The organism is Ammoniphilus resinae, from assembly GCF_017873965.1.
Lineage (GTDB): Bacteria > Bacillota > Bacilli > Aneurinibacillales > RAOX-1 > Ammoniphilus_A > Ammoniphilus_A resinae.
On record NZ_JAGGKT010000015.1, the window covers coordinates 1 to 57,671 of the forward strand.

The window sequence follows — 57,671 nt, forward strand, 5'->3', positions numbered from 1 at the left end:
GTAAGAAATATGTAGTGTCAAAGCCGTGTGCGTAGGTCCGCATGCACGGTTTATTGAGAGGGGTGGGTCAGTAATGACCACCCCTACTCTCTTTTTGACGTGGGGTTGGCTTCAAAATTGGCCCCCCTCAAGTTTATTCCTTACAAAATCGGATGATAATGAAAAGAAAGGGTGGGATGTGGAAAGGAAGGTGTGCCATGTTGCCAAAATGGACGAAGGTTCAGAAGGCTCCGGATCAGGTTATTCTGTTGACGACATTTTTGCTGTTATCGATTGGAATTGTCATGGTTTATAGTTCGAGTGCGGTGATTGCCACAGGATTAGGTGATAGCTTTTATTTTACGAAAAGGCAGCTGTTGTTTGCTGGTGTTGGACTTTTTCTTATGTTTCTGACGATGAATATTCATTACTCCTTTTGGCAACGGTGGGCCTGGGTGGGGTTATGGTCCTGCAGCGGGTTGTTGCTCTTGGTGTTGCTGCTCGGAAAAGAGGTGAATGGGGCGAAAAGCTGGTTTGGATTTGCGGGATTTGGGATCCAGCCGGCGGAATTTGTGAAGATGGCGCTGATCTTGTTCCTCGCTAACTGGTTTGCCAAGCACCAACAAGAGGTGACGTCCTTTCGCAAAGGACTCTTGCCACCGCTATCGATTACATTTCTCATGCTAGGTTTTATTTTACTTCAGCCCGATCTGGGCACAGCCGCCATTGTGATGGGAACCGTGCTGCTGCTGCTGTTTGTTGCCGGCTGTCGGCTGATCCATGTCGGTGGGCTAATCGCTGGCTGCTTGCTTGGGGTGGTTGTTTTAACGGTGATTGCTCCCTATCGGGTGGCACGCATTACGTCTTTTCTTGATCCCTGGAAGGATCCATGGGGCAGCGGTTATCAACTCATTCAATCGCTGTATGCGATTGGACCAGGGAAATGGTTTGGGCTGGGGCTCGGGATGAGCAGGCAAAAATTTTATTATTTACCAGAACCGCATAATGATTTTATTTTCTCTATTTTATCCGAAGAATTGGGGTTTGTCGGTGCATCGATGGTGATCGTGCTGTTTTTTCTCTTATTGTGGAGAGGGATCCGGATTGCGATTCTCGCCCCAGATTCGTTTGCTAGCTTTCTTGCTGTCGGGATTATTGGGCTGATTGCCATTCAAGTGTGTATTAACGTCAGTGTGGTCACTGGGCTTTTCCCCGTCACAGGAATTACCTTGCCGTTCTTGAGTTACGGGGGTTCCTCCTTGGTGCTTTTGCTGGCCAGTATTGGGATTCTGCTAAATATTTCAAGATATGCGAAGGGATAGGTATAATCGGGTACCATGCGGGTAATAATGATTCTATCCCCCACTTTTTCATATATTTTCCCATTTAGGAGCAGCTGTTAGGCTCCTATTTTTTTTGGCCTTTCCTCGTAGTTTGGCCCCCCTTCGGCACCCCGGCGCTTGCCCGCACATATCTTAAAAGAACAACGAGAACAATGAGGTGAAAGTATGGAGGCAAAAATCGCCTATTTTTCTGCAGAGTTCGGTATCGATTCGTCTCTTCCCATTTATTCCGGGGGGCTCGGAGTGCTGGCAGGGGATCATATCAAAGCCGCTAATGATCTGAAGATCCCTCTGGTCGGTGTGGGGATTTTCTATCGGCGGGGTTATTTTGAACAGCGGATTCTATCGGATGGCACACAGCAGGCCCATTATCCGCTCCTTGATCCAGAGCAGCTGCCTTTGCAAAGGGCTCGCGATAATCAAGGCAAACGCCTGGAAGTTGTCGTGCCGATTGCTAATCGCCAGGTGTTCTTGCACGTTTGGGTGACACATGTGGGGATGATTCCGGTTTATTTATTGGATGCGGATCATGAACGGAACCGGGAGGCGGACCGCCGGTTAACCGATGCCTTGTACGGTGGCAATGAAGAAACCCGGATCAGCCAGGAGATCATCCTCGGAATCGGGGGCGTCCGTGCCTTGCGAAAAATAGGCTTTGCCCCAGACGTTTGGCATATGAACGAGGGACATTCGGCGTTTCTAAATCTGGAGCGGATCCGCGAGTATTCGGCAGCAGGGATTTCTTTTGAGACGGCATTGGAGGCGGTGAAAGCAAGCACCATTTTTACGACGCATACACCCGTTCCGGCCGGTCATGACCATTTTTCCTTCGAGGTGATGGACCGATTTTTCGGGGATTACTATTGGCAGTTAGGGACGAGTCGAGAAACCATTCTCTCCCTTGGCCGGATTGGAAATCGCTTTAATCTCACCCGTTTGGCTGTGCAAACGAGTTCAAAGGTAAATGGGGTAAGCAAGCTTCACGCGGAGGTTACCAAGCAATTATTTCATCACTGGACGCCGCACATTCCAGCCCAGCACATCCCTGTGGAGGCGATCACAAATGGTGTTCACACGATGACCTGGCTGGCCCCTGAGTTAAAAGCGTTATTTGACCGTTATCTCGATGTCAGGTGGTCAAAGCAGGTGGCGGATGTGCGAATCTGGCGAAAGGTACTTGCGATCCCCGATCAAGAGTTGTGGCAAGCACATCAAGCGGCTAAAAAACGAATGCTTGCTGCACTCGGATTGCCCGCGGAACTGCAGGATATGTTGGTGATTGGCTTTGCCCGCCGGTTTGCCACGTATAAAAGAGCTTTGCTAGTCTTTCGTGATCTGGAGCGGATCCGGAAGCTCGTGCAGCATACTGATCGTCCCGTTTGTTTTATCTTTGCAGGGAAAGCCCATCCTGCTGATCGGCCGGGTCAAGAGATTTTGCGCAAGATTGTGCAATGGAGTCAGTCCCCGGAGTTTGCCGGACGGATCTTCTTTGTAGAAAACTATCAGATGGAAATCGCCAAGCATTTGGTGCAGGGCGTTGATGTCTGGTTGAATACACCGATCAAACCTATGGAAGCTAGCGGTACGAGCGGGCAAAAATCCGGCATCAACGGTGTGCTTAACTGCAGTATTTTGGACGGTTGGTGGATTGAGGGATACAACGGAAGGAATGGCTGGGCGATTGAGGGTGAGGGACTTTATCAGGAGCAGGATTGCCAGGATGAAGCAGATAGCCGGTCCCTCTATCAAATGTTGGAGGAGCAAATCATCCCCTTGTTTTACGCGCGGGAAAAGGCGATCCCTGTACAGTGGGTATCGATGATGAAAGAATCTATTCGCTCACTTACCCCTGTTTTTAGCACCAGTTGCATGGTCTCGGAGTATTGGGCAAAGCTCTATATCCCGGCAGCCATCCGTGGTAGGCGTTTTGTGGAAAACGGGTTAGAGGTCGCAGCAAGGGTTGCCGTCTATAAGCAGTTTATCCGTGAAAATTGGAAGCATGTGAGGGTGGATGAGATCAACCTAAAGGGTGCTGGGCAAACAGGGGCACAGGTGCAGTTGAGTACCGCAGAGGCTGGATTGGGTTTGGCAGCGGAATCCATTGTCCAGGCGGTGGTCCGTTTGGGCCCGGTTTGGTGTCAGGATGTACGCGTGGAAGCGGTAGGCTCAGATGGACAGGGCGGCGTTTGGAAACAGGAGCTGCAGCATATTAAGGAAATGGAGTCGGGGCTCCATCTATTCGCTGGAACCTACCACGGGTCCCAGGAAAAGTGGATAGAGGATCATGCCAACATCCGTGTGATCCCTATCAGTCCGGATTTCAGCCATGACTTTGAAATGGAGCTTGCCATTTGGGGGCTAGCTATTGGGTGGCTCACAAGGAAGGTTAATGGATAGTCTATCCATATGGATGAAGCGAACTCATTTTAGACCGTTTATTTGGAATCCCCTATCTGAATTCATACAAGTACTCTAATCCCTGCTCTGAATGACCAAAAGGTAGCCGGTCTTGATTTGAATCTTGCCCTTCTCTCCGAGCAACACATTGCTAATCCCAAGCGAGTCGCCGATTTGCAGCGTGGCATCGGTTAGTGGGTATTGAAAGCCTTCCAGTGTAATCCCGGTCACACTCATGCTAAGGGGTAAAAGGGATACATGGGTATATCGGTCTTTCTGTACTTCGGTCATATGATCGATCAATGTTACTTCGTTATGTTTTCCGATAATCCGGCAGCGAACTTGTTTTTGCAGCCCTTTCAAGAGCAGATGTATATTTGCCAGGGAATGGTCAAAACGGGACCCGAGCACGCCGAAGAGGATGATTTCCTGGGGGTTTTGCTCCAATGCCCAATGAAAGGCCATCTCTGTATCTGTCAAATCTTTCATAACAGGATCACAAGCCCAGATTTTCCCGCTTTTCTGTTCAATGAACTGTCTTTGCTGTGCTGTTACGGAGTCAAAATCACCGATTGCGATCGTTGGGGTGACCTGGTTTTCAATCAGGAAAAACGCCCCGCGGTCCACACCTATTATGACATCATCAGGTGAAAGGTAATCCAAGGCCCATTCGCCTAACTCCCCACCAGAGAATATCATCATTCGCTGTCCGTTCATATTCGAAAGCCCCCACTTTTTAATCAGAATTGGGATTATTATAGCAATCCGTTCTAGCATTGTAAAATTTGTAAACTCATGTACCGGTTGTAATAAATTCACAGAAATTAGGGGAAAACAATAAAATAATCGTATAGATTCCACCAACAAAAATAAAACAGAAGTAGTGGTCCAATGAAATGAAAAAACGTTATGAGGTTATTCTTTGGAGTATTGCTCTACCGGGATTTGGCCAATTTTTAAATGGAAAGTATGTAAAAGGAATTGTTTTTATCCTGTTGGAATTTGTAATTAATGTGAAGGCAAATCTAAATACTGTCATTATTTTCTCCTTTCTGGGGCAGATCGACGAGGCAATCCAGCAAACCGACTACCAATGGTTAATGTTCTATCCTTGTCTTTACCTATTCGCCATTTGGGATGCCTATCGTGATGCCTACCGTGACACAGTGAAGGAGCCTGTGCCTCCTTTTATTTTCTTGCGTTTTGTGATGGCTGCTTTTTTAGGCACTGTTGGTGTTGTATATTCCTCTATTTTTACCCTTTTTGGGATGCGCTTCGGCCCGGTGTGGCTGCCCATCATTTGTCTCATTTTGGGTGTTTTCCTCGGCTATTTTATTGAAATCTGGATGGAGAGAAAACAAATAAAGCTGTCCTAAAAAACAGCTTTATTCTTGTCTTATTGTTGTTTATTAATCACCTTTTACAGGCAGGAATTTATACCTAGTGCGGTCTTGACGAGTAGGACGAAATAGGGATAAAATACATGTAAAGAATTAGCGAAATTACCTAAACATTCACTAAGAAATGTCGATATAATAGAATAATAGAAATAATATTGTATGAATTTGTCCATTATTGCCTGTACAACTGGAAAAATAGGAGGCTATCATGAATGAAGCATTGTTAAATCAGACGATTGAAGATCTAAGAGTGGAAATGGTCCGGTTAGCGAGTGAAAAGGGGAGTTTTTTGGATAAAAAAGTCCTTGCTCTTAGTCAACAGCTTGATCAATATTTGGTTAAACTCGAACGGATCAAGCTAAATCGCTATTCTGCTTCTTAAAACTGACCTACTTTTCCAGAACACATTTGAAGATCTATGATTTGCCGGGCGGGGTGGCCCGGCTGTTTTTATTTTTAATAACGATTGGTTTGTTTAACATGGAGACATGGAAAGGTCCACCAAAAATGATCACCTCAAAAAGCCCCCAAAAATCCTCAAAAATCAGGCTATCCCTTATCCTTTCGAAAATGAACACTGCTGCACTTTTTTCTTCTTGAGAAGGTACCAAGCGTATTGCACAGGGGCTCTTATACTTCGATCAATGGCTTCCTGGTTATCAATTTTGCGCCAAAGCGATCTGCCGGGTTTAATATTGACTTCGAGAATCCAGACCCGCCCATTACGGTCGACTGCGATGTCCAGGCCGAGTTCGACCAGGCGTCTATTTGTGACTTTTTCTAAATACTGTGGAATAAAGAGGGCAAGTTTTCTCATATAGTGGAGAATAAAGTCTGCTTTTTCTCTTCCAAACTGTTTTTTTAGGAAAGGAAAAGCGGGGTGTGCCGTGCCACCGTTTGTTAGGTTGGAGGTAATCTTGTAGCGACTGGGTCCACGCCGAACGCCGAGACCGGAAAGCTGCCATTTTCCTTCGCCATTTTTTTGTACAAGGGCCCGGATATCGTAGACAGATCCATGTTTGTCACGTATGTCGATCCACTTTTGGACAAGGTATTTCTGCTCTTTCATTCGTTCTTTGAGAAAATGGATGAGCTCTTCCTGGGTAAGGTGGAGGATCTGTTCATCTTGCTCAAGCATGTAGGCATTCTCCCCTTGGCTCAGCCGGAAGATGCCTTTTCCACCCTTTCCGTTTAGTGGTTTAATCATGACGGATGTGTGTTTTTGGAGCATGGACCAGACGGTATCCATGTGCTGCAGCATCTGAGTGGGGGGAAGAGAGGGCGCTAACACGGCAGAAGAGGTGAGCTGCTGCTGAATCGACCATTTATTTCCTAGCCCGTACCCAACAAAGGGGAGGGCAGGATGATATTTAACAGCCTTCATTTTTTGGAATAAACTTTTTTCCTCGTAGTAACCGAGGTCCAGGCTAATAGCGGGAAACGGGCTTACCACCTGCTGCCACATACCATCCATGAACATATAGCCGTTGATCTGTTTCTTTTGCAAATGGACATGGTGTGGGGTGAACACCAGAAGATCATCAAATCCTTCTTCTTTGATTACGGAAAGATAAGAGTTGAAGCGCGCGGGGTCTTTGATGTCGTGAATCATAATCCCAAACAGTATGGTCATAAAATCACCCGGCTTTTCGATTTTCTTATTAGTATATTCAAGTATGTGAGGAATGGACTTGGCGGGCGGGCCGTCGTTTTAAACAAAAAACGAATATTATGATATTATGATATAATGGAAAAATCAACCTGAAAAGGAGGGGAGAGGATTGACAACAAACGGGAACAAAATGTCCAAACGTGCAGATGAAACAGATCATACGTTAAGCCGTTTGGCATCGATTGGTCAAATCTCCGCGGGGATTGCCCATGAGGTAAAAAATCCGTTGACTTCCGTAAAAGGTTTTTTACAGCTTCTCCAGGAAGAAACGAAGCATTCCTATTTGGATTTAGCATCCTCTGAGTTGGATCGGGCGATTTCCATTTTACAGAATCTTTTGCAGGTTTCAAAACCCGATTTGGATGACGAATCATATAATTCTATTAATCTGTGTTTAGAATTGGAATCTATTATTTATTTATTTCAGGATCAATTATACAGGGTTCGCGTTGAAAAAAAGTTTGCCGATACGGATCTAGTTGTTTACGGAAAGAAAAATCAGTTGAAAAAGGCTTTTTTTAACCTACTGAAAAACGCCTTTGAGGCCATTCCGGGTGAGGGAACGATCTATATCGAACATAAACAGGTCGGAAATTCGATTCTCTTGACGATCCGCGATACAGGGGTAGGCATTCCTGAGGACAAGATCCCCATGCTAGGCACTCCTTTTTTCTCGACAAAGGATGAGGGTACGGGGATGGGCTTGACGCAAGTGTTTTCTACCATTTATCAGCATGGTGCAAAAATTGATGTAAAAAGCGTAGAAGGAGGAGGAACTACTTTTATGGTGGAATTCCCGATGATTACAAAGGATAATATCGAACTGCGGGATTTGCCGCTTCATTATGAAGAGGGGCAAACACTTAAGCAATTTATGGAAGCAAATGCTGAGACGTTTAGAGAAGTGATTTTGGCTGACGCAAGGCATATCTTCCAACAAATAGAGGGACACGAGACCATTAATCGGGATTACCTGTTGGGAACAGCCCGACGTTTAATTCACAGCTTTGTTGAAGGAATCCCACATGAAATGATCGTCCTAGCCAAGGACCACGGCAAAAACTGGGCAAAAAGCAATCTTCCGCTTATACTAAAAATGGAATGGATTCAAGCCTTCCATAAGGTCTACGCAGATTTTTTATATAATTATTATAAACATAACAATATGAGTTTTGACATGATCTTGAAGGTTGAACGCGAAACCACCTTTTTACTACATACGTTCACAAATCATTACATTTCCAGTTATACGGAATATAATAATGATCTTCTCCGTTCCCACCGGGAATTGATTGAAGAGCTCAGCGTTCCCGTGATTCTGTTAACGCCAACTTTGGGTGTTTTGCCGATGGTCGGTACGATTGATACATTCCGGGCAAAAAATATTCAGGAAAAGGTTCTTTCACAAATTGAAGCATTAAAGCTAAAGAAAATGATTGTCGATCTTTCCGGCGTTGCTTACATGGATACCTCGGTCGTTGCCCATTTGTTCCGTATCATCGAGGGACTGGCCCTGCTAGGGTGTAAGGCCATTGTGACTGGAATTCGCTCCGAAATTGCAAACACCATGATCGAGTTGGGGATTGTCCTAACAGATAAAATTGAGATCCAGGGCACCTTGCAGCAAGCACTGGAGCAGTTTGGACTGAAAGTTTCAGTTATCGCCGAATAGGCAAGAATAAACGTTGAAAAGATGGGATGTGAAGAAAAATGGCAAGCAATCTTGTGAGTGTAGAATGGCTGAAGGAACATCTAGAAGATCCTTCTGTAAAAGTCGTAGACTGCCGATTCATTCTTGGGAATCTGACTGCAGGTTATGAAAGCTATCTAAAGGATCATATTCAAGGGGCTGTTTATTTTGATCTGGAAAAGGACCTCTCCAGCCCTAAAGAAAAGCATGGAGGCAGACACCCTCTGCCAAATCCTTCTCTTTTGGTGGAGAAGCTTGGACAGGCTGGAATTAATCAATCCACAAAAGTCGTTGCCTACGACGATCAAGGCGGTGCCATGGCATCGCGTTTTTGGTGGTTGCTTCAGTACATGGGCCATGAGAACACCTTTGTATTGGATGGGGGATATTCCCTTTGGAAGGAAGAAGGCGGCCCCATAACGAATGAGATCCCATCACCAATAGCAACGGAGTTTGAACCAAACATTCAGCATGACATGGTCGTAACTATAGATGAGGTAAAGGCGAGGATGGGGCAAAAAGGAACCGTGTTAATCGACTCTCGGGAGGACAAGCGTTATCTTGGAATCGAGGAGAACGTTGATCCCGTAGCTGGACACATTCCTGGAGCGCTAAACTATTTCTGGAAGGGTATACTTGACGAGAACGGACGGTTAAAAGAGGCGAATGAGCTTAAAAACCATTTCCAAAATATAATCTCCCAGGAAGAAGTCATTGTCTATTGTGGTTCAGGCGTAACCGCTTGTCCCAATATCCTAGCCTTAAAAGAAGCAGGTTACCTTCGCCCGAAGCTCTATTCAGGCAGCTGGAGCGATTGGTGCTCTTATGCGGAAAACCCTGTTGCAACAGGAAAAGAGCAGTAAGTAAAAACACTGGTTCACGGTTCTTACTTCACCATATTTATTGTAAATGGCAGATGTGAGTGGGACAAAGTAAGAGTAGGAGACGGAATGTAGGAGAATAGCAAATGGACGATAATAAAATCATCATCGTAGAAGGTAAAACGGATAAAGAAAAGCTCCTGCAAATTTTGAACGAACCAGTCGAGATTATTTGTACTTTTGGAACGTTAAGTGAAGAAAAGATAGAGAATATGATTTGGCCGCTTCAAGATAAAGAAGATGTTTACGTTCTAGTTGACGCCGATCATGCTGGCAACAAGCTAAGACAACAGCTAAAGCGAGAATTACCGAACGCAAGACATCTTTACACTCGTAAAATTTATCGTGAAGTAGCAACAACCCCATTGGATCATCTGGCCAAAGTCATGGCTGATGCCCATTTTGAAATTCATGAACAATTTTTGTTACCCGAACAGTAAGTAGAGAGCCCTGGATTGGCAGATTGTTTACCATATAGTCGTTTGTGGAGGGAGAGGGCCGCTTGTGGTGGTTGGGTGGTGCAGTATGTATTTTCGTCACCTTTGACCACTATCCCTTTCTCTCAGACGACAAACCTTCGTTTTATCGTGATTCCATTTCTCTTTGTGAAATAGAAAAATAGTGTGTACAAGGGGGCGGGCATCTCCTTTGTTTTGTCTCCTTATGACCACTATCCCTTTTCTTCAGGGAGATGTTTTTTAGTTTTTCTTGTTGGAAAAAGTGGGGGTGGTGGATAAGTGATATATATATATTCTGTTGCCCTACGCGCACTATCCCTTTTTCTCAGGAGAGACTCGGGTGGGTGGGTTGCTCAATTTTATCGTAAATAGGGGAGTTGGTTTTGAACTCCTCTTTTTTTTGTTTTTTTGTGGATTTAGGGACCTTGGGGACCTAAATCGCCTGTAAGAGGTTTGAGTTCCTGTTTTTTCTCCTCCTTCTGGTCACCTGCCAGTAGTTCGCCTTCTTCGTTGAGGCACATAGTTGAATAAGCCCCTGGAAAAGGGGAGCTTGATCCAGTGCCTGATTGACCCGATAACAAAACTCGTCTAAATAAGCCTGCAAATGGCGAACGCCGATCCCGTGAAAGGTTTCGTTCAACCACTGAGAAGCCTTTTTGAAATAAGGATATCCTATCTTGAGTCTGCGGGGCTTGAGTCGTTGTGTCATATATTCCACTTCAGAATCCTCTGCCTCAATATACCTCTCCGCAAATGACTTTTTTTGTGGAGTCGAAATAAACTTCTCTCTCGGAGATTCCAAGAGAAGTTTCATTTTGATATAGGTGGGTTGTTTTTGCTCATTCAAGGATGTACCCACAAGGAGAAAATGCTCTTTGGGATGGGTCTGGTGGGTTATGTTGTAGGGGTGGCCGTAGCAGGCATCATGCACTTGGACCATGCCGGACAATAGATGGGTGGCATCGGACGTACTCATGGCCCGACGGATCTTCTGGAGGATTAACCAGGAGGTTTTGTAGGTGACTTGGATGATCTCTTTCAGTTGCACCGCATTGATCCCAGGAGAAGGGCGGGAGGCCAAAAAGATGGCAGTAAACCATTTTTGCAAGGGGGTCGGGCTCCCTTCCATAACGGTTCCAACGGTTAAAGACGTTTGATGGCTGCACTGGGCACACTCGTAGAGGGGAAGACGGCGGGTCGTGATCCGATAGAAATGCCGATGGCTGCATTTAGGGCAAACAAACCCATGAGGCCACTTCATTTGAAACAGATAGTCCGCACAGATGCCCTCGGAGTAAAAACGGTCCTTAAATTGATCGAGATTCATCGTATCCATGAATAACTCCTCCTTTAACGAACATATATTCTATTTGTAGATTAACAAACAGGTGTTCCTGTGTAAAGAGAAAGTATTCGACAAAAGGGTTTAAGCAATAGCCCCTCCTGAAAGAGAGGGATAGTGGCCAAAAAAAGCGTGAATAGGTATAGTCGACAGATTGGTGCCAAGAGCCAAGAGACACCAGAAAGTATCCCTGAAGGCAAGGGATAATGGTCAAAAGGAGCGGGAGAAGGAATGGTCGGAGGAGGGTGCCAACAACACATGGGGGAGCAACCCTGAAGCAAAGGGATAGTGGCCAAAGGGAAGCAGAAGATAGTATATAGCTATAACTGTCCACGGACTGTTTCATTGCCCTGAACTGCCAAACTGGGTGGTGGAAACTCTGAGAATAAGGGATAATAATCAATAAGGAGAATGGAAATAGATAGGCTTGTGTTATTTTTCGCTTAGAAAATGGAGGGTTTTGGGGAGCTGTTGGCGAAGCCTTTAGAATAGGAGTAAAATCAAGAAGGGGTCTTCTTTAATGGTCGTCTGATTTAAATGGAAATGGCATGATAATAAGGGCGGTTTGATAAATGAGTGATGAATTGCAAAGATTTAAGGCTGAATTTTTTAAGGCATTAGCCCATCCGCTAAGGATTAGAATTTTAGAGGAATTATCAGAGCATGAAGAACTAAGCGTGAATGAAATACAAACTAAGTTAAATAGTGAGGGGTCTGCGGTATCGCAGCAACTTTCTATTTTAAGAAATCGAAACATCGTTTCCGGACGGAAGGAAGGAACAAGTGTATATTATAGCTTAAAGGACCCAATGATCAAGGATTTGCTGCAGGTTGCAAAAGCTATTTTCAATAACCATTTAATCGATAGTATTTCCATGCTAAAGGCGATTCGTAAGGATTAAGAAGACCCACTTCTAATCCTAAGTTTAACTCCAAAAGCTTAGCACACATAAAATTTTGATAAAAAAAGCCGGCCAAAGGATGACCGGCTTTTCTGTATGGGCTAAGATACTTTTTCCGTGGTGTTAGGTTGTTCTTCTCCATTCTTAGCAGTACCAAAAGCTGTTTCCTTGCCCGGCAAAATGGCATGGAGAAGAATTCCCAGAAAAGTTGCCATTGCGATATTGTCAATCGTAAGATTGGCAACGATGTTTTCAATGTGGATATTATGGAATTCCAATTTAAATCCACCGATTCCTGTGACTAGAATAATCGCGGCGATAACCATGTTGCGCTTTTCCGCAAAATCAATTTTATTTTCCACATACATTCGTATCCCTTGCGCAGCAATAATTCCAAACAGGACGATCGATACACCGCCTAGAACAGGTTTTGGAATGGTCATCAGCAAGGCTCCAATTTTACCGACAAAAGCGAAGATGATGGCAAAAACAGCAGCTAGGGCAATAACATTCCGACTGTACACACGAGTGATGGCAAGGACGCCGATGTTTTCGCCGTACGTTGTATTCGGTGGACCACCAATGAAAGACGCAAGGGAAGTGGCCAAACCGTCACCAAGCAGCGAGCGGTGCAGACCGGGCTTTTCCATCAAATTACGTTCCATCACACTTCCTGTAACGAGGAGATGTCCAATATGTTCGGCCAATGTGACGAAGGCAACAGGAACAATGATAAGAGCAGCAATCCAAGCACTAGGTGAACCGAAAGCTTCAAAAAGTTGTGTCGTGAGCATATGCTTTGTAAACATTTCACTAGGTGTAACGATCCAAGGTGCGTCTACAATTGATTGAAAATCAATCCACTGTGGATAGCGGATAGCAGTGTAGACATAACCAGCAATCATTCCTGTAAGAATCGGGATCACCGAAAGGAACCCGCGAAAATAAATATTGGCAATTACGGTGACAAGCATCGCTACAAAGGCAATCTCAACGGCATGAAGTGAATATTGCGGACCGTCTGCCGTAGCTAGAGGATCGTTTAAGGCCCAGCCAACGGCAACCCCTGCGACACTTAGACCAATGACAATGATAATCGAGCCGATGACCATCGGTGGCAATAGACGATTGAGCCAACCTACACCGATTCTTGCCACAATGGAAGCAACAATCACGTAGACAATCCCCGCGAGCAAAGCTCCAAGCATGGCTGCTCCAGGGCCTTCACTTGCGGATACGGAGATGATAGGACCGATAAATGCAAAGGAAGAACCTAAATAATTGGGAATCATGCCTTTGGTCAAAACAAGAAAGAGTAAGGTTCCTAACCCGCTTGATAATAAAGCAGCCTGAACATCCAACCCGGTAATGATCGGAACCAGAACGGTCGCGCCAAACATCGCGAACAAGTGCTGCAAACTTAAGGCCACCCATCGGTGCAATGGGGGTGTTTCATTAATATCTACATAAATTCGTTTCATCTATAAACCCTCCTTTTAGCTAGATTTCTTCTTGTATCGTGACCCGTTCAGCCTGATCAAACTCCATCAACTCCACCAGAATAAGTTCGGATCGGGAAGTAGGGACATTTTTACCGACAAAATCGGGACGAATGGGAAGCTCGCGATGCCCGCGATCAACAAGGACAGCAAGCTGAATGATTTGCGGGCGGCCTTCATCCATCAAAGCATCAAGCGCGGCACGTACGGTACGCCCTGTGAACAGGACATCATCGACGAGAATGACCTTTTTCCCTGTGATCGAATCAGGAAGCACAGATTCTTTCACCTCTGGTTGCGCCTTTTTCTCCACCAAATCATCACGATAAAGCGTGATATCCAGCTCTCCAACAGGGATCGATTGTCCCTCAATCTCCTCGATTCTCTGAGCCAAACGCTGCGCGAGGTAGACTCCACGGGTACGGATCCCAACTAAAATACAATTTTCGACCCCTTTGTTTCGCTCGATAATTTCATGGGCAATCCGCGTCAAAGCCCTTCGCATAGCGGCTTCATCAAGCAGCACATTCTTTTCGTACAGATGTTGCGGGGCATTCATAAAAGCACCTCCATTTATTCCTTATAATTTATGATGTACTAGCACGAAGAAAGATATTTTCAACAAAAAAGGCTACCTGTCAGAAACTGACAAGTAGCCTAGTGGTAATCTTCGCAAATAAACAGAGTATCAGCAGGCCAAGTTTACACAGAGCTTACATAAACGAGGGACCTACCAACACGACATCCGGCACCTTATCAGCCTCACAGGACTGAATTTAAAGGTTCATATGCAATTGTACCTATTAAAGCACTTTGCATGGGAGATGTCAACATATATTTTTACTATCCTTTAGTTATTAATCTTCGTATTTCGCATCAACGTGTGGAACAAGTCCGGGATCTTCCTCTCTTGCTTTGGCGGCTCTTCAGGTGCCGGTTCCTTTGCTGCGGCCACATAGGCGGAGGCTGGGGAAGACGGTCTTCGTTCCAGCTGTGGCTGGGATCGAGGACGAACAGGTTCAGGTTGATAGGGAATTCTTTGTCCAATTTGATTGATCGGACCTGCGTAATGATTTTGGGAGACCTGATTCCCGTGAGCACCTGGAATAGCCTGAACACCTTGATGCCCTATAACACCATGGTCAACTGCGCCGGGTTGAGTGTCGTGAGTTGCTTGTATGCCGAGATCTCCATGATTGCCATGAACCCCATGGATCCCTTGATCCAGATCCCCGCCTTGGCTGACTGTGCCGTTGTGATCAGGATGCGTGTCTTGATTAATAGCGCCATCTTGATTAAGCGGCACGTCCTGGCCAGTCTGTGCGAGCGGATTGCTCGGTTGGATCAATGACCCCAATTGACTCAATTGACCGCTGATAATGGCGGACAGTAAATTGACAACCAACTGCTTCCCGGCAGGAGTGCGCAGGAGCTCTGCCTGCTCGGGAGGGAAGGTGTCCAAGTAGATGCGTAGGCTGTCTGTTTGATCTACTTGCTCGCCAAGATTTGACAACCCCTTTTCCACACACTCTAAAAAGAGCGAGTTGCGGGTGATCGAGCGGTCTTGTTTGGATCGTTTGGCTAACAGATGATTAAAGTCATCCACCCAATCGTCATCAGGGATCCAAAGAGAAAGGGTTTTCCCGCCCACGAGGTTTTTGGTTTTGCTGCTGCTCATAAAATCTTACCTTCCTTATTAGACAGCACTAATGGCTGAACCATAATAGGCAAAAAGGTAGGCGCGGGAGTTTAGGTACGGCAAATTTCGGATCTCTCCAGGAATCGAAAATTGATGGAGATTTTGGAAATAGTAATGGCCGAACAAAGCACCACCGCCTGCAAGGTAGAAGCGTTCAATTTCATCATTATTGTCCCAGATCATATTTAAATAGCCCTCAACCTGTGCCGTATATTCCTGCAAAATAGGAAGAATCAGCTTTGTGACATCTTCATTCTTGCGGGCTTGGTGGGAGGCATAAAAGATTAAAGCTTGTCCATCCAAATTGGCTTGGAAGGCAGGCATCAATACCTTTTGGATGAAACGCTCACGGCTGCCCATGTACACTAGGTTATGTGCCCCAAAGTAGCTGGTAACAGCTTGAATCATCTGGTCGATATAATGGTTTGTTCCATAATAGACTTCCTGGCCTCTAATATTAAGGGACTGTACACTGTGCGAAGGGCGGGGGATGACACGACCGCCGGCATCATACAAGGCAATATCCATCGTACCAGCACCTAAGTCAGCGATGGCAAAGTTCCCGTTTTGGATTTCTTCTGCGAGCGGAGTCGGCTGAAGAGATCCTTTTTCAAAATCGAGGGCAAGGGCTAACGGAATTTGCGCGGCCTCTGGATTTGGGAATGTATCTGTGACATGAATATAAACCACTTGGTCTTCAAATTGAGAATTCAAAAACGTTATCTCGTGATATCCCTTCATTTGGTTCATATCAAGGGAGGTGTAGCGATCTTTGGCATCATTTACAGGCATGCCGTAGGAATGAACATTGCGCACGACCGTTTGTCCGCAATTGCAGGCTGCAACCGCTTTGGCGACAAGAGAGACAATTAAGTGGGTCACACTTTCGGACTTCTTAATCGTGGTATCACCCTGTTTAATCTCATCGGCATGCGCAATTTGTGCGGTATCACCGACGTAATAGTGCTTCATGTTGTCGATGCCCCCGAGTAGGGGAGCGGTGGAACGAATGCGCACATGATAGAAGGGCTCTTGCGATGCCCCAGTCGTATTGGCGATTCGTTGCTTACGTGCTTCCGCTTCTACAACTTGAGTAGGAAGTGTCAGCGACCCAATTTCATTTTCCGGGGTTATGTAGCTCTGCTTTAAACTCATGTACCCATCGTCGTTTCCGGAAAACAATTCCCAAGCGTTTTCAAATTGAACGGAAAAGGGATTCTTCACAGGCAGTTGCTCCTCTCAAATTTAGATATCATAGAGATGATATTTTTTCCGCATAGGAAAGAATAAGCTTCTTGAATTAACATCCCTATCGGCATGAAAAGCTTCCTCTTAAGATGGATACATCTACTTCGAATGGGCTTCGATGGAAGCTTTTCTTAATATATATTATAGATTTATCCAATCAATAGGGCAATAGGTTCATGTTATGAAGGATCTGTCCTAACATCACACGATAGTCATAACATGTTATGTTAGGACATATGTAACATGTTATATTATGAAACTGCTGAACTTGTTGGTATGTATAGATCCGAATGATTTAGCCTATTATTTTATAATATATTATGCTTGGTATAACATGCAGATTAAATAAATTTTGTGATCATCCTATGTTATGATCTAACATGTTATGTGATGAGGTTGTGCGGAGGAAGCAGAAAGATGTTTTAAATCCTCGGATCAATGGTAAGATAAACGGGAGAAGTTTTGGAAAGAGAGCGGTGAAAATCATGAATGAAAAGCCTGTGATCAGGGGCAAATGGCTCGAATTAACCCTAAATGAGGTACATCAGGGGAAGACGGTAGAAGCCATTTTAAAAGAGGATCTGGCCTTATCAGGGCGGATGATTCAGCGGTTAACCCGACAAAAGGGATTGTTTTTAAATCGGAAGGCCCCTTTTTTGAAGAAAAAAGGGAAAAAAGGCGATGTCCTTCGCGTGCTGATTGGGGATCGTGAGGAAGGCGGGCTGACGCCGGAGAACATCCCGATTGACATCACGTATGAGGATCACGAGGTCCTTGTGATCAACAAACAGCCAGGGCTGATCGTCCATCCAATTAAACCGGACCAGCAAGGGACGCTGGCGAATGGCATTGCTTTTTATTTGGCGAGCAAAGGGACACCTGGCAAGGTAAGACCCGTGCATCGACTGGATAAAGACACTTCTGGACTAATCCTGATTGCCAAGAATAGCTACATACACCATTTGCTAGATAAACAGCTGCGGGAAAATGTGATCCACCGCGAATATCTTGTCTTAGTTAAAGGGAAATTAGCGGACCAACAGGGAACAATTCGGGAACCGATTGGACAAGACCCGGAAAATCCGGTCAAGCGGAAAGTCGTCTCCACAGGGGAAGAGGCAATCACCCATTTTCAGGTGGAAAAAGAATTTGCCGAATGCAGTCTGTTGCGCGTTCGACTGGAAACGGGCCGGACCCATCAGATCCGCGTCCATTTCAACCATATCGGCCACCCAGTACTAGGCGATACACTCTATGGAAATCCACATCCGCACATCCGTCGGCAAGCTTTGCACGCGTATCAGCTGCAATTCGTGCACCCGCTGCGCGAGGAGCTCATGAGCTTTACCGAGGAGCCGCTAGAGGATTTTCAAAAGCTAATGGAATTTGAGCAAAAGAAGGGTGCTGTGGCGAAGGAATAGGGGCATTTTTGTCGAAATCTATAAAAGGAAAAACACTCTTTGTGACGGAGGATGCCTTTTAAGATGACTCCTACGCTTTTGGAAGAAGAAAAGGTTTTTAAAGATCCTGTCCATCGCTATATCCACGTTCGCTACAAAACGATATGGGACCTGATTGATACACCTGAATTTCAGCGCCTGCGCCGGATTCGTCAACTGGGTACCACGATGTTTACTTTCCACGGGGCGGAACACAGCCGCTTTAACCATTCTTTGGGCGTCTATGAAATTATGCGGCGAATCGTCACCAAGCTGGAAGTGTTGACGGAGGAAGAGCGGTTGCTTTGCCTTTGCTCCGCACTGCTCCACGATGTCGGTCATGGCCCCTTTTCCCACACCTTTGAGAAAGTCTTCAAAACAGACCACGAGGAATGGACGAGACGGATCATCGAGGGAGAGACGGAAATTCGCCGTGTGTTGTCCGAGGTTTCTGCAGATTTTCCCAAGAAGGTTTCCGAAGTCATTGGCAAAACGTATCCCAATAAAATGATCGTCAGTTTGATTTCCAGTCAAATCGATGCCGATCGGATGGATTATTTGTTGCGTGATGCCTATTATACGGGGGTCAATTACGGAAACTTTGATATTGAACGGATCCTTCGTCTGATGCGCCCGGCGGAGGAGCAGATCGCGATCAAATACAGCGGGATGCATGCGGTCGAGGATTACATCGTTTCCCGTTATCAAATGTACTGGCAGGTTTATTTTCATCCCGTCACCCGCAGTGCCGAAGTGATCCTAAAAAAACTATTCCAGCGGGCCAAGCTGCTTTATGATTGCAATTATCATTTTCGAATTTTTCCCGAGCCCTTGGTTCCGTTTTTTAAGGATGGACCTGCGAAGCTGCGTCAATACTTGGATCTAGATGAAGCGACGGTGATTTACTACATACGGGAATGGAAAAGGGAAGAGGATACGATTCTCTCAGACCTTGCCGAGCGGTTTATGAACCGCAGGTTGTTTAAATATATCCAGTACCAGCCACTGGATTATTTGATGTGGACAGACTTGCAGGGTCTTTTTGAAGATGCAGGTTTGGATCCTGCCTATTACTTGGAGTTCGATTCTCCTTCGGATTTGCCCTACGATTTTTATCGCTCGGGAGAGGAAGAGGAGGAACGGCTGCCCATTTTATTATTGATGCCTGACGGATCGCTAGAGGAGCTATCGCGAAAATCAGACATAGTGCAATCGATCTCCGGGAAGCGGAGATTTGATCATAAATTGTATTTTCCTGAGGATCGGATCACCGACGAGATCAGGAAGCGTTTAGGGGTGAACTAGGTTGCTTACGGAACATGCAAAAGTGCTGTATCTTCTGGACACTTTGGGGGAAATTGTGGGACGCAAGAAGCTGCAGAAAATGGTTTATATTTCACAAAAACTCAAATTTGATTTTAATCAGCGGTTTCAATTTCATTTTTATGGGCCCTATTCGGAAGAACTGACAGTGATGACAGAGGAGCTCTGCGAGCTCGGATTTATTGAGGAAAACCAGCAGGACAAAGGGAACTACTCGGTTTATCAATATGCCATTACGGAAAAGGGACGGGATTTTCTCCACCATGTACATGTGAATTTGGGAAATATTCTGCCCATCGCGAGCAAATTAAATGATTCCAGTTCGCGGTTTCTTGAGCTGCTCTCCACGGTCTTTTATTTTGAACAGCTTAGCCGTGAGGAAGTCGAGGAAAAGATTTTTACGCTGAAAGCCAAATCGAATTATTCCCACGGGGAAATCAGCGAGGCTTACCGTTGGCTGCAAGAGCTTCGACAAAGCTGCTGAGCAGTGTCTGATTTCGTTGCACCTTGACTTCCAAATCCTGTAGAATAAGGGGAAGGAATAAAGGAGGTTAACACCGTGGATTTATTAAATAACAATAACAAGAAAAAAGGCTTGGATTTAAATATTGTAAGCAGCACGAACACACACGGCGGTTTTGGAGCGGGGATGATCAATTTAAGCAATGTTTCCTCGGTGATTATCGAAGAGGACGAGGCCTACATTGATTTAGGTGCGCTCCATGCAAAAAGCAAGGTGGAAAAGGGCATCAAGTTTCTCCCGAATAAAGAAGATGTGCCGAACGGCAAGACCTGCTGGATTATTTGGGTGGCTGCGGAACGCAAGGAAGATGGCGCCTATTATGCTGGGATGACCGCCTGTGAAATGTTGGTTGACCGCGAGGCGCGCAGGGGTTGGAAGATTCTTGCCGACCATGTGAACCGTATGGATTATGCCATGAAACGTCGCTATATGCTCGATGGGCTGAACGACACAGAAAAAGCGGCGTTGAAAAAATTATTAATTGAAAACAATCCGCAAATGTGGGAAAACTCTCCCGATGTGCTGAAGCAGGCTTTGAGCTAGTCGGGGGTCAGCTAAAAAGCAAGGTATAAAGCTCTTTGTAGTGTTAAAAAAGATTTTTTCCCTAGGGAATTGTATCGGATAGTAAAAAGAGGTAAACTAACTAGTGTTATCGCACACATAAACTAGGACCGGCAAAGGAGCTATGGGACGCCAACCATTGCTCCTTTCGTCGTTTTTCCCTCTTTTACCCAAAGCCCCGGAATCGCAATAATTTTGCCCCTGTGGAGCAAACTAAGCTTATTCCGTGGAAGGGGTGAAAGCATGAAAAAGCAACAAGACCATTTTGCTCGCCATGGAGGCGTTCATTTTACCAATAATGTATCCCCCGAAGAGATCAATGCCTTCGTTAGTTCGCTTCCGGAAGATCGGAAGGAAAGTATGTTTGAGGTGCTTGATGAGCTGCGCGATGAAGGGTTGATCGATATCGTCAACGATCATGTCTTTGCGGATGGGGAAGGGAAAATTGGCGGCAGCGATGACTGTTAAAAGCAACGACTGCAAAAAATGAACAAATAAAAAGTCCTGCTCATGTGGCTTTTGGTGCACACGGGTCAGGACTTTTTTTAGTTCAGTGTTGAGGTGAACGGTACTATTCTGGCCGCTTTGTGGCCACTATCCCATTCGGTCCGGATGTGCTGTGCTGTGATGTGTTAGGCAGGAATACAGCCAGTTCCGCATCACCACCACTGGAACATCCGTCGTAAGATCGATGGGTTTTTCTCAGGCTCTTGATCTGCCGCATCCTTTTTCTCAGGATCGATGGTTTCTCCTGCTGGCACATGCTCTTGGCAGTATTCAACAGGTTCGGTTCCGTCGGCAAAGTAGACCAGCTGCTGCACCGGGCAATACTCTGTAGCAAGTCTCATATTATCCGGGTTAATGTACACGCCGTGAACCCCATCCGGAATTGGGAACAGGGCAGGTGGTTGCCCGGCCAAAGCCGTTTCCATAAATTCTGCCCACAACGGGGCAGCAATACGGGCATCGTCGAACGAATCCATTTTCCGTCCTTCATCAAAGCCGGTCCATACGGCAACGCTCAACTGTGGGGTAAAGCCAACCAGCCAAGAATCGTAATCAGTTGTTCCCGTTTTGCCGGCGACAGGGCGGTGGAGGAAGGAGGATACGCGATGTGCTGTACCCACATTGTCCTCAAAAACACTTTGCAGCAAATGGGTGAGCAAAAAGGCTGGGGCCTTTTCCGCTACCTTCGTTCGAACGGGTTTTTCCTCCACTAACACATTTCCCTGTTGATCTTCAATCTTCAGGATCGCCAACGGCTCCACCCGCTCTCCCAGGTTTGCGATCGTGGAGAATCCCACGGCCATCTCCATGGGGGAAACAGGGATCGTTCCAAGGGCCAGAGAGGGCAGCGGCTTCAACGGGGTTTCGATGCCCAGGCGGCCTGCCGTTTCCACCAATTTCTCCGGACCTAGCAGCATATTGGTTTTCACGGCAAAGATGTTATCCGATTTCGCGATCGCTTCGCGCAAATTAATAAAATCATAAGGGTACTGATCGCCAAAGTTTTTTGGGATATATAGTTGCTCCTTATTTCGGCCATAGTTAAAGATGGTCGGTTCACTTTTGATTTCCGTTAAGGGAGTGTACCCGTTTTCCAAAGCTGCAAAATACAGAAAGGCCTTAAAGGATGAACCTGGCTGCCGTTTGGCAAATACCCGGTTGTATTGGCTTTCCTCGTAGTCGCGCCCGCCAACCATCGCTTTGATCGCACCGGTCGCGGGGTCGACAGCAACCAACGCCGCCTGTAAAGGACGATCCTTCGGCAAATATTTGGCCACCACTTCTTCCGCTTTTTTCTGCATCACAGGGTCCAGTGTGGTGTAGATTTTCAAACCACCGTTCACTAATTGTTCTTCCGGCAACTGATATTTTTCTTTTACCAAATAGGTGATATAGTCCCGGTAATAAGGCGCAATGACCTTCTCTTCGGAAGGAACAAGCCCAGCCAGTTTGATCTCTTCTTGCATAGCAAGATCCGCTTCTTCCCGGGAAATCATCTGCTGCTGGACCATTGCGTTCAACACGATTTTCTGGCGGTTTTTCGCGTTTTCCATGTTTAAGTAAGGAGAATAAAAGGCTGGACCTTTCGGAATCCCTGCAAGCATCGCTGATTCTGCCAAGGTGAGATCTGCTGCATGTTTTCCAAAGTAGGTTTTCGCCGCCGCCTCTGCTCCATACGCCGCATGACCGTAATAGATCTGGTTGAGATACATTTCGATAATCTTATCTTTGGAATAATTCAGCTCTAGTTGAATGGTAAGAATCGCTTCCTTGATTTTTCGCTCCCACGTTTTATCGAGGGTGAGATACAGGTTTCGCGCTAACTGCTGGGAGATCGTGCTAGCCCCTTGGACTTTTGCCATGTGCTGGATGTCAACGAGAATGGCCTTAGCCAGACGTTTAAAGTCAAATCCCATGTGATCATAGAATTTGCGGTCCTCGATCGCCACGGTGGCCTGCACGAGCCCGGGGGAGATCCGCTCCAATGGCACGATGGTCCGGTTTTCGCCGCTGAAAAGCGTATCTATCACGTCGCCATTTTCCGCATAGATCGTGCTCGTTTGCTCAATGATCGAAGGGGGCATGGGCTGTGAACGCAAATAAAGGATTCCGAAGGTGCTGGAAACGGCTAGGATAAAGGAAAATAAAAGACCAATTAAAAACAGCTTTCGCATCCATCGGAGAATGCGGATCAGTTGCACATTGCGTATGACTTCCATGGTTTGTCCCCCCTTTTTTTCTCAAGTTTGTCGTCGGCCAGATGGTGCCCCCACTTTGTTACTAGTGCTGATGAAGCCTCCACCATGCAGGGAAAAAATCCCGCAATTATTACCACTAGTATGGGGAATTCTAGTAAAACTTATACTTGCAATCTATTTGCCCTTTATAGATTGCTATCCCATCCTTTCAGGCTTGCTATTGCATCTGTTTCGGCTAGCTAATATAATGAATTTTGTTGTTTTTATAGATGGATAATTTTCACAGCCGTGACGTACAATACAGGATATCTTTGCAGATTGGCACTTTGGAAAGGGGAGTTTGACATGGGTGGTCAAGGTCTTTGGTTTACGGAGAACCAAACGGATAACTTCGGGATTACGATGAAAATCAAGAAAACCTTACATACAGAGCAAACGCCATTTCAAAAGCTAGAAATGGTGGAAACAGAAGAGTTCGGAAACATGCTTTTGTTGGATGGCATGGTGATGACCAGTAAAGTGGACGAATTTGTCTATCATGAGATGGTGGCGCATCCAATTCTCAATACCCATCCCAATCCCAAGCATGTCCTCGTTGTCGGTGGCGGTGATGGTGGTGTGATTCGGGAGATTCTCAAGCATAAAGAGGTAGAAAAGGCGGTTTTGGTCGAAATCGATGGCAAGGTGATCGAGTACTCCAAGAAGTTTTTACCGGAAATTGCGGGTGAACTCGAGAATCCGCGTGTGGAAGTCAAGGTTGATGATGGTTTCATGCATATTATCAAAAGTAAAAATCTCTACGACGTGATCATGGTCGATTCCACGGAACCGGTCGGTCCGGCGGCGCCGCTTTTTGAGCGCGGTTTTTATCAGGGGATTTTTGAGGCGTTAAAAGAGGATGGAATCTTCGTCGCGCAAACGGACAATCCCTGGTTCAAAGCGGATTTGATCCAGAAGGTCAGCCGTGATGTGAAGGAGATTTTCCCGATTACCCGCACTTATATTGCTAATATTCCTACGTACCCTTCGGGGATGTGGACGTTTACTTTGGGATCGAAAAAATACGATCCACTTGAAGTGAAGGAGTCTGAAATCGCCGATTTGCCGACGAAGTACTATTCTCCTGAGCTTCATCATGCTTGTTTTAAACTGCCAAAATTCGTAAAGGCGCTAGTAGAGGGGTAGGAGACGGTTCCATGAGATTTGACGAAGCATATTCAGGAAATATTTTTATCGGTGCACAGCAAGATTATGAAAAGGCCCAAGCGGTGCTATACGGAATGCCGATGGATTTTACCGTGAGTTTTCGACCGGGTTCTCGGTTTGGCCCGGGGCGGATTCGCGAAGTTTCGATTGGGCTCGAGGAATACAGTCCATATGTTGATCGCCACTTAGAGGAAATTAACTATTTTGACGCAGGGGATATCCCGCTTCCTTTCGGAAATCCAGGACGAAGCCTGGAGATGATCGCGGAATATGTTCGTGGATTGTTAAACGACGGAAAAATGCCTGTCGGTATGGGCGGAGAGCACTTGGTGAGCTGGCCGATTATCCAGGAAATGTACAAGAAGTACCCGGATCTTGTGCTTTTCCATTTTGATGCACATACCGATTTGCGTGATGAGTACGAAGGGGAGCCGCTTTCCCACTCGACTCCAATTAAAAAAGCCTGCGAGCTGATCGGCGGCAAAAATGTCTATTCTTTTGGCATTCGCTCAGGGATGAGGGAAGAGTTCTATTGGGCTAAGGAAAATATGAACTTGTTTAAGTTCGATGTCCTCGAGCCGTTGAAAAAGGTCCTGCCTTCAATCGGCAGTCGCCCGGTTTACCTGACGATTGATATTGATGTCCTTGATCCATCCGCAGCCCCTGGAACAGGTACTGCCGAAGCAGGCGGGATTACCTCCAAGGAGCTTTTGGCCTCGATCCATGCGATCGGCGAAGCCGGAATCAACATCGTAGGATGTGACCTTGTCGAAGTTGCTCCAGCCTACGACCCAACTGAGCAGACGCAAATCGTTGCTTCAAAGATTATTCGTGAGATGCTGTTGACGTTTGTGAAATAGGGTCTGGTCACTGGCGGGTTCTCCAGCTTGTTGGCGGAGACTTACTTGCGTAAGGGACAAGCACAGCAGGCCGGGACAATCCCCTTGGATCAGGTTCAAGTTCAAAAAGGTAGGAAGAATAAAGAGGTGGCAGATGCTCACCTCTTTTTTGCTGCCTATAGTCACTCTCCCCTTTGCTCAGCTCAGTTCCAACCTCCAGTTGATTACTGTCTTAATTTATGATCTGCTAATTTGGCTGGCTTGTTTCAGATTTTGATAAGAAACTTGTTTTTCCCTGGCAAAATGCCTAAAATATGTAGAATATAGAGCGTTCAGAAGTATAGGTGATCCGATGAGATGAAACACGTCCAATTACAGTTGCAAACCAAAATGGAAAACGTGGGGGAATCCCTTACACAGCAAGCAAAAGGAAAGTTGTACGCGAAAGGGTCCGGGTGGTACCTGACGTATCGGGAGACTCTCGACGAAGGGATGGAGGTTTCCACCACGTTGAAGGTCTTTGCAGAAGAAGGAAGAGCCCTTGTCATTCGCACCGGTTCGGTTCAGATGAGGCAAGAATACATCCTTGGGCAGTGGACTCAGGGGAAATATGTCAGCCCACATGGGGTGATGTGGATGGAAACAAAGGCAGAGCGGATCGGTTTTGATGCAGAAAATAGACGGTTGGAGCTAGATTATCTGCTGAAATTGAATGAAGAAGATTTGGGTCGCTATATATTGACGATAGATTGGCAAGAGTTGTAGATATGTTAGATGGTTGGAGGGTATTGGAAAATGAATATTGTGGAAAAGGTCAAAGAATCGATTATTGAAGGGATTAAACAGGCAGTAGTGAAAGCTGGCCTAGCAGAGGTGGAGCAAATCCCGGTTTTTGTCCTCGAAGTGCCAAAGGAAAAGTCCCATGGGGACTACGCAACAAATATTGCCATGCAGCTTGCTCGTGTCGCAAAAAAAGCGCCTCGTCAAATCGCAGAAGGAATTGTGGAAGCTTTTGATGCCAAAAAAGCGCATGTCGCAAAGATCGAAATCGCCGGACCCGGATTTATCAATTTATTTATGGATCAAGCTTATTTGACCGATGTCATTGCTGAAGTGTTGGCATCTGGTGAAAGTTATGGCCGGACGAACTTTGGAAATGGAACAAAAATCAATGTCGAATTTGTCAGTGCAAATCCAACCGGAAGCCTGCACTTGGGACATGCCCGCGGAGCTGCTGTTGGAGATGCGCTTTGCAATGTCCTTGACATGGCTGGCTTTGATGTGACTAGAGAATATTATATTAACGATGCCGGAAATCAAATTGCCAACCTTGCTAAATCAATCGAAGCGCGCTACATGCAGGCGTTAGGCAAGGACTTCCCTATGCCAGAAGATGGGTATCATGGACAGGATATTGTGGAGTTTGGCCAGGAGTTGGCGGCGGAATCAGGGGACAAGTATGTGTTGATGTCTGAGGAGGAACGATTCCAATTTTTCCGTGAGTACGGTCTGAAAAAAGAGCTAGCCAAATTGAAGCAGGATTTGCAGGATTTCGGTGTGGAATTTGATGTTTGGTTCAGTGAAACCTCGTTATATGAGGCGGGGGCTGTTCCGGAAATCGTTGAAAAGCTTCGTGAATGCGGTTATGTATACGAACAGGATGGCGCAACTTGGTTGCGGTCCACTGAATTTGGCGATGATAAGGATCGTGTGTTGATTAAAAACGATGGCAGTTATACTTACTTAACGCCAGATATTGCTTATCACGAAAATAAATTTTCACGCGGTTACGACCGTCTAATCAATATTTGGGGGGCCGACCACCACGGTTATATTCCACGGATGAAGGCTGCGATGCAGTCCTTGGGACATGACGCCGAACAGCTTCATGTGATTATTAACCAAATGGTTAGTTTGTTCCAGGGCGGAGAAAAAGTGAAAATGTCCAAACGGACAGGAAAAGCTGTAACGATCCGTGACCTCATGGAGGAAGTCGGTCTTGACGCAACCCGTTATTTCTTTACGATGCGCAGCTCCGATGCTCATCTCGACTTCGACATGGATTTAGCCGTGTCCCAATCCAATGAAAATCCAGTTTTCTATGTACAGTACGCCCACGCCCGGATGTGCAGCATCTTGCGCAAGGCGGAAGATGAAGGCATTTCTTTAAAGGATATTGTGGATGAACAAGTAGACTTAAGTCTATTAAGCTCTGAAAAAGAGCTTGACCTTCTCAAGAAGATCGGTCAATTTCCAGAGGAAATTTCTCTAGCAGCTGAACAATATGCGCCACACCGTATGGTTCGATACGTTCATGAACTTGCGTCATTGTTCCACAGCTTTTATAATGCAGCACATGTTATTACAGAGGACAAGGCTTTGACAGTAGCCCGCCTGCACCTTGTAAAAGCAGTGCAAATTACGTTGGGTAATGGATTACGTCTTATTGGAGTAAACGCACCGGAAAAAATGTAAAGATCTCGAGGGTCGAGAGGGTGAGGGTATTGTTATATATTCTTGCCTTCTCTATCCACTATCCCTTTCTCTCAGACGACAAAATTTCATGTTGAGACCCTGTTTCTCTTCGCGAAATAGAAAGAGAGAGCGTTCCTGGAGCGTCTACCTTGTTTTTGCTCCTTATGTTCACTATCCCTTTTTCTCAGATGACAAAACTTCGTGCTATCGTGATCCCATTCCTCTTCGTGAAATAAAAATAGTGTGTACAAGGGGCAGGCATCCTCTTTGTTTTGTCTTCTTATGACCCCTATCCCTTTTTCTCAGGATAGACTCGGGTGGGTGGGTTGCTCAATTTTATCGTAAATGGGGAGTTGGTTTTGAACTCCTCTTTTTTTGTTTTTTTGTGGGTTTAGGGGCCTACATCGCCTGTAAGAGGTTTGAGTTCCTATTTTTTCTCCTCCTTCTGGTCACCTGCCAGTAGTTCGCCTTCTTCGTTGAGGCACATAGTTGAATAAGCCCCTGGAAAAGGGGAGCTTGATCCAGTGCCTGATTGACCCGATAGCAAAACTCGTCCAAATAAGCCTGCAAATGGCGAACGCCGATTCCATGAAAGGTTTCGTTCAACCACTGAGAAGCCTTTTTGAAATAAGGATATCCTATCTTGAGTCTGCGGGGCTTGAGTCGTTGTGTCATATATTCCACTTCAGAATCCTCTGCCTCAATATACCTCTCTGCAAACGACTTTTTTTGTGGAGTTGAAATAAACTTCTCTCTCGGAGATTCTAAGAGAAGCTTCATTTTGATATAGGTAGGTTGTTTTTGTTCATTCAGGGATGTACCCACAAGGAGAAAATGCTCTTTGGGATGGGTCTGGTGGGTTATGTTGTAGGGGTGGCCGTAGCAGGCATCATGCACTTGGACCATGCCGGACAATAGATGGGTGGCATCAGACGTACTCATGGCCCGACGGATCTTCTGGAGGATTAACCAGGAGGTTTTGTAGGTGACTTGGATGATCTCTTTCAGTTGCACCGCATTGATCCCAGGAGAAGGGCGGGAGGCCAAAAAGATGGCAGTAAACCATTTTTGCAAGGGGGTCGGGCTCCCTTCCATAACGGTTCCAACGGTTAAAGACGTTTGATGGCTGCACTGGGCACACTCGTAGAGGGGAAGACGGCGGGTCGTGATCCGATAGAAATGCCGATGGCTGCATTTAGGGCAAACAAACCCATGAGGCCACTTCATTTGAAACAGATAGTCCGCACAGATGCCCTCGGAGTAAAAACGGTCCTTAAATTGATCGAGATTCATCGTATCCATGAATAACTCCTCCTTTAACGAACATATATTCTATTTGTAGATTAACAAACAGGTGTTCCTGTGTAAAGAGAAAGTATTCGACAAAGGTTTAAGAGACAGCCCCTGATAGAGTGGGATAGTGGCCAAAAGAAAGCGTGAATAGGTATAGTCGACATGGAGATGCCAAGAGCCAAGAGACACCTGAAAGCAACCCTGAAGGCAAGGGATAATGGTCAAAGGGAGCAGGAGAAGGGTGTTCAGTGGAGGGTGCCAACAACACATGGGGGAGCATGCCTGATCGAGAGGGATAGTGGTCAAAAGGAATTGGAAATAGGTATTGTCAACTGAAGGATGCCAACAGAATACTGGCAGTACCCCTGAAGCAGCGGGATAGTGTTCATAAAACTGCCAACAGTATCCTTCCAAAATCAATCGATCCCTCCGCAAACACGCACTATAGTGTAGAATACTAGTATAGAGATTGCCAGAAAATCGGCAGTCTATTCCTGGATGGAGGGGAGACTGAACAGAAATATGCACCAGATTCCGATTACTAATGAAACGTTGAAGGCGATTTTGAGTGCAATTGATGAAGGAATCCATGCGGTTGATGCCCGTGGGATGACTATTTATTATAACCATATTGCGGCACAGTTGGACGGGATGCAGGTGGAGGAAGTGCAGGGGAAGCATTTGCTGGAGGTTTTTCCTTCGCTGAATGTGGAAACAAGTACGCTGTTGAAGGTCATTGAAACTCGGGAGCCGATTTATCATCAGCACCAGAGCTACCGAAATGTAAAAGGAAAAAAGGTCGTCACAGTCAATACCACAGTGCCCATTTTGGTGAATGGGGAAGTGCTTGGGGCGGTTGAGGTGGCGAAGGATATCTCTAAGGTCAAGGAACTTTCGGAAAAACTAATTGATCTTCAGGCGCAAATGGTCACCAAGAAGCAGAAACCCCAAAAAACGACGAAAAACCAGGAAGAGACGGGAGCAAGATACCATTTTACGGATATCATCACGGAAAATCCACAAATGGAAAAGTTGATTCAATTAGGGAAAAAATCAGCGCAGACGAGCTCGCCCATTTTAATCATGGGTGAAACGGGGACGGGAAAAGAACTGCTTGTCCAATCGATTCATAATGCCTCCGCAAGACGAAATGCGCCGTTTATCGCACAGAACTGTGCAGCCTTGCCAGCTACCTTACTAGAAGGGATACTTTTCGGAACGGTCAAAGGAAGCTTCACGGGGGCAGAGGATCGGCCGGGATTATTTGAACTCGCGGATGGGGGAAGTTTGTTTTTAGATGAAATCAACAGCATGCCTATGGAGTTACAGGCCAAATTATTGCGAGTCATACAGGAAAATCGCGTTCGCCGTGTTGGAGGGACACAGGAGATTTCGGTGGATGTACGCTTAATGGCGGCTCTAAATGAAGATCCACAAGAAGCGATCAGGGAAAACCGTTTGCGGTCGGACCTCTATTATCGGTTGCATGTCGTTTCCTTTTTGCTGCCCCCTTTAAGGGAAAGAAAAGAGGATATTGAAAGATTGACACAGCATTTTGTGAAGAAATTCAATTATAAATTCAACAAACTAGTCATGGGAGTTAGCCCCAAAGTCTCCGAAGTGCTCAATCAGCATGATTGGCCAGGGAACATCCGTGAACTGGAGCATACGATTGAAGCAGCAATGAATATGGTAGAGGGAAACAATATCGAAATTGAAGATCTGTCACAGCACCTGAAGCCAAAACAAAATAAAGGGAAGTTGCAGCAAAATCATGATGAGCAGACACTCCCTTTTTCCGGACCACAGAAACAAGCTTTACAACTGGAAAACCTCACATTGCGTGAGGCTGTGAACAATCTAGAGGATTTTATGATCGAAAAAGCGATGGAAAAAACGTCAGGAAACATCCTTCAAGCAGCAAAAATCCTGGGGATTCCCCGGCAAACTTTACAATATAAACTAGCTAAGGGATCGCAAGAATAGCAATAAATAGTAATAGCCACTTTTTCCAGGTGAAAGAGTGGCTAATTTTATAGAAAAAACTTTTATCTGAACGATCATTCACTTTTGATATAGAATTTGCTATAGTAAAGATACTCAGAAAATTTGCATCAAAGGACGTAAGGAGGAGAGAGAGTGCTAGCTTTTATCAATTTCCTGGCCTTTTTATTGGTAACAGGGTATGCTGTCTACTTGATTTTGCACGTAGTCTACAGCCGGATTACCTTCATTAAGCTTGGAAAAAAATCTAATTTGAAAGAAGACACAAAACAGCGAATCCACGAGGTTTTAGTCAACGTATTTGGGCAGAAAAAACTGCTCAAGGATCCGAAAAGCGGATTGATGCACGTTGTGATGTTTTATGGCTTCATTATTCTCCAATTTGGAGCGATTGAACTTATTATTAAAGGATTTATTAAAGGGTTTGAATATCCAATCGGGGCAGCGCACCACTTTTTCAGCTTAACACAGGAAATCACCACCTTCCTCGTGTTTCTTGCAACCGCATACGCGTTTTATCGCCGTTATGTAGAGAAGCTTGGACGTCTCAAGCGAGGCTGGAAAGCAGGCCTTGTCATTATGTTTTTATCGACGTTGATGCTTTCCATTCTGTTGTCCTTAACGTTTGAGCACCTTTGGCTTGGCGAACCGGGCAATGCCGCTTATGCGCCGATTTCAACGCTTTTAGCAGGGCTTTTCAGTGGGATGAGCACAACAGCTGCAGGAGTCCTCTTCTATATTTTTTGGTGGATTCATCTGCTTACACTGCTTTCGTTTGCCGTTTACGTTCCACAATCGAAGCACGCCCACTTGCTTTTTGCCCCTGTAAACGTCTATTTACGGGACACAAAGCCAGTTGGAAAGCTGACCTCGATCGATTTTGAGGATGAAACACAGGAAACGTATGGTGCTGGAAAAATCGAAGATTTTCGCCAGAACCAACTGATCGACCTTTACGCCTGTGTGGAGTGCGGTCGCTGTACCAACATGTGTCCTGCATCCGGCACGGGGAAAACTCTATCTCCGATGGCTTTAATCGTGAAAATGAGGGATCACCTCACCGAAAAAGGGGCTTCCATTACTTCGCGGACACCGTGGATGCCGGGCTTTATCTTCCAGGATAACAAAGCGAACACACTGGCTGCCGCAGCTACTGGTTCAGAAGTCGCCGCCACTGCACAGTATGAGGTTAATCTAATCGGTGATGTCATTACGGAAGAAGAACTTTGGGCTTGTACCACTTGCCGCAATTGTGAAGACCAGTGCCCTGTAGCAAATGAGCACGTGGAAAAGATCATCGACATGCGTCGCTACCTTGTCCTGACCGAAGGAAATATGCCTTCCGAGGCAGCGCGTTATTTCCAAAACATTGAACGACAAAGCAATCCTTGGGGAATCAACCGCAAGGAGCGCATCAAATGGCGCGAAGAACGGGACGATATTGAGGTTCCGACCGTGAAGGAAGCCGATGAGTTCGAGTATTTATTATGGGTCGGATCGATGGGATCTTTCGATAAGCGAAGCCAAAAAATCGTCCAATCCTTTGCTAAAATCCTCAACGTAGCTGGTGTCAAGTTTGCCGTTCTCGGAAACGATGAGCGGAATTCTGGTGATACAGCGCGTCGTTTGGGGAATGAGTTTTTATTCCAGCAGCTTTGTCAGGAAAACATCGAAAACTTTCAAAAATACGAGGTAAAAAAGATCGTTACGATCGATCCTCATGCATATAATACGTTTAAACATGAGTATCCGGAATTTGGTTTGGAAGCCGAAGTTTATCATCATACGGAAATCATTTATCAATTGATCCAGGAAGGCCGGATCAAGCCAACCAAGGAAGTCGATGAAGCCATTGCTTATCACGATTCCTGCTACATTGGCCGTTACAACAACATTTACGATATTCCACGGCAAATTCTAAAGTCGATCCCAGGCGTGAACGTGCTGGAAATGGATCGCTCGAGGGAAGACGCGATGTGCTGTGGAGCCGGTGGCGGCATGATGTGGCTTGAAGAAACCCAGGGCAAACGCATTAACATCGAACGCACTGAACAGGCCTTGATGCTCAGCCCAACGACGATCGGCAGCAATTGCCCTTACTGCTTGACGATGATGAGCGATGGAACCAAGGCAAAAGAAGTGGAAGAGCAAGTGAAGACACTAGATATTGCAGAGATTGTAGAGAGGTCTCTGTAGGCTAGGGGGGAGGAGAGGATGAGTACCTTTTTTCAACCTCTGTGGTGACTATCCCATTGCGTCAGATGGAGGGTTAAGGTTGCCGATGTTTGGCAAGCAAAGGGTGAATATCTTTTCCTCAGGCCTTATGGTCACTATCCCTTTCAGTCAGACAGATGATTGAGTAAGGTTCCAGGTGAACCGAAGTAGGGTGGTTGCCTATTTCTCAATGCCTATGGTCATTATCCCATTCTGTCAGAAGGAAGCTCAGGGGGTGGTGGAAAGGTAGAGTTAGAGGTAGAGGTAGAGTGATCCCCGTATCCTCAGGGCCCTATGATCACTATCCCATCTGATTAGACGGGAGAGAAATCACAAAATACCATGTTGTCCCTTCCCTTCCTCCGGACTCCAGACAGAAGGGGATAGTGGCTACAGGTTAAGGAAAAGGGTGTACTCGTACTACAAGAGTCACTTCGATTACCCTTCGTGATTCCGGACGGAAGGGGATAGTGGACACAGGTTGAGGAAAAGGGTGTACTCGTACTACAAGGGTCACTTCGATTACCCTTCCTCAGGACTCCGGACGGAAGGGGATAGTGGGCACAGGTACCAGAAATGAACACATCCATCTATTCCACCGGAATATTGAGCAAACAGCCATCCCACCACAACCATTAATACCGTCCTCCCATCAAAAACACGGGAGGGCGTTTATTGCCATAATAATTGACTGAGCGGTCAGTCAGAAATTAGCAAAAAAAGGAGGAGAGAAACTATGGAAACGAATAAACCTTTGAAAAAATCAAAATCTAACGGATCCGTGAAAACCGTGATTGTCAGTGCAGCGAGAACACCCTTTGGGAAATTCGGAGGGGCTTTGAAAGATCTCACGGCTGTAGAACTTGGAGGCTCAGTGATTAAGGAATCGTTGAAACGAGCGGATATTTCGCCAGACCAAGTGGATGAAGTGATTATGGGCATGGTACTGCAGGCGGGGGCAGGGCAAATCCCCTCGCGTCAGGCGGCAAGATTAGCCGGGCTACCATGGGAGGTGCAGACCGAAACGATTAACAAAGTGTGCGCATCTGGATTAAGGGCAGTGACTCTAGCAGACCAGATTATTCGTGCAGGGGATGCTTCGATTATTGTAGCTGGGGGAATGGAAAGCATGAGCAATGCGCCGTATGCCCTCCCGAAAGCTCGCTTTGGGGCCAGGATGGGGAATGCGGAAATGAAGGATTTGATGGTTTCTGACGGACTGACTTGTGCTTTTGATCAGGTGCATATGGCGGTTCATGGAAGCAAAGTGGCTGCAGAATACGGGATTACCCGGGAAGCCCAGGATGCATGGGCACTTCGCAGCCATCAGCGGGCGATCGAGGCCATAGAAAGCGGGAAGTTCAGTGAAGAAATTGCCCCCGTGGAGGTTCCAACGAAAAAAGGCGCCCCGATCATCGTCATACAAGACGAGGGACCGCGCAAGGATACGAGCTTGGAACAGCTGCAGAAGCTGTCGCCGATTTTTGTTGCGGATGGGACGGTGACAGCGGGGAATGCGCCGGGTGTCAATGACGGAGCGGGAGCACTCGTGCTGATGTCCGAGGAAGCTGCGAAGGAACAACACAAGCAGCCTTTAGCTACGATTCTTGGCCATGCGGCAGTTGGGCAGCCTGCACCGTATATTGCTACAACGCCAGGACTCGCGATCCAAAAACTGCTCCAAAAAACCGGCTACAAGCTTTCCGATATCGATTTGTTTGAAGTGAACGAGGCGTTTGCGGCGGTAACTTTGACAAGTGAAAAAATCGTCGGCTGGGATCCGCAAAAGGTCAACGTCAACGGGGGAGCGATCGCCTTTGGCCATCCGATTGGGGCAAGCGGAGCGCGCATCCTGACGACTTTAATTTACGAGCTGCGTCGTCGTGGTGGGGGACTTGGGATAGCCGCAATTTGCAGCGGGGCAGCACAGGGCGATGCAATTCTAGTAGAGGTACATTAAATTAAATAGAATGAGAGAGGGGTCTAAGACAATGGGGATACAAACAATGATGGTAATCGGCGCGGGACAAATGGGAAGCGGGATCGCACAGGTGGCGGCGACTGCTGGTTTTCGCGTGATTTTGAACGATATACAAGACGAGTTCATCCAAAGGGGGTTAAAAGGAATCCAGAAAAACCTCACCCGTGATGTGGAAAAAGGGCGCAAAACCGAGCAGGAAAAAGCAGAGATTCTCGCCCGCATCGAGCCATCCACCGACCTTCAAGCAGCGGCGCAAACAGATTTTGTCATCGAGGCCATTATTGAAAACTTGGATAAGAAAGCAGAGATTTTCCGCCAACTAGATGCCATTTGTCCACCGCAAACCATTTTAGCTTCCAACACATCTTCTTTGCCCATCACGGAAATTGCCGCGGTGACAAATCGCCCGGAAAAAGTCATCGGGATGCATTTCATGAACCCAGTTCCGGTGATGAAGCTGATTGAGGTGATCCGCGGACTGGCGACATCGGATGAAACCTATCAAATCGTCGAAGATCTATCAAAAAAAATGCAGAAGATCCCTGTAGAGGTGAACGATTTCCCTGGTTTTATCTCCAACCGAGTGCTGATGCCGATGATTAACGAAGCGATTTATTGCGTCTATGAAGGCGTGGCGAAACCGGAGGCGATCGACCAAATCATGAAGTTGGGGATGAACCACCCGATGGGACCGCTGACCTTGGCGGATTTTATCGGGCTGGATACTTGCCTTTATATCATGGAAGTGCTGCACGAAGGGTTCGGCGATTCGAAGTACCGCCCTTGTCCACTGTTAAGAAAGTATGTAAAAGCTGGCTGGCTGGGGAAAAAATCAGGACGGGGATTTTTCCGTTACGAGTCATAGTTTCAACACGATGAAAAAGGGGTGTAACGGAAATGAACTTTCTCTTTAACGAAGAACAGGAAATGATGGGCAAGATGGTGCGCGACTTTGCAAAGAAGGAAATTGCCCCCTGCGTGGAGAAGATGGAAGAAACAGATGAATTCCCATTGGCGTTGATTCGTAAAATGGGAGAGCAAGGATTCATGGGCATTCCCATTTCGGAAAAGTGGGGCGGTGCAGGGGCAGACTTTGTTGCCTTCATTCAGGCAATTCATGAAATTTCCAAGGTGAGTGCAACCGTCGGGGCGATTTTGTCGGTGCATACCTCGTTGGGGATTAACCCGATTTTAACCTTTGGCTCAGAAGAACAAAAACAAAAGTACCTTCCTAAAATGACGGCGGGTGAGTATATCGGTGCTTTTGCCTTGACGGAAAGCGGTGCGGGCTCTGATGCGGCGAAAATCAAGACGACCGCGGTCAAAAAAGGGGAGTATTACGAACTGAACGGCTCGAAGATTTTCATCACCAACGGTGGGGCCGCACAAACGTATTTGACATTCGCTGTGTCAGACCCAACAAAGGGATCGAAAGGGATCTCCGCTTTTATCGTGGAAAAAGGAACACCCGGCTTTACCATCGGCAAAAAGGAAAAGAAGATGGGGCTGCATGGCTCCAGCACGGTGGAACTGATTTTTGACCAGGCAAAAGTGCCCGCAAGTCAGCTGCTAGGTGTGGAAGGGCAGGGATTCGAAATCGCCATGGCGAACCTCGACGTCGGCCGTATCGGGATCGGCGCACAGGCGCTAGGCATTGCCGAAGCAGCCCTGGAGCATTCCCTTGCCTATGCCAAGGAGCGTGAACAGTTCGGCCGGCCGATTTCCGCTTTCCAAGGGATCTCCTTTAAGCTCGCCGACATGGCGACACAGATCGAAGCCGCAAGGCTCATGGTCTACCGGGCAGCGACCCTGCGTGCACAGGGAATTAAATGTGGGCGTGAAGCCTCGATGGCCAAACGTCTGGCCAGTGATACCGCAATGCAGGTGACCACCGAGGCGATCCAAATTTTCGGCGGCTATGGCTATATCCGGGAGTATCCCGTGGAGAGATTGTTCCGTGATGCGAAAGTGACCCAAATCTATGAAGGCACCAACGAAATTCAGCGGGTCGTGATTTCTAGATATCTTTTAGAAGACTAGGGAGGAATAACCGTGAATTTTCAACTATCCGAAGAACATCAAATGATGCAGAAAATGGTTCGTGAATTTGCCTTGAAGGAATGTGGTCCAACAGCCGCCGAGAGGGATGAAGAAGAGCGCTGGGATATGGGAATCTGGCGAAAAATGGTCGATCTTGGCCTGAGCGGAATCCCTTGGCCGGAAAAATACGGCGGTGTCGGCGCAGATTATCTAAGCTACGTGATCGCTGTAGAAGAGCTGTCCCGCGTGGATTCTTCAGTCGGTGTTACATTATCGGCGCATACCTCGCTGGCGAGCTGGCCGATCTATAAATTTGGGACGGAAGAGCAGAAACAAACCTATTTGCGCGCCTTAGCCGAGGGGAGAAGCTTGGGAGCCTACTGCCTGACAGAACCAGGTTCTGGATCCGATGCCGCTGGGATGAAAACCACCGCCGTGCTAAAAGGGGATGAATGGATCCTGAACGGCTCAAAAATTTTCATCACCAACGGACTTGATGCCGATATCTTTGTCGTCTTTGCCCAGACCAACCCGGAATTAAAGCATAAAGGAATCGGAGCTTTTATTGTCGAGCGCAAGTTCCCTGGTTTTTCTGTCGGGAAGAAGGAAAAGAAAATGGGTATCCGTTCATCTTCCACCACCGAAGTGATTTTTGAGGACTGCCGCGTTCCCAAGGAAAATCTGTTGGGGCAAGTCGGCGAAGGCTTTAAAATCGCCATGATGACGCTCGATGGGGGCCGCTCAGGAATTGCTGCACAGGCCCTCGGAATCGCCCAAGGCGCTTTTGACCATGCACTTGCTTACGCGAAGCAAAGAAATCAGTTTGGCAAGCCGATTGCCAAACTGCAGGCGATTCAATTCAAGCTAGCCGACATGGCAACGAAAATCGAAGCCGCGCGTCTCTTGACGTACCAAGGGGCTTGGCGGGAGGATCAAGGCCTTCCTTATGGATTGCAATCCTCGATGTCAAAGCTCTATGCTGGCGATATCGCGATGGAAGTGACGACAGAGGCCGTGCAAGTTTTTGGCGGGTATGGCTACACGAGGGAATATCCAGTTGAACGATTCATGCGCGATGCAAAAATTACGCAAATCTACGAAGGAACGAACGAAATCCAGCGTGTTGTGATTGCTGGGCATATTTTAAAAGACTAGGTTAGGTGATACCATTGCAGGAGCTATCCAAGCGGATTTTGAACGGCGATCGGCGGGCCGCGGCCCGGGCCATTTCTTATATCGAGGATGACCACCCGTTGAAGCAGACGATTTTGCAGGAGCTGTTTCCTTCCACAGGGAAAGCTTTCGTGATGGGGATTACGGGTTCCCCTGGCGCCGGCAAAAGCTCCCTGGTCGACGTCCTCGTAGCCTACCTGCGGGGGCTCGGTTTGACCGTTGGGATCATTGCGGTGGATCCGACCAGCCCCTTCACCGGGGGGGCACTGTTAGGCGACCGGATCCGCATGCAGCGGCACGCGACAGACCCTGGGGTGTTCATCCGCAGTATGGGAACCCGCGGCAGCCTGGGCGGTCTAGCTCGGGCTAGCAAAGAGGCGATTCGCGTGCTGGATGCCTTTGGGCTGGACGTGATCATCGTCGAGACGGTTGGCGTGGGGCAGTCGGAGCTTGATATCATGCATATCGCGGACACGACGGCGGTCGTTTTAAATCCGGGCGGCGGCGACACGGTACAGGCTTTTAAAGCGGGGATTATGGAAATTGCAGACCTCTTTATTATTAACAAAGCGGATTTGTCGGGCACAAACAAGCTGATGAGAGAAGTTGAGCAAATGCTCGATCTGGCAAAGCACGACGCAGCTTGGCGACCAACCATTGTGCAAACGATTAGTCTGCAGGAAAAAGGGTTTGAGGAGCTTTGGGAAGCGTTTTTGAGACATCGAAAGTACCTGGAGGAAAGTGGGGAAGGCGAGCGCCGGCGTTCAAAACACCTTCGGGAGGAAGTGCTGGAGATCGTTGATTTCCGCATCCATCAGCAGATGATGAATAAAATAAAGCAAGGGGCCTTTGGGGACCTGCTCGAGCAGGTTGGACAGCGGGTGAAAGATCCTTACGAGGCAGCAGATGTGATTTTAAAAGATTATGCTTCAAGCAAATAAGTGGAAAAGGAGGGATAGCAGATGAGAGGAGCGGGGAAAAAATCAATTCCAACCCTCGTAAAAGACCCACAACTCATTGCCCGCAGGCGCGAACAGATCGTTCAGGCAGCTGTCGATTTGTTTATTTCTAAGGGCTTTCATAAGACGACAACCAGAGAAATTGCTCATTCCTCCGGCTTTTCGATTGGAACGCTTTATGAATATATCGAATCAAAAGAAGACGTGTTGTACCTGGTCTGTGACCATATCCACGGGGAATTAGAGAAACGGATGCAGGAAGCCTTGGTTGAATCCCAGACTGGAGCCGATACGCTGCGACAGGCGATTCGCGTTTTTGCGCATGTGATGGAGCAAATGGATGATCAGGTTTTGTTGATCTATCAAGAAATTAAGTCCCTTCCAAACGAGCCGATGAAATACGTGCTGCGGCGGGAGGAAGCGATTACGGAGATTTTTGAACGGATTCTGCAAAAGGGGATTGCTGATGGATCCTTGCAGGTCGATCCGAAAGATGTCAAGCTAATGGCCCAAAACATCATCATTCTCGGCGAGATGTGGGTGTTTCGCCGTTGGGCTTTGCGCAAACATTATACGTTGGAGGAATACATCGAAGCACAAACGAATCTTCTATTGCAAAGGCTGACACATCACCACTCGTAAATTTGCGTTGGAGGGAGAAGTGAAAGCATGGAAAAGGCAGTCTATCGCCTGCAGCACCACGTACGGTTTGTCACGGCCACGGCGCTTTTTGACGGACACGATGCGGCGATCAATATTATGCGGCGGATTTTGCAGGCTTCAGGTGTGGAAGTGATCCATCTTGGACACAATCGTTCCGTCGGTGAAATCGTTCGCGCTGCCATTCAAGAGGATGTCCAGGGGATTGCGGTTAGTTCCTATCAAGGCGGGCATGTCGAGTTTTTGAAATATATGTTTGATCGGTTGAAAGAAAAAGGGGCCGGACATATCAAAATTTTCGCCGGGGGCGGCGGGGTGATCATTCCTCGCGAGATTAAGGAACTCGAGAATTATGGGATTGCCAAAATCTTTTCCCCCGACGATGGGCGAGAGCTGGGCTTGCAGGGCATGATCAATCATATGATTCGGCTGACTGATTACCCGACTCCAAAAGATCTTGCCGCGGTTTTGGTTGGGCTACGGGATCGGAACGAAGCCGCCGTGGGGCGGATGATTACTTTTGCAGAAGAGGCGGCCACTCTCCCTTATAATCAGGCGGTGGCGAAGGCTCTGGAGAAACTCCGTGCTAACGCACCCTCTGTTCCTGTCATCGGCATCACGGGCACAGGCGGCGCAGGTAAAAGCTCGCTCACCGATGAGCTGATCCGCCGCTTTTTGGAGCAATTCCCGAATTGCACGGTAGCGGTCCTTTCAGTAGATCCTTCAAAAATGAAGTCCGGAGGCGCCCTGCTTGGTGACCGAATTCGCATGAATGCGATAGACCATCCCCGAGTGTACATGCGCAGTCTAGCGACCCGCCATGCACGCTCCGAGCTGAGTGAAGCGATCGAAGACGCGATCGCGATTGTCAAAAACGCCGGTTTTAATCTAGTGATCGTGGAAACGAGCGGGATTGGGCAGGGGAATTCGGGGATTGTTGATTTAGTAGATTTGTCGATATACGTGATGACGAGTGAGTTCGGGGCCGCATCACAGCTGGAGAAAATTGACATGATTGATTATGCCGATCTGATCGTGATTAATAAGTTTGAACGCCGTGGCTCGGAGGATGCGCTGCGCGATGTGCGCAAGCAATTTAAACGCAGCCGAGAGCTGTTTATGGCGGAGGATCAAGATCTGCCGGTGTTCGGGACGATCGCCAGCCAATTTTATGATCCAGGAACAAATGTGCTGTTTGCAAACCTAATGAAGTTGATTGAAGAGAAAACGGGCGGAAGCTGGCCAACCACTTACGATCACCAAATTGAGAAAGTAACGAAACGCAACCTCATTATCCCACCGGATCAGATGAATTATTTAGCGGAGGTTGTGCAAACGGTAAGACGATACAAAAGGTTCACCGAAGAACAAGTTGGCTATGCCCGCAAGCTTTATCAATTGTTGGGAACTCTTGAGTTAGTGAAAGATGAATCATTTTCCGGGAAATTAAGGGAAATGGTGGAAAGCTACGAATCTCGTTTGCACCCTGAGTGTAAGCAGTTTTTAACAGATTGGCCGAAAATCAAGGAAGCCTACTCCAAAGATCAACTCACCACCCAAGTCAGAAATCGCGAAATTTCTACAGACCTATACGTTGAAACCCTCTCAGGAAACAAAATCCGCAAAATAAGCTTGCCGAAATTTGAAGACTATGGCGAATTGCTCCGTTGGGCGATGCTCGAAAATCTCCCCGGATCCTATCCCTATACCGCAGGCGTTTTTCCTTTTAAACGAACGAATGAAGATCCCAAGCGGCAGTTTGCCGGAGAAGGGACGCCAGAACGAACAAACCGCCGCTTTCATTTTCTCTGCCAAAACGACCCAGCCAAGCGTCTTTCCACCGCCTTTGATAGTGTCACGCTGTATGGCCAAGATCCCGATCTCCGTCCCGATATCTATGGGAAAGTGGGGAACAGCGGCGTCAGTGTCTGTACCTTGGATGATATGAAAAAACTGTACGCTGGATTTGACCTCTGCGATCCATCGACAAGTGTCTCGATGACGATTAACGGGCCTGCGCCAATTATTTTGGCGTTTTATATGAATGCGGCGATTGATCAGCAGGTCGATAGGTTTGTTGCAGAACACGGCCGGCAACCTGATCAGAAGGAATACGAGGAAATCAAGGCGATGACGCTTAGCACCGTTCGAGGAACGGTCCAGGCGGACATTCTAAAAGAGGACCAGGGGCAGAACACCTGCATCTTTTCTACCGAATTTGCGCTCAAAATGATGGGGGATATCCAGCAGTATTTTATCCATCACAAGGTTCGGAACTATTATTCGGTCAGCATCAGCGGCTACCATATCGCCGAGGCCGGGGCCAACCCGATCACGCAGCTTGCCTTAACCCTTGCCAATGGGTTTACCTATGTGGAATATTACCTGAGCCGGGGGATGCACATCGATGATTTTGCGCCGAACTTGAGCTTCTTTTTCAGCAATGGACTCGAACCGGAGTACACGGTGATGGGGCGTGTCGCCCGCCGTATTTGGGCGATTGTGATGAAGCTGAAATATGGTGGGAACGAACGCAGCCAAAAGCTCAAATACCACATCCAAACCTCCGGCCGCTCCCTGCACGCACAGGAAATGGACTTTAACGATATTCGCACCACCTTGCAAGCCTTGCTCGCCCTTCACGATAATTGCAATTCCCTACACACCAATGCTTACGATGAAGCGATCACCACACCTACAGAAAACTCCGTGCGCAGGGCGATGGCGATTCAGTTAATTATTAATAAGGAGTTTGGTTTGGCGAAAAACGAAAATCCGTGGCAAGGCTCTTTTATTATCGAAGAGTTGACAGATTTGGTAGAAGAGGCGGTTTTGGAGGAATTCCTTCGCTTGGATCGTCGTGGGGGTGTACTTGGCGCCATGGAGACGGGGTATCAGCGAGGAAAAATCCAAGACGAATCGCTTTACTATGAGCATAAAAAACACACCGGCGAATTGCCAATTATCGGGGTCAACACCTTTATCAACCCCAACGCAAGTGAAGCTGACTATGAAATCGAGTTGGCCCGCTCCACCGAAGAAGAGAAACAAACCCAGATCCGCAACCTTCAGGAGTTTTTGTCGCGGAACAAGTCTGATGCTCCGGTGGCCCTCGAGCGCTTGAAGCAAACCGCGCGGGACGGCGGAAATATTTTTGCTGAGCTTATGGAAACCGTCCGCCACGCTTCGCTCGGGCAAATCACCCAGGCTTTGTACGAAGTTGGCGGGCAATATCGGAGGAATATGTGATAACTTTGTGGTCTGCCTAAGAAACTGTAAAAGGGTTGCAAACTAGATTTAGCCATTTGCAACCCTTTTTATGGTGTTTTTTGAAGTTGTTTCAGGGAATTTCTCAACTGCTCATTTTCCTGCATTAACCGGTCGATTTCTTTTTGCAGCTTTACCTTTTCTTGCGTCCAGTCACTTGGGGAAGTGGACTTCGGTTGGTATGGCAAAAGTGGGCTGCCAGGATTACCGGGTTGTGTAGGTTGTTTTGCGGATTGGGCAGGAACCGTGGGCTGAGCCCCTTGTCGAGAACCTTGTTGGGTGTTTGTTGGAGCTGCCTTTGGGTATTCTCCCTTCTGGTCAGGAGAACCAAGCTGCACTTTGCTTACCCCAGTCTGTCCCTTCTGATCAGAAGGGAGAGTGCCTACAGTGGATGGAGGAGTCATCGACCCTGCTTTTCCTCCCTGCTTGGAAGGGATAGTGGACACATCGGCGTGGTCTGCATTCATCCCGGAAACTTCGCCCTGATCAGAAGGGATAGTGCCTACAGGGTGTTGTCCAACATCCATCCCCGCGTCTTCTCCCTGATCAGAAGGGAGAGTACCCACACCGTTTTGACCCATATTCCCCTCAGCCTTCTCACCCTGACCCGAAGGTATAGTGCCCACAGCATTCTGGCCTATATCCCCATCGTCTGACCCGCGACCGCCACCGTATGCCTCAAAAACAGTAGGATTGCTAGAATGCCCACCGCCCCCATCGCGACCATTACTTTCCCTGTTAGAAGGGGATAGTGCTCCCCCGAACTCAAAATAATAGCCAACAGCCGAGATCAGCAGCAACAGCGCAAACAAAACTACACGTTTACTGCTCCAAAATGTAGGCTGCCCAACGCCTTTTTCAGCCGCCAGGATCACCCAGCCTTCTTTCTGGTCTCGGATCCGCAGCCAATAACTCACTCCCTGATAGGTTAAGGATACGACGTACAAGGTTTCAGCCCAATCACCAGCGGGCCTTCCGGCAATCACTTCAGACGTCTCGCCGCCACTCCCTGCGATGATTTCTTCGACCACACCGGTCGCAATGATCTTTTTCACCAGGTCATCGACTGCACGTGCATTGCTGCCACGACCGAGCCCGTCACGCCCACCGCCACCACCGCTAACCCGTACCCCCTTTAGGAAAGGACAAGCCTTCCACAAGGAATCGTCGGCCAAGAGAATGGGCTTTTTTTGATAGGTGGGGAGTTTTCCGAATGAGGTTCCGATCCGTTCGTATAAATCTGCGGGCATGGGCTTAGCCCCCTTACGAAATAATTTATCCCTATTCTAACACATTATATTTTGTCGAAAATGGGTCTATACTGTACAAGTGTGAAAACATTCGAGGAAATGTTTGACACTAGTACTATTTTATATAAAAATAGGAATACTAGATGAATAGAATTCTTCAAGAAGGGAAGTGCCGGGGTTTGAGTAAGGTTGATCATGAGAAATGGCAGGAAGTGGCCCTTGTTGATATATCATATGAAGTTCTGGATCAGGCCAACAAGACCATGAATTACCAGGATATTTTTAAAGAAGCGGCAAGGTGGAAAGGTTTGACGGATGAGGAATTGCTTGAACTTCTTCCACAGGTATTTACCGAGATGAACTTGGATGGCCGTTTTCTATGTATGAGCCCTAGTGAGTGGGGACTGAAGAAATGGTATACAACAGAGCAGGTTGAAGAATCCATTGAAGCCTTGGCAAGGAGTAAGGGCATCGATGATAGTGATGATGACTATGGCTTCGATGACGAAGAAGTGGATGATGATTTCACCGAGGAAGACGAAGACTTTGATGGTGATATCGATGAAGAAGATCTCGAAGTCGATGAAGATGAAGAAGAAGAGGTCGATCTGGACGAAGAAACAGACGAAGACTTGGATGAGGAATTCGAAGAAGAAGAGGATTCTGAGTTCGATGGCGACGCGGGGGATGAAGAGGAAGAGTACCTCGAAGAAGATGATTTGGATGATGATTCCGAAAAGGACGATTAGGCTTGACAAAGCTTTCCTGCTCTTGTAACATTTTCGTTGGGCTATTTTTGGAAAGAAAATAAAGGCAAATTCCGTTGAAGTGTCAACGCTGACACGGATGCGTGCAAATCTGTTAAACAAACAGAAGTGCCCCCTACCAATCGGAATGGGAGTGCTTCTGTTTTTTTTTTGTTTAAAAGGCAAAAGATAAAAAGTAAAGAGAAGGTCATAGGAAAAGAGGGGTAATTTATGGCGAAGTATATTTTTGTTACCGGAGGAGTGGTATCCTCTCTTGGAAAAGGGATCACAGCGGCATCCCTGGGACGCTTGCTGAAGAATCGCGGGTTAAAGGTAACCATCCAAAAGCTTGATCCATATATTAACGTCGACCCAGGGACGATGAGCCCGTATCAGCACGGGGAAGTATTCGTAACGGACGATGGCGCGGAAACCGATTTGGACCTTGGACATTATGAGCGCTTTATTGATATTAATTTAAATGCCAACAGCAATGTGACAACAGGAAAAATCTATTCTACGGTCATCAACAAGGAACGCCGCGGCGATTACCTAGGAGCGACCGTGCAAGTCATCCCCCACATTACCAACGAAATTAAGGAAAGAGTTTTCCGCGCCGGGCGGTCTGGGGAAGTGGATGTCGTAATCACCGAGATTGGCGGAACCGTAGGGGATATCGAGAGTCTTCCGTTTTTGGAGGCGATTCGGCAAATCAAGAGTGACATCGGCCGGGAACATGTGATGTACATTCACGTCAGCTTGATTCCATACCTCGCCGCAGCAGGGGAGCTAAAAACCAAGCCAACCCAACACAGCGTAAAAGAGCTTCGCAGCATCGGAATCCAGCCAAATGTGGTGGTCTGTCGGACAGAGCGTGAATTATCTACGGAAATGAAAGAAAAGCTTGCTTTGTTCTGTGATATCGATCCAAAAGCTGTGATCGAAATGCGTGATGTGGAAACACTATATGAAGTTCCACTTGTTTTGAAAGATCAAGGATTGGATGATTACGTGCTGAACCATCTAGGTTTGAAAGCCAATGAATCCGATATGACAGAATGGCGTCAGCTTGTTCATCGCGTGCAAAACCTCTCCAAGACGACAAAGATCGCGCTTGTAGGAAAATACGTTTCCTTGCACGATGCCTATTTGAGCGTGGCCGAAGCGCTTTACCATGCAGGGTATGATAATGACTCTGACGTCGAAATTAAATGGGTGGACGCAGAAGATGTGACCCCGGAAAATGTTCGTGAACTTCTCGGCGATGTCGATGGGATCCTTGTTCCTGGGGGATTTGGCGATCGCGGAATTGAAGGGAAAATTACCGCAACCCGGTACGCACGGGAAAACAAGATTCCTTTCCTAGGGATCTGTCTGGGCATGCAAATTGCCGTTATCGAGTATGCACGCCATGTATTAAACCTAGAAAGAGCTAACAGCTCTGAAATTGACCCATCGACTCCGCATCCAGTGATCGATCTATTGCCTGAACAGAAGGAAATTGAAAACTTGGGTGGAACGATGCGCCTAGGATTGTCCCCATGCAAGTTGCAGGAAGGAACCAAGGTGCTGGAAGCTTATGAGAGCCCGTTGATTTACGAACGCCATCGCCATCGTTATGAGTTTAACAACCAATACCGCGAAGCGATGAAAAAAGCTGGCTTTACATTTTCCGGAACTTCTCCGGATGAGCGCTTGGTCGAGTGTATTGAGGTGGAGGGACATCCTTGGTTTGTTGCGGTGCAGTTCCATCCGGAATTCACCTCCCGTCCGAACCGTCCACAACCGCTGTTCCGTCAATTTGTGAAGGCTTCATTGGAATTGAAAAAAGAATCTATATCGGCTGGATCCAAGCAATAAAATAAGGTCCAACATCCCTGGAAAATGAAGAAACTTGTCGGTTTTTGACGTCTTAAAAAATTGTGAATTGGCAGGAATAATTCTCCGCTTTATAGAATGTATGTAACTGTTATGCGAAATGGGCAGGTAACCTTAAATTTACATATTAGTTCTAGAGGAGGATTTTCATGTCACAAAGCAATAAAGTGTTAATTGTCGATGATCAGTACGGGATTCGGGTGCTGCTTTATGAAGTATTTGGAAAAGAAGGATATGAGACGTTCCAGGCAGCAAACGGCAAGCAGGCACTTGAAATCGTGAAAAATGAATCCCCTGATCTAGTCATTTTGGATATGAAAATTCCGGGAATGGATGGACTCGAAATCCTAAAGGAAATTAAAAAGATCAACACCGATATCAAGGTGATCATGATGACGGCATATGGTGAATTGGATATGATCAAGGAAGCGACGGAGCTCGGTGCCATTACCCATTTTACCAAGCCCTTTGATATCGATGAATTACGATTGGCTGTGAGAAGTCAGCTTGTCGGGTAATTTTTGTGTGAGAAAGAAAGGGGTTCAAGAACGATGCCTTTAGTATCCATGACTGAAATGTTAAATAAGGCGGTAGAGGGGAAATACGCCGTTGGGCAATTCAATATCAACAATTTGGAGTTTACCCAAGCCATTTTGCAAGCAGCCCAAGAAGAAAGTTCCCCGGTTATTCTGGGAGTGAGCGAAGGCGCTGGACGTTACATGGGAGGCTTTAAGCTAGTTGTCGAGATGGTCAAGGCGTTGATGGACGAATACAAAGTGACCGTTCCCGTCGCGATCCATTTAGACCATGGATCCTCTTTTGAAAAATGTGTGCAAGCGATGTTTGCTGGCTTTACTTCGGTGATGATCGACGGTTCCCACCATCCATTGGATGAAAACATTGCCATTACCAAGAAAGTTGTGGATGTGGCACATGTGTTGGGGATTTCCGTGGAAGCAGAATTGGGAAGAATCGGCGGTCAAGAAGATGATTTATCCGTGGATGAGGCCGATGCGATGTATGCCATCCCATCTGAATGTGACAGACTTGTAAGGGAAACCGGTGTAGACTGCTTTGCTCCTGCCCTTGGTTCTGTTCATGGACCCTACAAAGGAGAGCCAAGGCTCGGCTTTGACCGCATGGAAGAAGTGCAGAAGCTGACAGGCGTTCCCTTGGTTCTGCATGGAGGAACAGGGATTCCAACAAAGGATATCCAACGGGCGATTTCCCTGGGTACGGCGAAAATCAATGTAAATACGGAAAATCAGATCACCTCCGCAGCAACCGTGCGCAAGGTGCTTGGCGAAAAGCCAGAACTATATGATCCAAGAAAATACCTTGGACCTGCCCGCGATACCATTAAGGAAACAGTCAAGGCGAAGATGCGCGAGTTTGGAAGCAGCAATAAAGCATAACAAACATAGCCCTAAAGGACAACTAGATGGTTTGTGAAAGAAAGCAAATCGACGTAGCTCACAAACCAATATATGAAGGAGGCCTAATCGTGAAATTTTTCATTGATACAGCGAATGTGGATGAAATTCGGGAGATCAACTCCTGGGGAGTTCTTGCTGGTGTAACAACCAACCCGTCTCTTGTAGCCAAAGAAGGTCGCGATTTTATCGAAACCCTGAAGGAAATCATCGATATTGTCGATGGACCGATCAGTGCGGAAGTCATCAGCACCGAATCAGCCGGAATGATCGAAGAAGGGGAAAGGCTCGCTTCCCTTTCCAAAAACATTGTGATCAAGGTTCCTATGACATCTGAGGGATTGAAGGCTGTCAAGCATTTCACCAAGAAGAAAATCAAAACGAATGTGACCCTTGTTTTCAGTGCTTCACAAGCTTTGCTTGCTGCACGTGCGGGTGCCACTTATGTGTCCCCATTCTTAGGGCGTCTAGACGATATCGGTTTTGATGGACTGACTTTGATTTCTGATATTGTGGATATTTTCAACGCCCATGGTATCGACACGGAGATTATCTCTGCAAGTATCCGTCACCCGATCCATGTCATTGAAGCAGCGAAGATGGGAGCGCATATCGGAACGATCCCATTCAAAGTATTTGATCAGCTAATCAAGCATCCGTTGACTGATTCAGGCATTGAGAGATTCCTTTCTGACTGGGAAAAGACAAAGAAATAAAACCATTAACGAAACATATATAGAAAAAGAAAAAGACTTCTAACTTCTAGTATGGGAGAGACAGATGGATATATTGTGTGTCAAGGGCGGAAGGCCCTTGGAGGGGAGTATTACGATTAGCGGCGCGAAAAACAGCGCGGTTGCGCTAATCCCTGCGGCGATCCTGGCCGATACGGCCTGTGTGATTGAGAATCTGCCGGAAATCAACGATGTTCATGTCTATGTCGATATTTTGCGGGAATTAGGAGCACACGTGGAGCTGCAGCAGCAGACCCTTTATATAGATCCAACTGGGATCGTGCCACATCCCCTGCCCTCTGGAAAGGTGAAAAAGCTGAGAGCCTCCTATTATTTAATGGGGGCCCTGCTCGGGCGGTTTGGGGAAGCGGTGATCGGCCTGCCGGGCGGCTGTGATCTTGGTCCGCGCCCGATTGACCAGCATATCAAGGGATTTGAAGCATTAGGGGCGAGTGTCCAGACCAAGGATGGCGCTTTGTATTTACAAGCTCCCAAGCTAAAAGGCAGTAAAATCTACTTTGACGTTGTTTCCGTAGGGGCAACGATCAATACGATGCTGGCCGCCGCACGGGCGGAAGGGACCACGATCATCGAAAATGCGGCAAAAGAACCAGAAATCATTGATGTCGCTACCTTTTTAACCTCCATGGGGGCTGTGATCAAAGGGGCCGGAACCGATCTAATCCGGATTCGCGGGACCTCTCGTTTACAAGGCTGCCGTCATTCGATCATCCCAGACCGAATCGAAGCGGGAACGTTCATGATTGCCGCCGCGGCAACGCGTGGCAATGTCATTTTAGACAACGTGATTCCCCGTCACCTGGAGGGGATCTCCGCGAAGCTAAGAGAAATGGGTGTCGAAGTGGTCGAAGCTGACGATGCCATTCAAGTCATCGGCAAACCCCGTTATCGCGCGATTGATTTACGCACCGCACCCTATCCCGGATTTGCCACCGATTTGCAGCAGCCCATGACCGCGCTTTTGGTACACGCCGAGGGAACCAGTATGGTGACCGACAATATTTATACTTCGCGTTTTCGCCATGTCGATGAGTTGGTCCGTTTAGGTGCCCAAATTCGCGTGGAAGGAAGAACGGCCATTATCGGCGAGGTCCATCGCTTGGAGGGTTCAAGTGTGAGGGCATCTGATTTGCGAGCTGGGGCTGCCTTGGTGATCGCTGCTTTGACAGCGGAAGGGGTAACGGAAATTAGCGGTGTGGAGTATATTGATCGCGGCTATGCTAAACTAGAAGAGAAGTTGCGTTCGCTCGGCGCCGAAATTTGGAGAGAAAAAAAGAGCAAATTTGAATAGGAGTGTTCAATCATGGAGAGAAGCTTGACACTAGAAATCGTGAGAGTAACTGAAGCCGCAGCCCTTGCATCAGCACGTTGGATGGGTTTTGGCAAGAAGAACGAAGCAGACGGTGCTGCGACATCGGCAATGCGTGCGGAATTCAACAAGGTTCCGATGGAAGGTGTTGTGGTGATTGGTGAAGGTGAGATGGATGAAGCTCCCATGCTGTACATCGGGGAAAAGCTCGGATTAGGCGGAAGTGGATCGCCTGCAGTGGACGTGGCTGTGGATCCTTTGGAAGGGACCAATATTTTGGCCAAAGGTTCATGGAACGCGCTTAGTGTGATTGCCATTGCGGACCGCGGAAATCTTTTACATGCCCCTGATATGTACATGGAAAAGATTGCAGTAGGCCCAGAATGTGTTGGAGCCATTGATATCAACCGCTCGGTGAGAGAAAACCTGGAGGCCGTGGCAAAACGGAAAGGTAAGGATTTATGCGATTTAACCGCAACCGTTCTAGACCGCGACCGTCACAGCAAGATCATCGAGGAAATCAGAGATGCAGGCTGCCGTATTAAGCTAATCAATGATGGGGATGTCGCTGCTGCAATTAATACCGCTTTTGAGCATACCGGAGTGGACATTTTGTTTGGTTCAGGGGGCGCACCAGAGGGTGTTATTTCCGCTGTAGCTTTAAAATGTCTTGGTGGAGAAATCCAAGGTCGTCTACTTCCACAAAGCGAGGAGGAATTTGAGCGCTGCTTAAAGATGGGCTTGAAAGATCCAAATCAAGTGTTGCTCATGGAAGACCTGGTCAAAGGTGACGATGCGATTTTTGCGGCAACAGGTGTAACAGATGGTGAATTATTAAAAGGCGTTCGGTTCGGCGGGAAGCGGGCTACCACTCATTCGTTGGTTATGCGGGCGAAGACAGGAACGATCCGTTTCATCGAAGGACAACACCGCCTGGAAAAGTTAGGTTTAACCAGTAAGTAATTTAAATTTCGTGAAAGTGTGGTGCTTGGACATCGGTATGGACATGCAATTAGCCCAGCTGGAGGAAAAGAAGTTAACGGAACTTTATAAGTTAGCAAAGGAGTATCAAATCCCTTATTATGGGACATTAAAGAAGAAGGAACTTATTTTTTCCATTCTTCGAGCCCAAGCGGAGAAAAGCGGCTTCATGTTTATGGAAGGCGTGTTGGAGATCCTTTCTGACGGATATGGCTTTTTACGGCCGATCAACTATTTGCCGAGCGCAGAAGATATTTATATTTCTGCATCCCAAATTCGACGTTTTGATCTGCGGACAGGCGATAAGGTTTCGGGGAAGGTGCGCCCGCCCAAGGAGAACGAACGATATTTTGGCTTGCTTCATGTTGATGCGGTGAATGGGGAAGATCCGGAGATAGCCGCAGAACGTCTACATTTCCCTGCCCTGACGCCTCTATATCCTCAAAGAAAGCTCGTCTTGGAAACCTCACCTGACCGTTTATCTTCAAGGGTTATTGATCTTCTGGCGCCTGTTGGTTTGGGTCAACGCGGATTAATCGTTGCCCCGCCAAAAGCAGGAAAAACCGTTTTGCTCAAAGAAATTGCCAATAGTATTGCGGACAACCATCCGGAAATTGAGCTATTCGTCCTATTGATTGACGAACGTCCAGAGGAAGTAACGGACATGCAACGCTCAGTCAAAGCGGAAGTGGTCGCTTCCACTTTTGATGAACTGCCGGAAAACCATATTAAAGTCGCTGAGCTCGTGCTGGAAAGAGCGCAGAGACTTGTCGAACATCGTAAAGATGTGGTGATATTGTTAGATAGTATTACACGTTTGGCACGCGCCTATAACTTGGTAATTCCTCCTAGTGGCCGTACGCTTTCGGGGGGGATCGATCCTGCTGCTTTTCACCGTCCTAAGCGCTTCTTCGGTTCCGCGCGGAATATCGAAGAAGGAGGTAGCTTGACCATTTTGGCAACCGCCCTCATCGACACCGGATCCCGTATGGATGACGTGATTTATGAGGAATTTAAAGGTACGGGCAATATGGAGCTTCACCTCGACCGTCGACTGGCCGAAAGACGGATCTACCCAGCGATCGATATCCGCCGTTCTGGTACCCGCCGCGAAGAGTTGTTGCTGACCAAAGAAGAGCTGGATAAGATCTGGACGATGAGAAAGACGATGACCGAAAATCCAGAGTACACCGAGCTGTTCCTAAGAAAAATTGGCGAAACGAAAACCAATGCGGAGTACCTGGAGCAAATTGAAAAGGTCAAGCCTCGAGTTGCATCTAAGCCTGCTGCTGGGGCAAGCGTCTAAAGGTAATCAGCTAAGAATGTTAGCGCCTGAGAATGTAACAGAAGAAGGAGTCTTGCAAAGATGAATCTTGTATATGCGGATGAAAACGGAAAAGTGTTTGATCATCCGGACTATTTAGCTGTCGCCCGCAGTGGAGACCAGTTCCTGGAGATTTTGGAAGAGGAATTGATTCCCCTGCCGGATGGGGCTACGCTTGTCAGCCTTCCCCATTCCAAACCCATTGCGATCGATCCGAATACCGGAGAGATGGTGAGATTTGGTGATGGAAGCCCTGTCGGTGCTTTGCTGCCGCAAGGCTTTACCCGGTTGTTGTTGCCCGCCTATGTAAAAACAGATAAGGAATACAAATTTCCTCTGTTTGGCTACACAGCTGTGGTATGGAAGGATGACCAGTTTTTTATTGCTGCACGGCAAAGCGATGCCCACGACAAATGGAACCCGGCCAATTGTTCTTACGACGAAGTGAAGGACCGAGTTGCGGAGTTGAGTGCGGAATATCCCGAAAATCGTGTCATCGCGCATATTTCCAATTGTGCGTTGGAATACGAATGCTTGACGGCTTCGAATACCTTTTTGAACCGTTGGGAAGGGGCCTTGCCTGTCTCTTATTCCTGCAATGCCGGATGTTTTGGCTGTATTTCCGAACAGCCAGATGACAGTGGAGTCGTCGCTCCCCAGACCCGGATGAATTTTAAGCCGAAGGTCGAGGAATTGGTGGAAGTAATGCTTCACCATTTGCAGACACCGGAAAGCATCATTAGTTTCGGCCAAGGGTGTGAGGGTGAACCGTCGACACAGGTTCAGTTGATTACCGAGTCCATTCGCCAAGTTCGTGCGAAAACGGATATGGGTTATATTAACATGAACACCAATGCTGGGCTGACCGACCATATTCGGGCGATTGTCGATGCTGGTCTTGATTTGATTCGCGTAAGCACCATTAGTGCGATCGATGAGCATTATAATGTGTACTATAAACCTCGCGGCTACAATTTGAAAAATGTAGAAAAATCACTCCGCTACTGTGCGGACCACGGTGTCTATTCGTCGATTAATTACCTTTGTTTCCCTGGCGTATTCGACCGGGAAGAGGAAATGGAAGCGATGATTGACTTTATCCGCCGGACAGGCGTCCGCCTGATTCAATTGCGCAACCTGAATATTGATCCTGACAGCTATTTGACCATGATCCCCAAGCCTCAGGGCGAGGTGTTCGGGATGAAGCAGGCCATCGAGATCTACCAACAGGAACTTCCGGATGTCGTGATTGGATCCTATACCCACATTCCACCGAAGGAATTTGTTCAAGGTAGGAGATAATGCCAGTTGAAAATGGGCCGAGTCCCGTGTTATAATCGCTATTGTGTTATTATAACTCTAGTCTATAGACGGATTAGGGCGGAAAGAGGTGACAAGAATGAAACAAGCTATCCATCCAAATTTCAAATTGACCAAGGTTACTTGTGTTTGTGGAAATGAATTCGAAACCGGATCTGTAAGAGAGAACATCCGCGTAGAAATTTGCTCCGAATGCCATCCTTTCTACACAGGTAAACAAAAATTTGTTGACGCTGGCGGACGAGTTGACCGCTTTAAAAAGAAATACGGCATTTAATAAGAACGGGCAGGGGGAAACCTCGGCCCGTTTTGTCTTTGGTTTGGGGGCCCATGCCGAGCGGCTCCTGAGTCTATGAGAATGCTGAGGTGAGACTGAGGGGGGGAGGCGGACCCAGGAGACGCTATTTGCGGAAAAAGGCCGATTTCTTGGTTCTGCCGGACCGAGTAGCCACTATTTGGGGATTTTGGGGACTAGATGGGCCGATTTTTGGAAAATAAGGTCTCTGGAGTCCGCGAACCTTCGAAAAATGGGGAGTTGTGGAGAAATAGCGGCTACTGAGTCCACGAGAAAGACGAGAGGGACCGAGGGGTGGTGAGGCGGACCCAGGAGACGCTATTTGTGGAAAAAAGGCTGATTTCCTGGTTGTGCCGGACCGAGGAGCCTCTATTTTGGGATTTTGGGAACTAGATGGGTCGATTTTTAGCAAATAAGGTCTCTGGAGTCCGCGAACCATAGGAAAATGGGGAGTTGTGGAGAAATAGCGTCTCCTGAGTCCACGAGAAAGCCGAGGCGGACTGAGGCGGACCGAGGAGCCTCTATTTTGGGATTTTGGGAACTAGATGGGCTGGTTTTTAGCAAATAAGGTCTCTGGAGTCCGCGAACCTTCGAAAAATGGGGAGTTGGGGAGAAATAGCGGCTACTGAGTCCACGAGGAATCCGAGGCGGACTGGCGGACCGAGGAGACGCTATTTGCGGAAAAAAGGCCAATTTCCTGATCCTGCCGGACCGAGTAGCCGCTATTTGGGGATTTTGGGGACTAGATGGGTCGATTTTTGGTAAATAAGGTCTCTGGAGTCCGCGAACCATTGGAAAATGGGGAGTTGGTGAGAAATAGCGTCTCCTGAGTCCGCCAAATTCCCGTCCCCCTGCCACCTTTGCCACCCCGAACTCGGCAATCCGCACCACGACAAAACGCCACCCCCATCCACCCGCACCCCCGACCAAACGCCACGGCCTCCACACTCCCACCAACTGCCACATCCCCCAACAATATAGCAGAGGAATAAGGCACCTCCTCGGGCAAGCTATATCCGAGGAGGTGGCACCCTTGAAGAAAACTTTATCCTATTCGCTTATGCTTTGCCTGGTGTGTTTGGTAGCTTCTGCTTGTTCCCCTGCCTCTAGTCCGGATCGTGGTATGAATACAACAAATGCGACTGAGAAGAACGGTCAGATCATTAACTATCGTTATAATAACCCTTCAGGTCCGTACGACGATGATCTGGGGTACAAAAGTGATTTTCAGCCCTCCGACTTGAATCCAAATATGGTAACTGGACAGAATGATTTATATAACATACATCGCGATGTCAAAACGTTGGCCCAAATGGCCAGACATGTCAGAGGGGTTGACAACGCGCGCGCTACCATTAATGGCGGGAGAGCCACGGTCCGCATCACTGTCAATGGGACAGAGCGAGACGTGGAGAAGGTTAGAGCATTAGTGTATCAAAAACTAAAACAGAAAATGCCGAGATATAATATTAATGTCGTGAGTGAATAACCGGGTGCCTTCCCGGTTATTTTTTCGGGGTCCACCCCAAACCGGAATTTTTCGAAACCGAAACTCGAAAAAGATATTATACGTTTTTTATCCTTGATCAAACAAATTTTCGGTAGCAGGTAATCAGACCCTGTTTCAGATCATTGGACCCCGCTCTGCTCGCCCACCCTCACCCGCCCTTTACATTACGCATAAAAATATCTATAATTATAATGTTATACTCTAAAAAAAGAGGTGAACACTTGTGTTTGATCGTTTAGGAGCAGTAGAAGAACGATATGAAAAGCTAACGGAGTTGCTTTGCGATCCGGATGTAATGAGTGATCCAAACAAGCTCCGCGAATATTCCAAAGAACAATCTGATATCGAAGAAACCGTTCAGGCGTACCGTGAATATAAATTGGTGACAGAACAGCTAAAAGATGCCAAAGGCATGCTCGAGGAAAAGCTCGACGATGAAATGAAAGAAATGGTCAAGATGGAAATCGACGAGTTATCCACAAGAAAGCAGGAAATCGAAGATCGCCTGCATGTGCTTTTACTTCCAAAAGACCCGAACGATGACAAAAACGTGATCGTGGAAATCCGCGGGGCTGCTGGTGGGGATGAAGCCGCTTTGTTTGCTGGCGACCTTTACCGGATGTATTCCCGTTTTGCGGAGAAATTGGGCTACAAAGTAGAAATCATGGAAGCCAACTACAATGACCTTGGCGGTTTCAAGGAAGTGATCTTTGCCGTAAAAGGGAAAGGTGCCTACAGCAAGTTGAAGTATGAAAGTGGCGCACACCGCGTGCAGCGGATCCCGACAACGGAATCTGGTGGACGGATTCATACATCTACAGCAACCGTGGCTGTTTTGCCAGAAGCTGAAGATGTGGAAATTGAAATCCACGACAAAGACATTCGCGTCGATACATTCTGCTCCAGTGGAGCCGGTGGACAAAGTGTTAACACAACCAAATCCGCCGTTCGCGTGACCCATGTTCCAACAGGAATTGTGGCTAGCTGTCAGGATGAAAAATCACAGAACTCCAACAAGGAAAAAGCGCTTCGTGTGTTAAGAGCCCGTTTGTATGATTTAGAGCAGCAAAAAGCGGCTGCGGAATACGGTGAAATGCGTAAAAGTAAAGTAGGTACTGGGGACCGCAGTGAGCGGATCCGGACATACAACTTCCCGCAAAGCCGTGTAACAGACCACCGCATTGGCCTAACCCTGCATAAACTCGACTTTATCCTCCATGGCGAATTGGACGAAATCATTAACGCCTTGGTTGTTCAGGAACAAGCCGAGCAAATGCAGCACGCGGAAGGGCTGTAAGATGAATAAGCTGACGATTAGAGAAGCCCTCCAAAGGGCTTCTTCGTTTATGGAGCCCCTCGAAGACACCAGATTTCTTGCGGAATTGTTTCTAAGACATGTCCTCGGCCTAACCCGTACAGAGCTTTTTACCCGAATTCACGATGAAGTGACACCAACCCAATGGGAAAAAATCGAAGAGTTGCTGAGCCAGCGAAAAAAGGGGATTCCCGCACAGTACCTCCTAGGGGAGCAGGAATTTTACGGGCTGCCTTTTCGTGTCAATCCATCGGTATTGATCCCCCGGCCGGAGACGGAAATTCTGGTCGAGGAGGTGCTTAAGCGCCTAAACACCGAAGCTCCGCTCAAAGGGGCCGACATTGGCACGGGTAGCGGCGCAATCGCCGTCACACTAGCAGCCC

General features: G+C 47.3%; 50 protein-coding genes (1 of these 50 running past the window's edge). 40 read left to right on the forward strand and 10 right to left on the reverse strand.

Features of this window, described 5'->3' with window-relative positions; all coding sequences use genetic code 11:
• Positions 1 to 197: 197 nt before the first annotated feature.
• Positions 198 to 1,301 carry a stage V sporulation protein E gene (gene spoVE, locus J2Z37_RS19415; RefSeq protein ID WP_209812047.1) on the forward strand — a complete coding sequence of 368 codons (1,104 nt, stop codon included), beginning with the start codon at positions 198 to 200 and terminating at the stop codon, positions 1,299 to 1,301.
• A gap of 186 nt (positions 1,302 to 1,487) precedes the next feature.
• Positions 1,488 to 3,719, forward strand: coding sequence for an alpha-glucan family phosphorylase (gene glgP, locus J2Z37_RS19420; RefSeq protein ID WP_209811973.1), 2,232 nt, complete (start codon positions 1,488 to 1,490; stop codon positions 3,717 to 3,719).
• A 75-nt stretch (positions 3,720 to 3,794) separates the two neighbouring features.
• Here the strand turns inward: glgP and J2Z37_RS19425 are convergent, their stop codons facing one another.
• Positions 3,795 to 4,436, reverse strand: coding sequence for a thiamine diphosphokinase (locus J2Z37_RS19425; RefSeq protein ID WP_209812048.1), 642 nt, complete (start codon positions 4,434 to 4,436; stop codon positions 3,795 to 3,797).
• Positions 4,437 to 4,615: 179 nt separating this feature from the next.
• Here J2Z37_RS19425 and J2Z37_RS19430 point away from each other — a divergent pair, with 179 nt between their 5' ends.
• Both J2Z37_RS19430 and J2Z37_RS19435 read left to right on the forward strand, forming a co-directional pair.
• On the forward strand, positions 4,616 to 5,095 hold the full coding sequence (locus tag J2Z37_RS19430; protein ID WP_209811974.1) for a hypothetical protein: 480 nt from the start codon (positions 4,616 to 4,618) through the stop codon (positions 5,093 to 5,095).
• 232 nt (positions 5,096 to 5,327) lie between these two features.
• On the forward strand, positions 5,328 to 5,501 hold the full coding sequence (locus J2Z37_RS19435; protein ID WP_209811975.1) for an aspartyl-phosphate phosphatase Spo0E family protein: 174 nt from the start codon (positions 5,328 to 5,330) through the stop codon (positions 5,499 to 5,501).
• 174 nt (positions 5,502 to 5,675) lie between these two features.
• Here the strand turns inward: J2Z37_RS19435 and J2Z37_RS19440 are convergent, their stop codons facing one another.
• Positions 5,676 to 6,752 (reverse strand): YheC/YheD family endospore coat-associated protein, encoded by a 1,077-nt coding sequence (locus J2Z37_RS19440; RefSeq protein WP_209811976.1) that lies wholly within the window; start codon positions 6,750 to 6,752, stop codon positions 5,676 to 5,678.
• Positions 6,753 to 6,900: 148 nt separating this feature from the next.
• Here J2Z37_RS19440 and J2Z37_RS19445 point away from each other — a divergent pair, with 148 nt between their 5' ends.
• From J2Z37_RS19445 to J2Z37_RS19455, 3 genes are all read left to right on the forward strand, one after another.
• Entirely contained in the window at positions 6,901 to 8,463 is a 1,563-nt protein-coding gene (locus tag J2Z37_RS19445; protein WP_209811977.1) for an ATP-binding protein, read from the forward strand.
• 38 nt (positions 8,464 to 8,501) lie between these two features.
• Entirely contained in the window at positions 8,502 to 9,344 is an 843-nt protein-coding gene (locus J2Z37_RS19450) for a sulfurtransferase (RefSeq protein ID WP_209811978.1), read from the forward strand.
• Positions 9,345 to 9,448: 104 nt separating this feature from the next.
• The gene (locus tag J2Z37_RS19455) at positions 9,449 to 9,802 is read left to right on the forward strand and encodes a toprim domain-containing protein (protein ID WP_209811979.1); all 354 of its coding nucleotides are present in this window, start codon (positions 9,449 to 9,451) and stop codon (positions 9,800 to 9,802) included.
• Positions 9,803 to 10,253: 451 nt separating this feature from the next.
• Here the strand turns inward: J2Z37_RS19455 and J2Z37_RS19460 are convergent, their stop codons facing one another.
• A complete protein-coding gene (locus tag J2Z37_RS19460) occupies positions 10,254 to 11,156 on the reverse strand; it encodes a transposase (protein WP_209811980.1) in 903 nt (300 codons plus the stop codon).
• A 578-nt stretch (positions 11,157 to 11,734) separates the two neighbouring features.
• Here J2Z37_RS19460 and J2Z37_RS19465 point away from each other — a divergent pair.
• Positions 11,735 to 12,064, forward strand: coding sequence for an ArsR/SmtB family transcription factor (locus tag J2Z37_RS19465; protein WP_209811981.1), 330 nt, complete (start codon positions 11,735 to 11,737; stop codon positions 12,062 to 12,064).
• A gap of 101 nt (positions 12,065 to 12,165) precedes the next feature.
• Here J2Z37_RS19465 and J2Z37_RS19470 read toward each other — a convergent pair whose 3' ends face one another.
• The 4 genes from J2Z37_RS19470 to J2Z37_RS19485 form a co-directional block, all read right to left on the reverse strand.
• Positions 12,166 to 13,545, reverse strand: a complete 1,380-nt coding sequence (locus J2Z37_RS19470) for a uracil-xanthine permease family protein (protein ID WP_209811982.1) — start codon at positions 13,543 to 13,545, stop codon at positions 12,166 to 12,168.
• Between the two features lie 19 nt (positions 13,546 to 13,564).
• Complete coding sequence (pyrR, locus tag J2Z37_RS19475; RefSeq protein WP_209811983.1) at positions 13,565 to 14,122, reverse strand: bifunctional pyr operon transcriptional regulator/uracil phosphoribosyltransferase PyrR; 558 nt, start codon at positions 14,120 to 14,122, stop codon at positions 13,565 to 13,567.
• A 291-nt stretch (positions 14,123 to 14,413) separates the two neighbouring features.
• Positions 14,414 to 15,241 (reverse strand): hypothetical protein, encoded by an 828-nt coding sequence (locus J2Z37_RS19480; RefSeq protein WP_209811984.1) that lies wholly within the window; start codon positions 15,239 to 15,241, stop codon positions 14,414 to 14,416.
• A gap of 18 nt (positions 15,242 to 15,259) precedes the next feature.
• On the reverse strand, positions 15,260 to 16,486 hold the full coding sequence (locus J2Z37_RS19485) for an acetate and sugar kinases/Hsc70/actin family protein (protein WP_209811985.1): 1,227 nt from the start codon (positions 16,484 to 16,486) through the stop codon (positions 15,260 to 15,262).
• A gap of 404 nt (positions 16,487 to 16,890) precedes the next feature.
• Here J2Z37_RS19485 and J2Z37_RS19490 point away from each other — a divergent pair, with 404 nt between their 5' ends.
• The 5 genes from J2Z37_RS19490 to J2Z37_RS19510 all read left to right on the forward strand — a co-directional run bounded on the left by J2Z37_RS19490 (position 16,891) and on the right by J2Z37_RS19510 (position 20,824).
• Positions 16,891 to 17,931: an RluA family pseudouridine synthase gene (locus J2Z37_RS19490; protein ID WP_245203972.1), complete on the forward strand. Its 1,041-nt coding sequence runs from the start codon at positions 16,891 to 16,893 to the stop codon at positions 17,929 to 17,931.
• Between the two features lie 63 nt (positions 17,932 to 17,994).
• Positions 17,995 to 19,254 carry an HD domain-containing protein gene (locus tag J2Z37_RS19495; RefSeq protein WP_209811986.1) on the forward strand — a complete coding sequence of 420 codons (1,260 nt, stop codon included), beginning with the start codon at positions 17,995 to 17,997 and terminating at the stop codon, positions 19,252 to 19,254.
• A gap of 1 nt (position 19,255) precedes the next feature.
• Entirely contained in the window at positions 19,256 to 19,756 is a 501-nt protein-coding gene (locus tag J2Z37_RS19500) for a YwgA family protein (protein ID WP_209811987.1), read from the forward strand.
• A 75-nt stretch (positions 19,757 to 19,831) separates the two neighbouring features.
• On the forward strand, positions 19,832 to 20,338 hold the full coding sequence (locus tag J2Z37_RS19505; RefSeq protein ID WP_209811988.1) for a YwhD family protein: 507 nt from the start codon (positions 19,832 to 19,834) through the stop codon (positions 20,336 to 20,338).
• Positions 20,339 to 20,599: 261 nt separating this feature from the next.
• Positions 20,600 to 20,824 carry a hypothetical protein gene (locus tag J2Z37_RS19510; RefSeq protein ID WP_209811989.1) on the forward strand — a complete coding sequence of 75 codons (225 nt, stop codon included), beginning with the start codon at positions 20,600 to 20,602 and terminating at the stop codon, positions 20,822 to 20,824.
• 191 nt (positions 20,825 to 21,015) lie between these two features.
• Here J2Z37_RS19510 and J2Z37_RS19515 read toward each other — a convergent pair whose 3' ends face one another.
• The gene (locus J2Z37_RS19515; RefSeq protein WP_209811990.1) at positions 21,016 to 23,082 is read right to left on the reverse strand and encodes a transglycosylase domain-containing protein; all 2,067 of its coding nucleotides are present in this window, start codon (positions 23,080 to 23,082) and stop codon (positions 21,016 to 21,018) included.
• Positions 23,083 to 23,406: 324 nt separating this feature from the next.
• Here J2Z37_RS19515 and speE point away from each other — a divergent pair, with 324 nt between their 5' ends.
• The 4 genes from speE (at position 23,407) to argS (ending at position 27,581) form a co-directional block, all read left to right on the forward strand.
• Positions 23,407 to 24,246 carry a polyamine aminopropyltransferase gene (speE, locus tag J2Z37_RS19520; RefSeq protein ID WP_209811991.1) on the forward strand — a complete coding sequence of 280 codons (840 nt, stop codon included), beginning with the start codon at positions 23,407 to 23,409 and terminating at the stop codon, positions 24,244 to 24,246.
• Between the two features lie 11 nt (positions 24,247 to 24,257).
• A complete protein-coding gene (gene speB / locus J2Z37_RS19525; protein WP_209811992.1) occupies positions 24,258 to 25,127 on the forward strand; it encodes an agmatinase in 870 nt (289 codons plus the stop codon).
• A 336-nt stretch (positions 25,128 to 25,463) separates the two neighbouring features.
• On the forward strand, positions 25,464 to 25,871 hold the full coding sequence (locus J2Z37_RS19530) for a YwiB family protein (protein ID WP_209811993.1): 408 nt from the start codon (positions 25,464 to 25,466) through the stop codon (positions 25,869 to 25,871).
• A gap of 30 nt (positions 25,872 to 25,901) precedes the next feature.
• Positions 25,902 to 27,581, forward strand: coding sequence for an arginine--tRNA ligase (gene argS, locus J2Z37_RS19535; protein ID WP_209811994.1), 1,680 nt, complete (start codon positions 25,902 to 25,904; stop codon positions 27,579 to 27,581).
• Between the two features lie 399 nt (positions 27,582 to 27,980).
• Here argS and J2Z37_RS19540 read toward each other — a convergent pair whose 3' ends face one another.
• Positions 27,981 to 28,883, reverse strand: coding sequence for a transposase (locus tag J2Z37_RS19540; protein WP_209811995.1), 903 nt, complete (start codon positions 28,881 to 28,883; stop codon positions 27,981 to 27,983).
• A 153-nt stretch (positions 28,884 to 29,036) separates the two neighbouring features.
• Here J2Z37_RS19540 and J2Z37_RS19545 point away from each other — a divergent pair, with 153 nt between their 5' ends.
• The 10 genes from J2Z37_RS19545 to icmF all read left to right on the forward strand — a co-directional run bounded on the left by J2Z37_RS19545 (position 29,037) and on the right by icmF (position 43,154).
• Positions 29,037 to 29,210, forward strand: coding sequence for a hypothetical protein (locus J2Z37_RS19545; protein ID WP_209811996.1), 174 nt, complete (start codon positions 29,037 to 29,039; stop codon positions 29,208 to 29,210).
• Positions 29,211 to 29,396: 186 nt separating this feature from the next.
• Positions 29,397 to 30,860, forward strand: a complete 1,464-nt coding sequence (locus J2Z37_RS19550) for a sigma-54 interaction domain-containing protein (RefSeq protein ID WP_209811997.1) — start codon at positions 29,397 to 29,399, stop codon at positions 30,858 to 30,860.
• Between the two features lie 153 nt (positions 30,861 to 31,013).
• On the forward strand, positions 31,014 to 33,074 hold the full coding sequence (locus J2Z37_RS19555) for a heterodisulfide reductase-related iron-sulfur binding cluster (RefSeq protein ID WP_209811998.1): 2,061 nt from the start codon (positions 31,014 to 31,016) through the stop codon (positions 33,072 to 33,074).
• Between the two features lie 799 nt (positions 33,075 to 33,873).
• Positions 33,874 to 35,052, forward strand: coding sequence for an acetyl-CoA C-acetyltransferase (locus J2Z37_RS19560; protein WP_342453858.1), 1,179 nt, complete (start codon positions 33,874 to 33,876; stop codon positions 35,050 to 35,052).
• A 31-nt stretch (positions 35,053 to 35,083) separates the two neighbouring features.
• Positions 35,084 to 35,938, forward strand: a complete 855-nt coding sequence (locus J2Z37_RS19565) for a 3-hydroxybutyryl-CoA dehydrogenase (RefSeq protein ID WP_209812050.1) — start codon at positions 35,084 to 35,086, stop codon at positions 35,936 to 35,938.
• A gap of 32 nt (positions 35,939 to 35,970) precedes the next feature.
• Complete coding sequence (locus tag J2Z37_RS19570) at positions 35,971 to 37,113, forward strand: acyl-CoA dehydrogenase (RefSeq protein WP_209812000.1); 1,143 nt, start codon at positions 35,971 to 35,973, stop codon at positions 37,111 to 37,113.
• A 12-nt stretch (positions 37,114 to 37,125) separates the two neighbouring features.
• Entirely contained in the window at positions 37,126 to 38,268 is a 1,143-nt protein-coding gene (locus tag J2Z37_RS19575; RefSeq protein ID WP_209812001.1) for an acyl-CoA dehydrogenase, read from the forward strand.
• A gap of 14 nt (positions 38,269 to 38,282) precedes the next feature.
• Entirely contained in the window at positions 38,283 to 39,227 is a 945-nt protein-coding gene (meaB, locus tag J2Z37_RS19580) for a methylmalonyl Co-A mutase-associated GTPase MeaB (RefSeq protein ID WP_209812002.1), read from the forward strand.
• 21 nt (positions 39,228 to 39,248) lie between these two features.
• Positions 39,249 to 39,887 (forward strand): TetR/AcrR family transcriptional regulator, encoded by a 639-nt coding sequence (locus J2Z37_RS19585; protein ID WP_209812003.1) that lies wholly within the window; start codon positions 39,249 to 39,251, stop codon positions 39,885 to 39,887.
• Positions 39,888 to 39,914: 27 nt separating this feature from the next.
• Positions 39,915 to 43,154: a fused isobutyryl-CoA mutase/GTPase IcmF gene (icmF, locus tag J2Z37_RS19590; protein ID WP_209812004.1), complete on the forward strand. Its 3,240-nt coding sequence runs from the start codon at positions 39,915 to 39,917 to the stop codon at positions 43,152 to 43,154.
• Positions 43,155 to 43,222: 68 nt separating this feature from the next.
• Here icmF and J2Z37_RS19595 read toward each other — a convergent pair whose 3' ends face one another.
• Complete coding sequence (locus J2Z37_RS19595) at positions 43,223 to 44,422, reverse strand: hypothetical protein (protein ID WP_209812005.1); 1,200 nt, start codon at positions 44,420 to 44,422, stop codon at positions 43,223 to 43,225.
• A gap of 179 nt (positions 44,423 to 44,601) precedes the next feature.
• On the opposite strand from J2Z37_RS19595, the gene rpoE reads away from it, so the two are divergent.
• From rpoE to prmC, 13 genes are all read left to right on the forward strand, one after another.
• A complete protein-coding gene (rpoE, locus tag J2Z37_RS19600; RefSeq protein WP_209812006.1) occupies positions 44,602 to 45,171 on the forward strand; it encodes a DNA-directed RNA polymerase subunit delta in 570 nt (189 codons plus the stop codon).
• A 228-nt stretch (positions 45,172 to 45,399) separates the two neighbouring features.
• Entirely contained in the window at positions 45,400 to 47,028 is a 1,629-nt protein-coding gene (locus J2Z37_RS19605) for a CTP synthase (RefSeq protein ID WP_209812007.1), read from the forward strand.
• A 167-nt stretch (positions 47,029 to 47,195) separates the two neighbouring features.
• Positions 47,196 to 47,564: a response regulator gene (locus tag J2Z37_RS19610; RefSeq protein WP_209812008.1), complete on the forward strand. Its 369-nt coding sequence runs from the start codon at positions 47,196 to 47,198 to the stop codon at positions 47,562 to 47,564.
• Between the two features lie 33 nt (positions 47,565 to 47,597).
• Positions 47,598 to 48,461 (forward strand): class II fructose-1,6-bisphosphate aldolase, encoded by an 864-nt coding sequence (gene fba, locus J2Z37_RS19615; RefSeq protein ID WP_209812009.1) that lies wholly within the window; start codon positions 47,598 to 47,600, stop codon positions 48,459 to 48,461.
• 89 nt (positions 48,462 to 48,550) lie between these two features.
• Entirely contained in the window at positions 48,551 to 49,195 is a 645-nt protein-coding gene (gene fsa, locus J2Z37_RS19620; protein ID WP_209812010.1) for a fructose-6-phosphate aldolase, read from the forward strand.
• Between the two features lie 64 nt (positions 49,196 to 49,259).
• On the forward strand, positions 49,260 to 50,525 hold the full coding sequence (locus J2Z37_RS19625) for a UDP-N-acetylglucosamine 1-carboxyvinyltransferase (protein WP_209812011.1): 1,266 nt from the start codon (positions 49,260 to 49,262) through the stop codon (positions 50,523 to 50,525).
• A gap of 12 nt (positions 50,526 to 50,537) precedes the next feature.
• Entirely contained in the window at positions 50,538 to 51,506 is a 969-nt protein-coding gene (gene glpX, locus J2Z37_RS19630) for a class II fructose-bisphosphatase (RefSeq protein ID WP_209812012.1), read from the forward strand.
• Positions 51,507 to 51,543: 37 nt separating this feature from the next.
• Complete coding sequence (rho, locus tag J2Z37_RS19635) at positions 51,544 to 52,830, forward strand: transcription termination factor Rho (protein WP_209812013.1); 1,287 nt, start codon at positions 51,544 to 51,546, stop codon at positions 52,828 to 52,830.
• A 60-nt stretch (positions 52,831 to 52,890) separates the two neighbouring features.
• Complete coding sequence (locus J2Z37_RS19640; RefSeq protein WP_209812014.1) at positions 52,891 to 54,150, forward strand: radical SAM protein; 1,260 nt, start codon at positions 52,891 to 52,893, stop codon at positions 54,148 to 54,150.
• Between the two features lie 97 nt (positions 54,151 to 54,247).
• On the forward strand, positions 54,248 to 54,445 hold the full coding sequence (gene rpmE / locus J2Z37_RS19645) for a 50S ribosomal protein L31 (RefSeq protein WP_209812015.1): 198 nt from the start codon (positions 54,248 to 54,250) through the stop codon (positions 54,443 to 54,445).
• Positions 54,446 to 55,496: 1,051 nt separating this feature from the next.
• Entirely contained in the window at positions 55,497 to 55,952 is a 456-nt protein-coding gene (locus J2Z37_RS19650; protein ID WP_209812016.1) for an Asp23/Gls24 family envelope stress response protein, read from the forward strand.
• A gap of 244 nt (positions 55,953 to 56,196) precedes the next feature.
• Entirely contained in the window at positions 56,197 to 57,270 is a 1,074-nt protein-coding gene (gene prfA / locus J2Z37_RS19655; RefSeq protein ID WP_209812017.1) for a peptide chain release factor 1, read from the forward strand.
• A gap of 1 nt (position 57,271) precedes the next feature.
• Positions 57,272 to 57,671, forward strand: partial view of a peptide chain release factor N(5)-glutamine methyltransferase gene (prmC, locus tag J2Z37_RS19660; protein ID WP_209812018.1) — the 5' portion only. Its footprint extends 440 nt past the window's final position; the window shows 400 of its 840 coding nt (coding positions 1-400); its start codon is at positions 57,272 to 57,274; its stop codon lies off the right edge, out of view.

Bases quoted from the DNA above. Each gene is read 5' to 3' on its own strand.
- spoVE (WP_209812047.1), top strand. From the start codon at position 198: ATGTTGCCAAAATGGACGAAGGTTCAGAAGGCTCCGGATCAGGTTATT.
- J2Z37_RS19565 (WP_209812050.1), top strand. From the start codon at position 35,084: ATGGGGATACAAACAATGATGGTAATCGGCGCGGGACAAATGGGAAGC.
- J2Z37_RS19435 (WP_209811975.1), top strand. From the start codon at position 5,328: ATGAATGAAGCATTGTTAAATCAGACGATTGAAGATCTAAGAGTGGAA.
- J2Z37_RS19540 (WP_209811995.1), bottom strand. From the start codon at position 28,883: ATGGATACGATGAATCTCGATCAATTTAAGGACCGTTTTTACTCCGAG.
- speE (WP_209811991.1), top strand. From the start codon at position 23,407: ATGGGTGGTCAAGGTCTTTGGTTTACGGAGAACCAAACGGATAACTTC.
- J2Z37_RS19605 (WP_209812007.1), top strand. From the start codon at position 45,400: ATGGCGAAGTATATTTTTGTTACCGGAGGAGTGGTATCCTCTCTTGGA.
- J2Z37_RS19530 (WP_209811993.1), top strand. From the start codon at position 25,464: ATGAAACACGTCCAATTACAGTTGCAAACCAAAATGGAAAACGTGGGG.
- J2Z37_RS19515 (WP_209811990.1), bottom strand. From the start codon at position 23,082: ATGGAAGTCATACGCAATGTGCAACTGATCCGCATTCTCCGATGGATG.
- rho (WP_209812013.1), top strand. From the start codon at position 51,544: ATGGACATGCAATTAGCCCAGCTGGAGGAAAAGAAGTTAACGGAACTT.
- speB (WP_209811992.1), top strand. From the start codon at position 24,258: ATGAGATTTGACGAAGCATATTCAGGAAATATTTTTATCGGTGCACAG.
- fba (WP_209812009.1), top strand. From the start codon at position 47,598: ATGCCTTTAGTATCCATGACTGAAATGTTAAATAAGGCGGTAGAGGGG.
- rpmE (WP_209812015.1), top strand. From the start codon at position 54,248: ATGAAACAAGCTATCCATCCAAATTTCAAATTGACCAAGGTTACTTGT.
- glpX (WP_209812012.1), top strand. From the start codon at position 50,538: ATGGAGAGAAGCTTGACACTAGAAATCGTGAGAGTAACTGAAGCCGCA.
- J2Z37_RS19570 (WP_209812000.1), top strand. From the start codon at position 35,971: ATGAACTTTCTCTTTAACGAAGAACAGGAAATGATGGGCAAGATGGTG.
- J2Z37_RS19430 (WP_209811974.1), top strand. From the start codon at position 4,616: ATGAAAAAACGTTATGAGGTTATTCTTTGGAGTATTGCTCTACCGGGA.
- J2Z37_RS19545 (WP_209811996.1), top strand. From the start codon at position 29,037: ATGGAGATGCCAAGAGCCAAGAGACACCTGAAAGCAACCCTGAAGGCA.
- J2Z37_RS19550 (WP_209811997.1), top strand. From the start codon at position 29,397: ATGCACCAGATTCCGATTACTAATGAAACGTTGAAGGCGATTTTGAGT.
- J2Z37_RS19440 (WP_209811976.1), bottom strand. From the start codon at position 6,752: ATGACCATACTGTTTGGGATTATGATTCACGACATCAAAGACCCCGCG.
- J2Z37_RS19470 (WP_209811982.1), bottom strand. From the start codon at position 13,545: ATGAAACGAATTTATGTAGATATTAATGAAACACCCCCATTGCACCGA.
- pyrR (WP_209811983.1), bottom strand. From the start codon at position 14,122: ATGAATGCCCCGCAACATCTGTACGAAAAGAATGTGCTGCTTGATGAA.
- argS (WP_209811994.1), top strand. From the start codon at position 25,902: ATGAATATTGTGGAAAAGGTCAAAGAATCGATTATTGAAGGGATTAAA.
- J2Z37_RS19510 (WP_209811989.1), top strand. From the start codon at position 20,600: ATGAAAAAGCAACAAGACCATTTTGCTCGCCATGGAGGCGTTCATTTT.
- J2Z37_RS19640 (WP_209812014.1), top strand. From the start codon at position 52,891: ATGAATCTTGTATATGCGGATGAAAACGGAAAAGTGTTTGATCATCCG.
- J2Z37_RS19460 (WP_209811980.1), bottom strand. From the start codon at position 11,156: ATGGATACGATGAATCTCGATCAATTTAAGGACCGTTTTTACTCCGAG.
- J2Z37_RS19455 (WP_209811979.1), top strand. From the start codon at position 9,449: ATGGACGATAATAAAATCATCATCGTAGAAGGTAAAACGGATAAAGAA.
- J2Z37_RS19490 (WP_245203972.1), top strand. From the start codon at position 16,891: ATGTTATGTGATGAGGTTGTGCGGAGGAAGCAGAAAGATGTTTTAAAT.
- J2Z37_RS19425 (WP_209812048.1), bottom strand. From the start codon at position 4,436: ATGAACGGACAGCGAATGATGATATTCTCTGGTGGGGAGTTAGGCGAA.
- J2Z37_RS19495 (WP_209811986.1), top strand. From the start codon at position 17,995: ATGACTCCTACGCTTTTGGAAGAAGAAAAGGTTTTTAAAGATCCTGTC.
- J2Z37_RS19465 (WP_209811981.1), top strand. From the start codon at position 11,735: ATGAGTGATGAATTGCAAAGATTTAAGGCTGAATTTTTTAAGGCATTA.
- icmF (WP_209812004.1), top strand. From the start codon at position 39,915: ATGGAAAAGGCAGTCTATCGCCTGCAGCACCACGTACGGTTTGTCACG.
- J2Z37_RS19625 (WP_209812011.1), top strand. From the start codon at position 49,260: ATGGATATATTGTGTGTCAAGGGCGGAAGGCCCTTGGAGGGGAGTATT.
- J2Z37_RS19610 (WP_209812008.1), top strand. From the start codon at position 47,196: ATGTCACAAAGCAATAAAGTGTTAATTGTCGATGATCAGTACGGGATT.
- J2Z37_RS19480 (WP_209811984.1), bottom strand. From the start codon at position 15,241: ATGAGCAGCAGCAAAACCAAAAACCTCGTGGGCGGGAAAACCCTTTCT.
- J2Z37_RS19450 (WP_209811978.1), top strand. From the start codon at position 8,502: ATGGCAAGCAATCTTGTGAGTGTAGAATGGCTGAAGGAACATCTAGAA.
- J2Z37_RS19595 (WP_209812005.1), bottom strand. From the start codon at position 44,422: ATGCCCGCAGATTTATACGAACGGATCGGAACCTCATTCGGAAAACTC.
- J2Z37_RS19585 (WP_209812003.1), top strand. From the start codon at position 39,249: ATGAGAGGAGCGGGGAAAAAATCAATTCCAACCCTCGTAAAAGACCCA.
- glgP (WP_209811973.1), top strand. From the start codon at position 1,488: ATGGAGGCAAAAATCGCCTATTTTTCTGCAGAGTTCGGTATCGATTCG.